A 47,475-nucleotide genomic window follows, 5' to 3' on the forward strand; every position below is an offset into this window, starting at 1 on the left:
GGCTATGAGGTAGATATCCAAAAATCAAAACCAGCTTAAATCAAGTAATGGTGCCATAGCCAATCTTTAAAAATGGTCATTCCATTTTAGGGAGGGTGCTTTTTTGTGTCAAAATCAGCATCAAAACCCATTTTCGTATAAAAAAAGCCATTTGAAAAGAGACTTTAATAAAGAGTAGTTTTTTTGTTATGGGTTTAGCAAAGGGAAAATCGGGAATAACATCAGAGAAAAAATAATACATTGTTAGAGAAAGAGAGATAGCTAAGCATCATGAATATGTTAATCAAAAACACAAAATATAAAGATTTTTTAATTGAAGGCTCTTTTCGTATACATTGTGGCTATTTCATCTAATTTTGATTAAATCGCCCATTTCACTTTTGATTTCCATCAAAAATAGACGGGTTCAGCTGTAGTGGCTAGGGACTCAGGGTAGCCACTTCCGCTTTTCGTAAATGATTCCATACTTAACAGTCGGTTTCGTTAGGAAGTCCAAATGTAGAGTCTGTATTGCGGAGCGTCTTTTCTCAAATGATGAACTATTAAAACTTGAAGTGATCAAATGTCCGAAATGTAGGAAAAAAGGAAGCCACTCTGGTTACTTAACCCATAATCAAATCAAAAATCCAAGTCGAGGAATTACGTTAATATATAATGAAGAGTTGTAGAAAAAAAATCCTTCCCTTACAATATAAGTATAAAATATATGGAGGAAGGGGAGGTCACATGAGTATTCAAATATTTCCTGTAATGATTCGATCCGTAGGAGTGAAGATGAAAATCTGCACATTTCTTGTGGACAACTTGCTAATTGACACAGGTCCAATTTCAGCTAGAAAAAAATTAATTCCTATTTTTAAGGAACACTCTATTGAAAAAGTGATTCTAACTCACCATCATGAAGACCACACTGGTAATGCCAAATGGATTCAAGACCATTTACAAAAACCGATTTATATACATCCGAATGGGAAAGAGCTCTGTGAAAAAAAGACCTCACTCCCAATTTATCGAGCTTTTTTTTGGGGGAATAGACCATCTTTTTCACCATTTGAACTTCCAAATGTAATACACTCGGAAAATTACTCTTTTCAGGTTGTTCATACTCCGGGTCATGCGGACGACCACATCTGTTTAGTAGATGAAGAAAAGCAAATTTGTTTCACCGGCGATTTGTATTTACATCATAGTCCTCTCAGTATGTTTAAATTTGAATCGATTCCACAGATTATGGCTTCTCTGAATGAATTGTTAAAGTATTCATTTAAGGATATTTATTGTTCTCACCGAGGAGAACTGAAAAATGGACGGAAAGATTTGATTCGGAAGCTGCACTACTTAGAAGAATTATCTTACAATATAGCCTCACAATATAAAGCTGGTTACAGTGTTTCAGAAATAAGGGGAAATCTTTTTCCAAAGAATACATTATTTCAATATGTATCACTATTTGAAAACTCGCCAACACATATTGTTCACTCTGTCCTTACACAATCCCTATCACATGAGAAAACATGCTGACTTAAAGAGACTACCTAAGAGTAGAATAATTGTAATATTGAAAGAAGATGACCATACTGTTCATTTATTGCTTTCTTTTCGCAATGGGTTTTACCCTTGTCCAGCTTGATTAGAAGTATATGTTTTTTTCGAATATACCAAGAAGTCGCTTTCTATCTTTAACAGAAGGAATAAATGGAGATAATTAGGTATTGGTGTGTGGTTTTATTTTTTTATACAGGAATTCTTTTTCTCATATTACAGAATGAAAAGCTCGCCATGTAGGCAAGCTTTTCATTTACTTTAATTGGGAGGAGGGGATTGAAGAATAGTTTTTTACAAGAGCCTGAACAGTATCTATGTTGACGGTTACAGGATAAAAATTATGTTGATTTTGAAACAAAAAGAGGTCATAGGCCATATCAATGTAATCTGGCACACTTTGAGCTAATAAGGTTCTAAACGTAGGATTAGCTATTTCAAGTGTAGACACTGTTAATAATGAACTCATTGATTTCATCAAGCCAAGCATTTGTCCTGAAAATTTCTCATCGTTTATTTCTGCAAATTCTTTAACAGGAAATTTCGGGATAGCTGATGTCTCACCGAACACTACTGATCCCTTGTTCAACCGTTCGTATTTTGTATTGATCATTGTAGTTTGTTGTTGTTCAAGCATGGTGACAATGGCGTGATAATGCGACAAAATGTACTGATGTTGGTGATTAACAAGGATCTTTAATTCATTTAATTGTACGAATTCTCTTGCAATGGTTAAAAAATCTACAATATTAATTAACCCAGAGAGTATTTCATGAAGATTATATACTTCATGATTTCCATGCATAGATCCATTTGTTTGGTTACTTTGACTTTTCAATAGTGGTCCTCCTCCATCACAGTTCCTCTGCATAGTTTTTCTTGAAATCGAATTTCTCATTCAAGGATTCAAATGAAAACACTGTGATCACAAAGAATGTTGTTTTTCACAGAAGGATATATCCCGTTAAAAAGATTAATTTCGAGGTGTCTACTTGTCTTATTGGAAAAATTATTATCAGAATAAAGAATTCCAATACCTAGTAAAATCAAGAGAAACAATGAATATGAAAAAGGACAAAGACCTATACATAGTGTAGTAAATCGTTCTTCTTACACACTCCTGATAAAATATTTCAGCATGAGTGTAACGTATATTGATAGGTATTTGTCTAAAGTTAAAAGGAGAGAATATTGATGACAGAGAAACAACAATTTGTATATGTTTTAAAACTTATTCCAAGACTATTAAAGGAGGATCAGTGGAAAGAGAGCGATCAAGAAATAGTGGAAGAACATTTTCATACTCTCAAAAAAATGCAACAAGACGGTCAATTGATCCTGGCGGGAAGAACTTTGCAAATGGATGAAACTACGTTTGGGTTAGTAATATTTGAAGCTAACAGCATGACGGATGCCAAAATGATGATGAAAAATGATCCCGCCGTCAAAAAAGGTATAATGACAGCGGAAATCTTTCCTTATAGAGTAGCCCTCATGAGAAATTAAGTTCTCGATTGACATTCCGCTGACATATTCAAAGAGTATACTTCTAGAAGCGAAAGGACGAGGAATATGTTGAAAAAGAGTCTTAAAATGGTAACTACAATACTATTTTTCTGTATGATCCCAAGTGTTCAAACTTATGCAATCAGTACAAATGTAGAAGAGACTTTAAGGATGGAGGAATCCACTCAAACATTTTTTAAGAACCACATTCATCCCGTTAATGAGGAGAAGTTTCAAGAAAAATTACAAAAAGAAGCTGCTAAATATGGCATTGAAACGGAAGGACTCGAGAAACGGGACATAGCCAAGAAGGTCTTCAATGCTAAGCTGTTAGAAGAAGCAAAAGAGCTTGGAATTGAAACAGAAGGAAAAGAGATAAAGCAATTGGCTATTGAAGTACACGAAGTTAGACTCCTATCAAAAGCTACTAAATTGGGTATTGAGACAGATAATAAAGAGATCAAAGAGATTGAGAAAGAAGTAAGGAAATCTCTTTTATATAAAGAAGCAGAGAGATTAGGGATTGAAACTAAAGGAAAAAAAATAAAAGAAATTGGTCATGAGGTATTTCAAGAGACAGTTTTTAAACTTGCTCAATCATTAGAACTTGCAACAGAAGGGAAAACGGCGAAGCAATTATGGGTAGAAATAAAAGAGAGTCATCCTGAAGCTTTAAAAGAAGCAAATTTTTTTCGAAAAGACAAAAATTGTGGATGGCCTCATCATCTAGAATAACTAGTGAAGCTGACTTTTGTTAAAGTCAGCTTTTTTCAAACGTAAGAAAGAATAAAATTTCGGGAGTTAGATAAGTATCAAGCTAAGTTATAATGGAGAGAAGAACGTAATAAGGGTGGTTGAAATGAGGAAAATCATGATTGTAGAGGATGAAGCAACCATTGCAAGAGTATTAGCCGCGTATCTTAAAAAAGCAGAATTTGAGGTGGAAATCGCTTCTAGTGGGAAGGAAGCGATTCAGCGTTTCTCCATCTTTCAGCCAAATGTTATCTTGCTCGATATCATGATGACGGGTGCTGATGGATTTGACGTACTTAAATATGTGAGAACGATAAGTAGTTGTCCAGTGATTATGTTAACAGCATTATCGGATACGGAGTATAAATTAAAAGGGTTCTCTCAAGGTGCAGATGATTATATTACAAAGCCGTTTGTGGCAGAGGAAGTGGTTGCGCGTGTTCAGGCTATTTTACGAAGAGCTAAGGCACTCAGTGACGATCACTTAGGACTTTTTGGAGCATTAAAAGTAGATTTTCAATCTCGTCAGTTGTTTTTATCTAATGAACGCCTGGAGTTAACGCCTAAAGATACTAGTCTATTGCTATTTCTAATTGAGCATTCATCACAGGTCTTTACGAGAGAGCAATTAATAGACCGCGTATGGGGGATGGATTACGAGGGGAGTGATCGTGCAGTTGATTTAGCCATAAAGCGGATACGAAAATCATTAGTAGGTTGGAGCAAGAGTGAAGGTGAAATCAAAACGATAAGAGGGGTAGGCTATCAGTTCTGTGTTTACTAAAAAAAATGAGAAAATTCCATTGTTGCGCTACTGGACAACTCGCTATTTGTTGACTCTTGTGGTGGGTATCATAGGATTAGGACTTTTTTCCGGATATATTGTTCATCGAAATGCAGTGGTAAATCAGCTGGATTTATCTACCCTTTTAGCGGAAGAAATAGCGGATCGTTTGGTAGATGATTCGGGTCGTATACAGTACACTCCTTTTATACCGAAACTGATTGAAGAGAGAGTTCGAATTTTTAACTCTTCAGATTCTATCACGGTTTTTCTCAAAGGTGAAAATGAGAAAATCATTCCACTTGTGAAAATGAAGCGTACAGCTTCTAAGGAAATCCTTGCGACCATTTCAAATTTACCCGTTCGAAAGGACACCTATATAGAGGAAGTCAATCTGCCTACGGAAAGGAAAATATACTTTATTAGCGTACCCTTAATAGTAGAAGATGAAGCTGTGGGATCAGTCGTTGTCCTCAATTCGTCACCTTCTATGATAAAGTTTTTCGAGCAATTTCGCTTCGTTTTAGGTGCGTTATTATTAATGGCACTATTAGGATGGGGCGTCATTTATTTATTAACGAAACGTCTAGTAGCACCGATAGCAGATGTTGCTAAATCAGCTATGGAGATGAAAGAAGGTCATTACCCGTCTTCTGTAGAACATCAAAACGTAAAAGAGAAAGAAATTTCAGATCTCATTTTATCGTTTAATGAAATGTCTGTAAAACTTCAGGCACTTGAAACACTTCGCAAAGAACTATTGGCTGGTGTGACACACGAATTAAAAACGCCTGTAACAGCGATCAGTGCTTTACTTCAAGCTATTCAGGATGAGGTGGTAGAAGAAGAGGAAAAAGCTGAGTTTGTCATGATGAGTTATAAAGAAACGGAAAAATTGCAGCGAATGATTGAAGATTTACTTGATTTTAATACATTTTCATCAGGTGTGATGACGGTCGATACACATAAACTTCATCTCCCTACTCTAATTGCAGAATGGGTAAAACAGTGGAGAATCATGTATAGAGGAAAAGGTATTACCTTCACCATAGATCAAATAGGGGAGGTGGTAGCGTTTGGAGACGAGCTTCGTGTCCACCAAATATTGACAAACTTAATCAACAACAGTGTTCACGCAATGCCTTTGGGTGGTGAAATTATCATCCGGCTTCTTACAGAAGGTGAGGAAGCAATTTTTGAAGTGAAAGATATGGGAGAAGGAATTCCTGTCCAAGAACAACCGTATATTTTTGAGCGATTTTATCGTGGAAAACGGAAAAAAAACAAGATTCGGGGATTAGGATTAGGGCTAAGTTTTAGTGAACTTTTAGCCAATGCACAACGTGGATCATTGTCATTGCTAACTAGCAATGAAAACGGATCGGTTTTTCGCTTTTCACTTCCTGTTAGTGCAAATGGTATGAGGAGAACGTATGAATAAAAAAGAGAGCGGATTGCTGCTCTCTATTTCTATTTTTTTCTCCTTAAAAGGTGCATAATTCACAAGGTGATTTCACAAAAATTAATGTTTACCGGATCAGATAAACATTAGAAAATAGGCCCTCTTGGTATTTTATTTCGAAGGCTGTTTTCGAATTAGTTCTTATTTCGTGATGAAGAATGATTTCGGGCATCTTTTCGCATTGTTTTTAACTCGAAATGAGAAAAGAAAAATGTGTTTCCATCCGTTTTTATATGCTAGAGCAATAAAGTATACCAAAAGAGCCATCACGAAAGACTGTTTTGCAAAGTTTGTTGATTTTCAAACCAGTCTATAAACGTTGATTTAGTTTTGTTTCGGTCATCATTTCGGCTATATTGGATGATAACCAACAGTGAAATGGAGGGTGTAATCAATAACTAGATGAAATAGCCACAATGTATATGAAAAGATGCAGAACATTCCTCCTTGTAAAGGAAATCAATCTATTCGTCGGCTTTCAGAAGGTCAGGAGCGACAATGAATGCGAATAGAGTCATCCACAACATTTCACATGCTCGAAGTTCTTATAAAAGTAATTGATAGCTAATAGAAGTTTAACTGAATAAATAATCTACTTGTACTCTTGCGACAACACCAATTTGACCAGTTGCGATGGGGGTTGAGCTTTCTGTGCTATAAGCTAACACCTTACCAGTGGGTTGCGGTGAACTCATATCAGGAATCTCTTTAATATTGATGGGTGAAGGTTGAAGTGTCTGTCCTGATGACTGGGCTAAAATCTTGGCCTTTTCGTAAGCTACATCGTACGCTTTGGCAAGTGCTTTTAGGTAAGGAACTCGGATATCCAAAAGTGAAAATTCAATTCGTTCTACAATATTCGCGCCGCTATTGACTGCATCGTCAATGATTTTTCCTACTTGGTTTAGATCAGTTATTTGCACTCGAAAGACTTGTCGAACATCATACCCTTTGAATAGTTGTTTTCCGTCCACATAATCATATTGCGGATAAATCTGATAAGTAGACGTTTGGATGTCCTTCTCCTCGATCCCGTTTTTATAGAGAGAATGTAGAATACGTTGTGCAATTACTGAGTTTTCTTGCTGTGCTACTTGTAATTCTTTATTGGATGTTAAGACCCCCATGAAAGCAATAGCAGCATCAGGCTCAACCTTTATTGTAAAACTACCAGTTACTTGGATCGTTTCTTTGCCTTTAAATATTTTAGTTTGTCTCTGTTGAAGGGGATACGAATACACCGTTATGAGCCTCCTTTACAAGCATGTAAATGAGCGAACTCTTCTCAAATCAACCCCATAATACATCCACATATAGCCATTCCAGCGATATCCACTCATACTTCTTCTTCCGATATATGTGGGATAATACCAGAAGGAACGACCTGAATTTAACCAAACATAGGTATAGCGATATTTACATCCTTTAATGGCTCCTGGGTCGACCGCACTCACACCAACCGATTGCTGCTCCATTGGAATTGTCGACGGGGGTGGACCAGGTGGTTGATCTGCTCCTCCTGATGGGAAACCAGGTGTACCAGGACCTTGCCCGCCTCCAGGAAATGGGCTTGAGGGAAAACCGGGTGTACCAGGACCTTGCCCACCTCCGGGAAACGGGCTTGAGGGAAAGCCAGGTGCATTTGGAGGCTGATTACCTGGTGGGAACATGGGAAATGGTGAAAATTGTCTTGGATCGTACATATCATTACCCCTTTCAAAGTTAGTCACTTTATACGTATGTAAAATGAACAAATAAGTGCCTATCCAACATTGAAAAGCGGAGCTGGGTCGATCAGCAGCGGCGGGCAAATGTTGGTTCACGTAGAAGGTCCTGACCTTCGAAGTGGAGCGTTATTAGTCCCATAGCTGCTACCCGGTGAAGCTAGACAACATTGAAAAGCGGAGCTGGGTCGATCAGCAGCGGCGGGCAAATGTTGGTTCACGTAGAAGGTCCTGACCTTCGAAGTGGAGCGTTATTAGTCCCATAGCTGCTACCCGGTGAAGCTAGACAACATTGAAAAGCGGAGCCGGGTCGATCAGCAGCGGCGGGCAAATGCCAGATCACGGAGTGAAGGCTGCATCACAAAGTGGCTCAGACCTTTACAGTGGACAGTACTTTTACGTCTACAAGAAAAAATCAGCCCACTTTTTTCAAACGAGTTCGGTTTTGGAACACAAAATATGAAATAGCACTTTAATTATCAAACTAAATCACTTATAATTTTGTCTCTTCTTTTCCCCTTATATAGCAGCAATCATTGGATCTTAACCTTTGAAGTAGCATACAAAATTGCAAACCAAATAAACATAATAATAACAGTCATTAACAACGTGCTAATTAAGAGTTAACTGTCATTCTATTTGCTATGTTGATTTTGATAAACCAAATGAGGAATTGTAATTTTATGCTAAAATAAATATTGAGTATGTGAAGGATTGTTCTTAAACTAACGGGTAGGATGACGGAATTAAGACTTACAAAAGAATGGCAGTGAACAAGAAACTATTTGGGGGTACTAAATGGAAATTTATCAATTTACAAAAGAAACAGGTAAGAAAATCAAGAAATTTAATTCCGATTTTATAATGTCGCATATTACCCAAACTCAAAAAACAGCTCATATAGGATGTATTCACTTAGATCCAAATGGAGTAATCGGTTATCATCAAGCAGTAGTAGCTCAGCTTCTGTTAATTGTTAACGGAGAAGGATTGGTTAAAGGTGAAACAGGTGAATTCATTAAAGTACATAGTGGCGAAGCAGTATTTTGGGAGAAAGACGAGTGGCACGAAACCAAAACCGATACTAGATTAACCGCAATTGTTATAGAAAGCGAAGAGTTAACCACCTCATCATTAATGCCTTTATTGAAATAGGATATGTTAAGCAAACGGTAGCATAGCGTATGATTAGGTATGGTGGTTTAAGCTATTAGGTAGCATTTGTTGAATAAATAGGTTACAGAGTTAGAGAATACTGGAGTTGATTAAGTGGTGTTGAACAAGAGGATACCAAGCGGGTGGGAGACAAAAGGTTCACAATTAAAGACCTAACTGGAGAAGAAATTCAAACTGTTCATAAGTTATATGACCAAGGGAGTTTTGTTCACCAATGGGATGTCGATAGCTTAGATAAAGCGTATGTATATCATTGTTTTACCGTTGGTGACTTACCGTCTAATGGAACCAGAGCCCAATTTGTAATTCAAGTTATAGGAATGAAGGAAACTGGCCGCATTGTTGGGTTTCTTACTAAAGATTACAGATATCCAATGTCTGGAACATTCAATATTAACTACCTGTATATTGACAAAAAGTATCACAAACAAGGACTGGGACAAGAAGTGGTTACTGAATTGTTAAGCGTGTTGAAACGGATTAAAAATAGTGAAGTGCGGGCAAATGATGAAATAAAAATAGGGTAGCTCTTAGGTTTTGGATCAAGCTTGGACTTAATACAATATATGGGATTTTTGGAGACGATGAAGACGGTGTTGAAAATCACGCTGACATAGAGTTAATTAAATATTTGTGAGTTTTTTCTTATTCAATTAAGGAGGGCTTATCTTGAAGAATAATTAAGCACTTATAACATTAAAGAGGCAGTTTAATTGAACAATTTATTTTAAAAAATGGCTGTTTTCGCAAAGATTGTGGCTTTTCGTATCGGTTTATTATCTATGATATAGCATTGTTTTGGGCATCATTTCGTTTGTTTTTGATAGAAATCAACAGTGAAATGGAGGATTTAGTCAAAATCAGATGAAATTAAAGTTAGTCTTAAAAGTGGACACATAAAAATGATAATCCGTTGCACAATAATTATCATTAAAAAGGACGTGTTCACATGAGTAATCATCACTCGAACGAATATCGAGAGTATGTAGCTAAGATGGTCGTTGAAGAAGGTAGGAAAGTGACAGAACTAGCCTATGAGTTAGAGATCCCTTACTCGACTATTATGCGATGGGTAAAAAAGTTAAAAGAGGCGAAAAATGCTGACAAATCTGTTGAGTATATTACTCCTTCAGACCTAAACAAATTGAAGAAACAGCATGAAAAAGAATTAAAATCTCTTCAAGAGGAGAATGAAATTTTAAAAAAGGCGATGCACATCTTCACGAAAAAGCAGGAGTAAAGTATGAATTTATCCATCTCCACAAAGATGAACATACTGTGGTGAAGATGTGCAAGGTACTGGAGGCATCAACAAGCGGTTACTATAAATGGGTCGATCGACAAACTCAGGAAGAGACAGAAAAAGAAAAGAAGAAAAAGGAACTGAAACAAAAAATTTGTAAGTCTTTTCATGAGAGTCAAGGAACTTACGGTAGCCCAAGAGTATATGATGATTTAATTGAGTGGGGCTACCAAGTCTCCCAAAAAACCGTAGCTCGGTATATGCAGGAAATAGGGTTGAGAGCGACTCCATTAGAGAAATACGTTGTTACTACAGACTCAGATCATGATTTAACGATCTATCCTAATTTAGTGAAGAGACAGATCGATGTAGATATTCCAAATACGGTTTGGGTAGCTGATATTACATATATCCGAACATTGAAGGGATAGGTGTATCTTGCTTCCATTATGGACTTGTTTTCACGAAAAATTGTTGGATGGAGCCAAGGAATTTCAATGAAAAAAGAACTTGTTTTAGAAGCATTGCGAATGGCTCAAACAACGAGACGACCAGGTAAGGGATTGATCCATCATTCTGACCGTGGCTCCCAATATTGTTCTAATGAATACGTAGAGGAATTAACTCAGAGTGGGGCTAAAATTAGTATGAGTCGAAAAGGAGATCCATATGATAACGCTTGCATCGAATCGTTCCACGCGACCATAAAGAAAGAGCTTATCTATCGGCGTAGATTTCAAACAAAAGAAGAAGCGATGAGGGTTATCAATCATTATATTACAAGTAGGTACAATGAGAAGAGGAAGCATTCTAAGCTGGGATATTTGCCGCCAAATAACTTTGAGCGAGAGTATCAACTTTCGATCCTAGAATCAATCTCATAATATAGCCATTTGGCGTTAGAAAGGATCAATCATGGTCTTGGATTGATTCTTTCTAATGCCCCACCAAACGAAGTGCGGTAGGAAAGTAGGAAAATTAAATCTCATTTTTTATTGTCCATTTTCTTGACAGAAGTTCAAAATAGCCACAATGTATACGAAAAGAGCCTTAAAAATAAAGTAAAAAGGTAAATACTTCGGAGGTAGGAACATGAAAAAGATATTTATTCTAACTACAATACTTATTACAGGCATTATATTTGTAATATTATTTAGGAGTGGGCAGTCCATAGATGCTATTCGAGAGGTCAGGGGCGGTATAGTGGATAACATTGAAGTGATTGATACCATTAAAACGGATAACGGAATCATGATTTATTCAGTTGGAAATGTGAATGATGGTAAGAACAATATGTACTTTGTTGACATGGTAAGCAATTCTCTTACAGGCTATAAATGGTTAGGCGGCGGTGGACATACTAGTCAAGATGTGCCAGCAACCAACGATTTCATTCTTTCATTTCAATTATTAAGTGAAGATCAGAATATCAATCCTACATTATTAGGAGTAATTAAAGACCTGAATATCGCTAATATTAAAGTTAGCACACAAAGCAAATCAGTAGATGCAATTTTTTATGAAGTGAATGATGTTGAAATATTTTATGTAATCCCTCTTAATAGTAATGTTTCTAATTCCAAAGACTACAGAATTACGATTACATACAAAAACGACTCAAGTATCACTCATATTATTTCTGGTAATAAACTTACTAAGTTGGAAGAGGGAAAACCATTTTATCTAAATAAGAAGGACTTAAAATAATTTTACTATTATTAAAGCTCGTTTCGTATACATTGTGGCTATTTCATCTGATTTTGATTAAATCGTCTTTTTCACTGTTGATTTCCGTCAAAACAGACTGATCAAGCTGTAGTGGCTAGGGACTGGGGGCATTTGTCAGCTCACTGCGTGTTCTGTCAGATGCCTGCCGTCCCTTGACAGCCACTTCCGCGTTTCGTAAATGATGCCCGAAACAAAGCTATATCAACGTTTATAGACTGGTTCGAAAAGCAACAAAGTTTACGAAAGCAGCCTTTATTAAAAATGTATTCAAGTACACTCCATAAATGGGGGTTTTAGTTGGTGCGAAACGTTCCCTGCTAAAATGGAATGTGGTCACACGATTTCACTAAAGGTATGGCAGTTTTAGGTTTCTAACACTGAAGGGTTATGATAGAGGAGTAGAACGAGGAGGTAGCCCTCTGAAAGGCTCCCCCTGCGTCGAATAGCACGTTGTTTAGTAAAGAGAAGCGTGTTAATAAACTCGGGGCTAATAGTCGTGGGGTGTAACCGTAACAGTTCGGCTGACGAAATCCTACCTGATAGGGTGATGTAAATCGTGATGCCTGGGTTGAACCAATATGGTGAGAATCCAACGAAATAGAATATGAGACTATAAAAAAACGCTCAGAGATTTTTTATCTGAGCGTTTTCCTTTACCAATCGTAATGATATATAATATGTTAAACGGTTCGATAAGTCTGTTGCTATTTTGACTCAAAAAAACATTTTAGGACTATTGTTTTTTTGTATAGTAGCTAAGATTGAGAAAGATGCTAAAGTTAAAATGATTTTTTTAGAATGTCTTTTAATACGTGTGAAGAATGCTTGAATTTTTTCTTTTCATCTTCACTGAGCGATAATTCAATGACTTTTTGTATTCCGTCCCGGTTAATAACGGCCGGCACTCCGATATATAAATCTTCTTCGTCATATTGACCTTCTAGAAGAGCAGAGACTGTTAAAATACAGTTTTCATTATGGAGAATGGCTTTAGTGATACGAACTAAGCCCATAGCAATCCCATAATAGGTGGCACCTTTTCTCTCAATAATGTGGTATGCTGCATCGCGAACGTTAATAAAGATATCATCTAGATCTGCCATTAATTGATCAGGAGTTTGCTCCACTTGTTCAGTTAAGGGACTAACTCCAACTCGAGCGTGGCTCCAAACTGGAAATTCTGTATCTCCATGCTCCCCCATGATATAGGCATGGACATTTCGCGTATCTACTTTGAAATAGTCTCCTAATAAATATCTAAGTCGTGCAGTGTCTAAAATAGTTCCAGACCCAATCACTCTTTCTTTAGGTAATCCTGAAAACTTCCAAGTAGCGTAAGTTAAAATGTCAACAGGGTTGGTGGCAATTAAGAAAATGCCGTCAAATCCGCTCTTCATGACTTCTGAAACGATAGATTTAAATATCTTAATGTTTTTATCCACTAAATCTAAACGAGTTTCGCCAGGTTGTTGACTTGCTCCAGCTGTAATAACGACTAAATCGGCATCAGAGCAATCTTCATAAGTACCTGCATATATTTTCATCGGTGAAGCAAAAGCCAAACCATGACTTAAATCACGAGCATCACCATCTGCTTTTTCTTTATTTACATCGATAAGAACCATTTCTTGTGCGACGCCTTGATTTAACATAGCAAATGCATAGCTTGAGCCAACAAAGCCAGTTCCAATTAAGGCTACTTTATTTTTATTAATCATTTCAATCACCCTTTTAGTTTGAATAATAGTAAAAACTTATATGTGACTTACTTCACAATTAGAGAATATCAGAATTTCAGGTGTTCATGTGTGACAATTATCACATGAAAGGGTTTGCAACTGCAAATAATTATTAATTGTCATCTGTTGTTCATAAATTCACGTTTTTTATGGTGTAAATAGTAAAAAAGAGCTCACCCAATTGGGTGAGCTCTTTTTCAGTTTTAATGAGGTAAATAAATGAGTTGAATCAAGAATAAGAGGGCAAACACATATACTAAAGGATGAACGATTCGCCACTGTCCTTTGACAACTTTAAGAATTGGATAGGAAATAAATCCAAACGCAATTCCAGTTGCAATGCTAGAAGTAAGTGGCATGCTAAGGATGATAATAAACGCAGGAAAAGCCTCATCAAGGTCATTCCAGTTGATTTTTGCCATACTTCCCATCATTAAGCTACCGACAATAATCAAGGCTGGCGCAGTAATCGCAGCGATACCAGAGAGTGAGCCTACCAAAGGACTAAAGAAAGCTGCTAGAACAAACAATCCTGCAACTGTAACCGACGTTAATCCTGTTCTTCCTCCTGCAGCGACTCCAGATGAAGATTCAATGTAAGCTGTTGTAGGACTTGTGCCGAACATTGCGCCAACTGTAGTGGCCATAGAATCCGCCAATAGAGCTTGACGGGCACGAGGGAGTGATTTCCCTTTCATTAATCCTGCTTGTTGAGCGACTCCAACCATCGTTCCAGTTGTATCAAATATCGTTACCAGTAAGAATGAAAAAACGACGGCATATAATCCATGACTAAACACATCACCGATGGCAGAAATAGGGTTGGTTATGAGAAGTTCAGGCATAGAAGGAGCAGCAACAAAACCATTATTAAAGGAAAGATCTCCTGTAAAGTATGCAATAATTGAAGTGAGTATCATTCCAATAAATAAAGCACCATTCACTCTCAAGACCATTAAGATTAACGTTGCGGCCAAGCCGATGAGTGTTAAAATAACAGATGAGTCATGTAAATCTCCTAAACGAACTAAGTTGTTAGGGTCAGCAACAATAATGTTTGTTAACCTTAACCCTATAAAAGCAATAAATAGACCGATTCCAGCTGAAATACCATATTTTAAATTGTCAGGTATCGCTTCAATTAATTTTTCACGTAGTGTTGTCAGCGACAATAGCACAAACAATAGACCGGCAAAAAAGACAGCAGCAAAAGCAATCTCGTACGTAATATCGTCATTGGCTAGTACAACAGAATAAGTAAAATATGCATTAAGTCCCATACCCGGGGCAATGGCAATCGGATAATTCGCTGCTAGTCCCATCCATAATGTGCCGATGACAGCAGAAATGATCGTCGCCATGAACACAGCCTGAAATGGAACGCCTGCATCTGCAAGAATGATCGGGTTAATAATCACAATATAAGCCATTGTTAAAAAGGTGGTGACACCAGCAAGTACTTCTGTTTTTGCTGTCGTGTGATTTTTATTTAATTTAAACATAAGAACCTCCTAAACACGAACATTTTTTAGTGCATTTACAATAATATTCGTTTTTATAGTAAAATGCAATGATAATTTCTAGAAGAGTATTTGGACTAAGCCCTTATCGCCATCTCATTGAGTTCATATGCTAAGCATTGTGACGAGGAAAAAAGCGTCTCAATTCAGTTATCGTCTGCTACTGGTTATTAATAGTTTGTCCTTATGTTCTATATTGGATGAAGCAAATTAATTTCGTTTGAAAGGCGGGGGGAGCATGTTTCAACATTTAACTGGAAAATTGGAGTCAGAGCAAGTAGAATTTCTAACACGAACGTTAGTTTCACTAAAAAGCTACAATAGTACAGTAGGCGAAACAGACAAAGCGCTCTTTATTCAACAACTCATTGGATCTTTTCCGTATTTTAAAGAACATCCAATGGAAGTGTGGGCCCAAAACATACCTGCTGATCCTTTTGGGCGAAAGAATATTTTTGCTCGAGTGAAAGGGAAAACAAGAAAAACCATTTTATTTCATGCCCATATCGATACAGTTGGAACAGAGGATTATGGTTCTTTGCAAGATATGGCTCATCATCCAGAATTTTTGCAAAAGTTTTTTGTCGATTTCGATGGGGATGAAGGATTAAAGTTGGAAGCAATGTCAGGGAAATGGCTCTTTGGACGTGGGGCATTAGATATGCAAAGTGGAATTGCTGTTCATCTCGTAAATTTGCTCCATTTTAGTGAGCAAAAAGAAAAGCTTAATGGAGATGTGTTGTTTTTATTTAATGCGGATGAAGAGAGTCAACATCGAGGGGTACTGAGTGCAATCCACGAGTTATATGAAATGAAACAAAACGGAACCAAGTTTATAGCAGGACTAAATAACGACTTTATTTCACCCATGTATGAAGGAGACACACAAAAATATATATACACCGGAGCGGCAGGGAAAGTGTTACCTTGTTTCTATATATATGGGCGCGAGGCACATGTAGGAGATGTTTTACAAAGCATAGACCCCACTCATATTGCCGCTAATATCATATCAGAAATTAATCACAATTTAGCGTTAACAGAGAAAATCGATGGAGAGTTTATTCTCCCACCAACCTGTTTATATCTGAAAGAAACAAAAGAAGAATACAATGTTCAAACACCTGTGAGTGCAAAACTGTATTTTAATTATTTTGTTTATGAGAAAGCCGCAAGTGAAATCTTGAATGATTTAAAATGGAGAACGTCTTTTATCTGCACAACGTATGAAAAAGTAGCTAAGGAAAGATTTGAAGTTTTTCGCCAGAAGCAAGGTTTCCCGGAAACAGATCTTAATTGGAGTGTTCATGTTGTAACGTTGAATGAATTTATTGAGGAGTTAACATCTAAGGGTGTAGATGTAGATGCAGTAATGGAAGTAGCTTACCGTCTTAATCATGAACAAGGGAAAGATGAACGAGAATTAGCTTTCCAACTAGTTGAAGCCTTACAACAATGCGACCCAGATAGATCACCTCGAGTGATTTTGTTTTATGCCCCTCCTTATCTTCCACATAATTATTTGGATAAAGACAATGAATTTGGAAGCAAAGTAAAAAAGGTATTGGAGGATACGCTAGAACAACTTTCGGACCATTATGACGAAAAATTTGTTCTAAAACGATTTTTCCCCTATTTGGCCGATGGAAGCTTTCTATCTATTCCTGGATCTGAAAAGGATATTCAAGCATTTAAAAAAAATATGCCAATGATGGATGTATTGTATCCACTCCCTACTCAAAAAATTAAAGAACTAAATATTCCATCGATTAACTTAGGTGTATATGGAAAGGATGGACATAAATGGACTGAGCGCGTATATAAACCATATACATTTGAAGTACTCCCGAAATTGATTAGAACTGTAGCGATGGAATTGTTGAAAATAAAGTGCGAAGGTGTAGAATAACATGAATGTTCAGTGGAAAAGAGGACCAAAAAACTTTGATGAGCTTGCATACATTTCCTCAAATTTCAAATGCACAACAGAATTAATCTAAATGATTAGATAATAAAAGGTTGTTCTCGCAAAAAATGTGGTTTTTCGGATAGGAATAAAGTCCTTGATTAGTGTAAATCGTTTCCTAACGAAAAATTTTTGATTTCTAAATGAAAACTAAGACTTTGCTCGAAAAAACCTTACTGCCTGTTTTTTCATTGTTGTAGGAGCAACGATGTTTATAAAAGGCTATTTTCGCTAAGTTAGTTGCTTTTCGAATCAGTTTATCATCTATGAACTAGCTTTGTTTCGGGCATCATTTACGTAAAGCGGAAGTGGCTGTCCTGCGGCGTCAGGCAAATGAAGAGCTCGGAGGTGATGCCTGCATCACTGGAGAGTTATTCATTTGACCCCGAGCCGCAAGCCACTGCAGCTGGATCAAGAAAAGCGGAAGTGGCTGTCCTGCGGCGTCAGGCAAATGAAGAGCTCGGAGGTGATGCCTGCATCACTGGAGAGTTATTCATTTGACCCCGAGCCGCAAGCCACTGCAGCTGGATCAAGAAAAGCGGAAGTGGCTGCTCAGGGACGGCAGGCATCTGTCAGAACACGCAGTGAAGCCTGCTTCACGTAGTGGGCTGACAAATGCCCGAGTCCCTAGCCACTGCAGCTGGATCAAGAAAAGCGGAAGTGGCTGCTCAGGGACGGCAGGCATCTGTCAGAACACGCAGTGAAGCCTGCTTCAAGTAGTGGGCTGACAAATGCCCGAGCCGCAAGCCACTGCAGCTGAATCAAGAAAAGAGCCATACGAAAAGAGTACACTCCGTAATAAAGGAGTGTACTCTTTTTATTTAAACGAATTCGACAATTCTTTCTAAATCTAAGCGATTGGCTTTACGTGCCTCTTGAAGTGGTTTGCCAATAGTCATCAGCATCACAGGGACATAACGATCAGAAATATTGAACTCTTTCACAAGTTGATTGGGATCAAATCCACCGATTGGACAAGTATCCCAACCTTTAGCTTTTGCTGTTAACATTAGTTGCATAGCTGCTAATGAGGCATTAGAGAAAGCCGCATCACGAGCGTATTGGTCACTTTGATAAGCACCTTGAATTTGTTGATTTAGGGCCTCTTTAATTTCTGGTGACATAGCACCAGCTGCAACAGCGGGATCAAAGACATCATCCACATTTTTATTTGCTTCCAAATCACCTAGTACGGCAATAACTGCAGAAGCATCGACCACTTGTTGTTGGTTGTAGGCAATTGGTAATATTTTCTCTTGAAGGTCTTTTTGATCGAAAATCATAAATTTCCAGTGTTGTAAGTTCCAAGCAGATGGTGCCTTCCCTGTTAATTCAAGAATCTCTTTCAGTTCATCTCTTGGGATTTGCGTATTAGGGTCGTACACTTTTGTAGAACGTCTTTCTTCTGCTACATCAAAAAAATTGGTCATTGATGTATCCTCCTTCTCTTTGGCTGGATGTATTTTACTAATAAAAAGTAAGTTACTTACTTTACGTAAGTGATTTCGTTGTTTACTATAATACATATAAGCTGTAACATCAAGAAAAACGACTGAAGGAAGTGTGTTTCAATGCAAAAGCCTTGTGTTTGCCCTAAATATGAGGAAGCATTTACGTTACTAGGGAAGAGGTGGAATGGTCTCCTCATAAGAGTATTATTCTCCGGACCGTTCCGTTTTAAAGATATTAATGATAAAATTCCACTAATTAGTGAAAAAGTCTTATCCGATCGGCTGAAAGAGTTAGAAGAAAAGAAAATTATCAATCGAACGGTTACCTTAGAAGTACCAATAAAAATACAATATGAACTAACTGAAAAAGGTGAGTCTCTTCGCCCTGTTCTTGATGAGGTCCAAAAATGGGCAGACGATTGGATATAAATCAATAGGAAAACGTTGAAAAAACGATAAAAATTTCCGTAAAATAGTTTGCACTGAAGTAGATAGCAGAACCGTAGTGCATTAATTCCGCATCCCGGAAAAAACTAGTGTGAAACCGATTTATTAAGGCTGTTTTCGCAAAGTTAGTTGCTTTTCATACTAGCCTTTAAACTGTGACATGGCTTGGTTTCGGGTCATCTCTTCGTAATTATTTGAAGAGAGTATCTGCAAAAGTAGATATTTGACCTAAAGTGATGGATCAAACGCAACAATGCATACGAGAACAGCCTAGAAAAATTATTCTTTTGGAGGTATTTAGATGTTTGGAAATAAAGAGGAAAAAATCTTAGGAATTGTGATGTTTGTGGTTGCTTTATTATTATTGTTTTCAATATTAAGGCATTATATATTTTAAGGATCCTTAGGTAGTAGGATTTTCGAACAAGCTTGTCATCCTTTCCATATGTTTTATAGAATAATGCATATGGGAGAGGGGATTATGTGGAAGGAATTTAAGCAATTTGCAATGAATGGTAACATGTTTGACCTAGCTATTGCGGTGATAATTGGATCGGATTTTAGTAAGAGTGTGGAACCTTTAGTAAAAAATATTATGATGCCCTTGCTTGGAGTGATCATCGGTGGAGTCCAAATCGAGCGTTTGTATATTCCTATTTGCGCTCACCAAATTTTAATGGGTCTTATTTTACATGCTATTTTAGACTTTCTTATAGTATCATCCACTATTTTTTGGGTGGTTAAGCTTATCAACCGGCTCAGAGGGCACAAGGAGGCCTATGAATTAAAAGTAAGACAAACATTGCACTCTTAACAGAAGGATGTTCTCGCAAAGTTTGTGGCTTTTCGAATTAGCTCTCAATTCGTGATGAAGATTGACTTCGGGCATCTTTTCGCATCATTTTTAACACGGAATGAGGAATGAAATTATTGTTTCCATCCTTTTTTTATGCTACAGCAACAAAGTATCCGAAAAGATCCTAACAAAAATACGTAACCTGCTAAAAAGAAAAGAAATGGGGGCAAAAGTACCAGATGCTACAGAAAAAATATTGAGTGTTCCGTTTCATAAAGAAACGTTCGATAACCCCACAAGGTATGGAAAAGCGTTAGGAAGTCCTTTAGACACTTTTTCATACCTAATAAAAAATCGTGCTTTTATCTCCATCTATACATTATTGATTCAAAAGTACGAATACTATCCACAAAATTCCATCCCTTCAAACTCAAAATATGATGAATAGAAGTTTCAATTATTTTAACTATGTCTAATTCCAAAATAGTTAATGTCAGTATAAAAAGATAAGAGAGATTGAAAAAATATATACACTTCAAGGAAAAGATTGAACAGTTCTTATTTTTCTGATAATATAATCTTCTGCACTTAAAACAAACCTCAATCGTCAACTTTCTCCATTGCGGCTGAAACTAATGGAAAGGAGAAAAAAATGACCGATCAAACACCTTTACATCCTGATTTTACGAAAGAATGGGATCGACTCGAATTTACCAAGCGCTACCTTTTAGCTGTTATCGCTACGGCTGAAACGAGCAAGAATCAGTTCCAAGAAAATATGAAGCGAGCGTTCGGTGATGTGGATTTTATTGAATCCTCTGCAGCCTATACCGACCTGCTCACAAATGCTAGTTTTTATGAAATATCTAAGGATGAACTTGAATCATTACGAAATGCATTACATAAACCATATTTTGCCCGGCTCGACTTTAAAAGAGAGGGAGGAGATCAAACCGAAAAACATTATATTGGCAAAACATCCTTGTATCATCGAGAAAATCAAGATCAAATTATTGTTGATTGGCGTTCCCCGATTGCAAACCTTTATTATGAAGGTCGAATTGGACGGGTAGAATATAACGCGGATGGTGGATTATATCGTGGTGATTTATCCTTAAAACGCCAATTTATGATTGAACAAGGACAATTAGATGAAATACGTGATATTGACTTAACAACGACGGACGAACTCTTACAAGAGTCTCTTGCAAAAAGTTCCAGTAACCGCCTCACTGAAATTATTACAACAATCCAGGAAGAACAGAATCGAATTATTCGAGCGGATCTTAATCGTCCTATCATTGTTCAAGGAGCGGCTGGAAGCGGGAAAACGACAATCGCTTTACACCGTATTTCCTATTTTATCTACAACTACAAGCAATTTTTTGATCCAACTCAGTTGATGATTTTAGCTCCAAGTAAATTATTTATTGATTATATATCTGAAGCTTTGCCTGAATTAGGTGTTGACCGAGTTAAGCAAACGACGTTCTCTGAATACACACTACAATGTATTAATGAAGAAAAACTAACACTTATGCCTGATGAAAAATTAGTTTCCTTACTCGAAAATCCAACACAGGAGGACATTCTAGCAAGTAAAGTATCCGGCTTCAAGGGATCAAAGTTAATGAAAGAAATTCTCGATTATTATATACAAGAAATCTATCTGAGGTTTGTACCAAAGGAAGATTTTTATGTTGAGAAGTATCGACTATATTCTGCACAAAAATTCACAAAACTATTGATCGAGGAATACTATTACTTACCTCTCTACAAACGGGTGGAAAAATTAAAGAAGCTTCTCCAAAGCACGGTGAGAACAAATAAATCATCTATGCTAAATCGAATTGAAAAATTCTTCGATGACAGAATAGAAATAGCCTTATTTCGCAAGGAAAGCGAGGAACGACGGGCTTATGTAACAAAAGCTTTAGATAATAAAGAAGAGAGATTGAAATCTCTGAAAATAAGTATACGCAAAGCAGTAACAAGCTATATGAAGCAATTTGAAAAGAAAAAGCTTCTAACCTATTATGCTGAATTATATCAAGATCCTTTAATGCTCATTAAACGATCTAAAGGGAGGTTAACCCTAGATCAGGCCGAAGAAATCTGCGATTATACGACAAATCATATTCGCAATAAGAGTTATGAAGTAGAAGATTTAGCCCCTTTACTATATTTGCAAACGCATTTATTTGGTGTTGAAAAAGAATACAAAGTAAAAAACGTAGTGATTGATGAAGCACAAGATTATAGTTATTTGCAGATTCAATCATTAAAAACCGCTTTTGAAACAGATATGTTTACTCTTGTCGGGGATTTAGCGCAAGGAATTCATTCTTATCGGGGCTTGACCTCCTGGGATGCCGTGTGTCAGGAAATATTTCCAAGAGCTACCTATACGGAACTTCAAAAAAGTTATCGTACGACCGTAGAAATTATGGAAACAGCCAATGAACTTCTAGCACGTTTACCCTACCCTTTTCCAAAAGTTAATCCTGTTGTTCGTCACGGCGAAAGACCAGAGTTTATAGAAGTAAAGAAGGAATCACAAATCGCTGATAGTATATTAAAAAAAGTTGAAGAATTGAGAGAAGAAGAATATCAGACATTTGCAGTCATTGGGAAAACGATGAAAGATTGTGAAAGAATAGCTATAGCGCTAGAAAAAAACGATCAAGGCTCAATTAAGCTCTTAAAAGAACAAGCTAGCATTCCGAAAGATAAAATTGTAGTCGTCCCCTCATATTTAGCTAAAGGATTAGAATTTGATGTGGTCATGATTGTTTCAATTAAGGAGTCTTTTTCAGTTGAAGAAGAGCTTGATATTAAATTACTTTACGTTTCGATGACAAGGCCGCTGCACCGCCTATTCTTTTACGGAGAGGATAAAGAACGATTTCTATTAGATTAAGGTCATGAGTGTTATTCTGGCTAAAGAATGTCATTTGGTTTGGGTAGTGGGGAAATAATCCTTACAATCCAAACCTTTTTTAGACTCAATTTTGTTCGGAAAGTACAGTGACATATTGAATGGTGCTCTTCATTTGACAGAGAAGAAACAGCGTTATATAATTATCTTGAATTCGAGATAAAATATTATATCTTTGGTTCGAAAAATGTATATTCATATCGTTTCATTAGCGGAGAATAGGGTGTTTTGTTAAAAATAGGAAACTACAAGGAGAGGTGATGGAAAATGTTAACTATTTATCGAGCAGACGAAAGATTCACAGCAAACCATGGTTGGCTGCATAGTCGATTTAGCTTTTCATTCGCAGATTATTATGATCCAAACAATATGAACTTTGGACCAATGCGCGTCCTTAATGATGATATTGTCGAGCCCTTAAGAGGATTTGGTTCCCATCCCCATAAAGAAATGGAAATCGTCTCAATTGTGTTAGAAGGGCAGCTCAAACATGAGGATTCTACTGGTGAATCTGCGGTAACATCTTTTGGCGGAATTCAACGGATGACGGCAGGAACTGGAGTCATTCATTCAGAAATGAATCCTTCCAAAAAAGAGGCGGTTAACTTCTTACAAATGTGGTTTTTACCTGAAAAGAGTGGTTTAGCTCCGTCTTACGAAAAATCGGAATTTGATTATCGGAAATTAAAAAACAACCTTTTACCAGTTGTGTCTAGTGCCCATAAAGGTGATCAGGTTGCTCATATTCATCAAGATTTAACCATTTATTTGTCTGATTTAAATAGGAATCAAAAGCTATCTTTTTCACAAAAAGAAGATCGAAATACATTTATTTTTGTGATTAAAGGAGAGCTAGATATTGATGGCGAAAACCTTCAAACCCGAGATTCCGCACGAATTACAATGCAAACAGAGGTCAATATGATAGCAACGCAAGACGTTCGCTTTATGTTAATTGATTTACCGCGTTCTTAATTCATGAGTTCAAGCTCTATCAAATCTGGTAGGGATTTTACTATATCTGGTCGTTGATCAGAAAAAAATAAAGGGAGAGATTTTATGTCAAATGTAAAATTAGCGGTTATCTACTACAGTTCAACAGGAACGAATTATCAGCTTGGGAAGTGGGCTGAAGAAGCGGCAACGGAACACGGAGCCGAAGTAAGATTGGTTCGTGTAGAAGAACTAGCACCTGAAGCTGCCATTGAATCTAATCCTCAGTGGAAGCAACATATAGAAGATTCAAAAAACGTCCCGGTTGCCGGATTAGATGATTTAGAGTGGGCGGATGCTTATATCTTCTCAATACCAACTAGATTCGGAAATCTTCCTGCTCAAATGAAACAATATTTAGACACAACAGGTGGTCTGTGGTTCCAAGGGAAATTAGCGAATAAAGTGGTCAGTGCCATGTCTTCTGCGAGCAACTCTCACGGTGGCCAAGAGCAAACAATTCAAGCACTTTACACAACGATGATGCACTGGGGAGCGATTATTGCAGCACCAGGTTATACAGATGACTCAATCTTCGGAGCGGGCGGTAACCCATATGGTACGAGTGTAACAGTGGATAAACAGGGAAACATGATTGAAAATGTTGAGGCAGCAGTTAGACATCAAGCAAAGCGTACTGTTAACATAGCGGCAGCCATTAAAAATAATCTTTAAAGGAAAATAAACTGCATAGAAAAAACCTTTTGAATACGACCTAAACAATCAAAAAACTGGCGAACAAAATCGCCAGTTTTTTGGTGTAAGAGAAAAAGAATTTATTGGAATTTGCGAAAGTATGTAATGAAAGAAGGAGTGTAGTTCGAAAGCGGGACATGATTAAAGAATGACCGCACGCCACTGCAGCTGGATCCGTCTTTTTTTATGGAAATCAACAGTGAAATGGATAGTTTAGTAAAAAATCAGATGAAATAACCAAAATGTATCGGAAAAGAGACATTTAGAAATAAATAGGATTTCCACAGTTACTAGTCGCACTACCAATTGTTTCCCACTTTAACGTTGAGTATCGTCAACCATTCCCCAAATTTCTTTACTAGAGAAATCTGCTTCGCATTCAATGCTTTCTAAGGTTAGCGGATGTTGAAATGATATTTTTTTGGCATGTAGCGCTTGATGCGAGAAGATTGCTGATCCACCGTATAGGGTATCACCTGCAAGCGGATGACCTAGGTCACTCATATGAACGCGAATTTGATGAGTTCTTCCCGTTTCTAATGAAATTTCAACCAACGAAAGGTTTTTGTTTGGAATATATTTACTTTTTTGGTAGTGAGTAATAGCGGTTTGTCCATTCACGGAAACTCTTCGCCTAGTCGGGTGATGACGGTCTTTTCCTATGTTTTTTTGTATGGTCCCTTTGATTTTCTGTAGGTTTCCATGTACAAGTGCCAAGTAAGTTCGCTTGATTTTACGCTCCCTTAAATGTCGGTCTAAAATCGCTTGACTTAATGCGTGTTTTGCAAAAATGATGGACCCAGATGTATCCCGGTCAAGCCTGTGAATGGGATAAGCACGGCATTGTTCCCCTTTTTGTAGCAGATGGTAGGCAACCCCGTTAGCTAATGTGTTGTTTTGTTGAGGCTCATTAGGGTGAGTGTCTATACCAGAAGGCTTGTTGATCACAAGTAGATGGTCGTCTTCATAAAGGACATTAATTAATTGAAAAGTTGGAATAAAGCCAAATGCCTCTTTCTTGAAAAGGTCGATTGAAATCGTATCTCCAGATGTTAATTCATTTTTCCAAGAAACAAGGCTACCATTGACTGTAATGGCTTTTTCCATTCTATATTGGTGAATTATCTTTTTCGGGGCTTTCCATATGTTTTGTAGTAAATATTCAATTGTTATTTGTTCCCAATTTTTAGGTAGACTCATCGTGAAGATGCTTCCTTTTCTTTCTGTAATCATGTTAAAGCCTCACTTTGTAGGTTTTCTAGTCATTCTGGATAAGAGTAGTGAACGGTTTCATGGTGATAATTACCACGATAGCTTTTTTCATATTATGTTATCCTATAGGTACTGATTTCATAGACTATTATAAAGAAAAAGGTGGGGTGTAAGTGAAAATTCTAACTGCGTCGACTGAGGGGCAAGAAGAGAATATCCACAATCTTATTCGGTATTTTTATATTCGTATTTTTCCTAATTTTTTCTCTGAAGATGAGATTGTACAGTTTAAACAAATGAAGGTCCTACATATTTCTAATCAAAATCAAGAGTATATTGGAACACTTAAAGAATCGTTTACTGTTATGTCCTGCCTCGCTACCTTAATCTCTATTATTGAATCTCACGATAAAGAAGAGCAAGAAAAACATTATAAACATTTATTTTCACATAATGTTTCTTTATTAGAAACAAAGGATTTATTTTTTCCTTTCACTTATCAGCAATTTTCACAAGCAAAAATGCAAGACTTTTCGATTACGATATATGATAAGCCAGCAAATCAGTTTCTTGCGTGAACTCCTTATTCATTTGGGGGTTTTTTTTATGATAAAAAGCAGGCGTTAGCCTGCTTTTTCTTAAAAATATGTTGTTTTCGCAAAGATTTTGTCTGTTTCAATAGAAGTGAAAGCCTTGTCTAATATTACATCGTGCTCTTTTCCTAACTACAATTTATTCATTTCAAGACAAAAAATAGGAAATTAAACGAAAAACCTTACTGCCTGTTTTATCTTTGTGACAGAAACAACTAGGTTTATGAAAGGCTGTTTTCGCAAAAGTCGAGGCTTTTCGAATCAGTTTATTACCTTAGATATAGCATTGTTTCGGGCATCATTTCGTTTATGTTTGATGGAAATCAACAGTTAAAAGGGAAGATTTAATCAAAAATAAACGAAATAGCCAATAGCCACAATGTATACGAAAAACGCGTTGGCAGCGCTCACGTCACGCCGCTAACGCTTATCATGAAAAAAGTAATTTCAACCCCAATAATGGTATAAACCCGATATGTTTAGAGCAAGCTTTCTAATTTGGCGATGCCTATATATGCCTTTTTTCATACAAAAGAGCCTTATGATAAGAGATTAAAAGGAAGAAAGGAGAAAAGTAATATTAGTTTCGTTTCTAGATCCAGACAATTTCCATTCTATTTAGGCGAATTCATGCTCCGAAGATTAATTTAGTACTTCTTCATCGAAAAACTGTTCAAAGGCTACTTCTGGTTGTCCCCCTACAATTCGTGCAACTTCTTTGCCATCTACATATTGAACAATTGTTGGTGTGTACTCAATATTGTACTCATTCCAACCTTGTTCAAATTCAAGAAGGTTATATTGTACTAGGTCAATCCCTAAATCCTCAGCAAGGGGAGCAACAATAGGGGTAGTTGCTAGACAATGCGAGCAGGAAGAACTGTAGAAGTAAACAGTCGTTTCCTCACCATCTGTTAGTTTAGACTTTAATTCACTAGGTAATATGACGTTTTGATAATTTGGGTCATCCAGCAGCTTTATCGTGTCTTGTTCAAGAGAGTTTTTTTGGAACATGTTTCCTTCACTCGCCTTGGACTGTTGATAAGAATTTAGCAAAGCGATGCCAATAAATAAAACGATGACTACACCGAAGAGTATAAGTGCTTTTTTCAATTAAATTTCCTCCTTTGTCCATTTTTTTAACCATATGCTACAAATGAAAATAATACTAAATGCAGTAAAGGCTAGAAAAGGGATGGTAACAAATCCGAACCAATTAATATATTCTCCTGTACAAGGAATTCTACCACATGCTGGGGCACTATCACTAAAGAAAGAGACTTTCTGAATGAAGTAGTGATAGAGAGATACAACAATTCCTAAACCTGATAAAGCCAAACTATAAAGCCAAAATTTCGTATCTTTTTTCCAAAGAGCTAAAAGAAGTAGAAGGGACATTGGATACATAAGAATACGCTGATACCAGCATAACTGGCAAGGTTCATATCCTTTTATTTCGGAAAAATAGAGAGACCCCATCGTGGCTAACAATGCAGTCGTCCAGGCAAGAAGTAAAATATTTTCTGCTTTTTTTGTCATTATTGTGTCCTTTCAGTTTTCACTTTAATATCCTTTCAAATTATAGTATGTTTACATTGTATTTGTAAAATGTAATATATATATTAAACGATGAACATTTTGTGAACCGAAATGCAAACGATTGCATTTTATTATCTTTAATGAAAGGCTATTTTCGTTTACATTGTGGCTATTTCATCTGGTTTTTGATAAATTCCTCCCTTTCACTGTTGATTTCCATCAAAAACAGACGGATCCAGCTGCAGTGGCTTGCGGCTCGGGGTCAAATGAATAACTCTCCAGTGATGCAGGCATCATCTCCGAGCTCTTCATTTGCCTAACGCCGCAGGGCAGCCACTTCCGCCTTTCGTGATCCAGCTGCAGTGGCTTGCGGCTCGGGGTCAAATGAAAAACTCTCCAATGATGCAGGCATCACCTCCGAGCTCTTCATTTGCCTAACGCCGCAGGGCAGCCACTTCCGCCTTTCGTGATCCAGCTGCAGTGGCTTGCGGCTCGGGGTCAAATGAAAAACTCTTCAATGATGCAGGCATCACCTCCGAGCTCTTCATTTGCCTAACGCCGCAGGGCAGCCACTTCCGCCTTTCGTGATCCAGCTGCAGTGGCTTGCGGCTCGGGGTCAAATGAATAACCCTCCAGTGATGCAGGCATCACCTCCGAGCTCTTCATTTGCCTAACGCCGCAGGGCAGCCACTTCCGCCTTTCGTGATTGATGACCGAAGCAAAGCTAGTTCATAGATGAGAAAATGATACGAAAAGCAACAATATTTGCGAAAACAGCCTATTGAAAAAGGACGTGTAAAAATGAAACAATGGTGGAAAGAAGCTGTCGTGTATCAAATATATCCACGTAGTTTTATGGACTCAAATGGAGACGGAGTTGGCGATATTAAAGGAATCTCTGCTAAATTAGATTATTTAAAAGAACTAGGAGTCGATGTTGTCTGGCTTTCGCCTGTATATGAATCTCCAAATGATGACAATGGCTATGATATCAGTGATTACCGGAATATCATGAACGAATTTGGGACAATAGATGACTGGGATGAAATGCTAACCGGAATGCATGAGCGTGGAATTAAGCTTGTCATGGACTTGGTTGTGAATCATACTTCTGATGAGCATAACTGGTTTGCTGAGTCTCGTAAATCTAAAGATAATGAATACAGAGATTATTACATCTGGAAAGAGGGAGTAAACGAGAAAGAACCGAACAACTGGAAATCTTTCTTTAGTGGGTCTGCCTGGAAATTAGATGAACAAACTGGAGAGTATTTCCTACATATTTTTAGTGAGAAACAACCAGATTTAAATTGGGAGAATCCTATTCTTCGTGAAGAAGTGTATGAGATGATGAAGTTTTGGTTAGACAAAGGAATTGATGGGTTTCGCATGGATGTGGTAAATTTCATCTCGAAAGTTGAAGGTCTTCCAGATGCCCCTAACCCCGGAGGGAATCGATATGTATCAGGGCATAACTATTTTATGAATGGACCAAGAATTCATGAGTTTTTGCAAGAAATGAATGAAAAAGCTATAGCAGGATATGACGTGATGACGGTCGGTGAGATGCCAGGTGTATCGCCCGAAGAAGCCGTACTGTATACAGGAGAAAATCGAAATGAAGTAAATATGGTCTTCCAATTTGAACACATGGGTATTGATTCTGGTCCAAATGGCAAATGGGACCTCATTCCATTTGATTTAGTAAAGTTGAAAAAAATTTTAACGAAGTGGCAAGTGGAACTACATGGAAAAGGATGGAATAGCTTATATTGGAATAATCATGATCAACCTCGTATCCTCTCGCGTCTAGGAAATGATGGTGAGTATCGGGTGAAATCAGCAAAAATGCTAGGTACTCTTTTGCACATGATGCAAGGAACACCATATATTTACCAAGGGGAAGAGCTAGGAATGACGAATATTCAGTTCGATTCAATTGAAGACTACCGTGACATTGAAACCATCAATATGTACAAAGAAAAAGTAAGTGAAGGGATCAACCCCGAGGAATTAATGAAGCCTATTCATACAAAGAGTCGAGATAATGCCCGCACACCAATGCAATGGGATGCTAGTATGCACAGTGGGTTCACGCAAGGGACGCCATGGATTGCAGTGAATCCGAATTATTCACAAATAAATGCAGAAGCTGCTATTAAAGATGAAGATTCTGTGTTTTACTACTATCAAAAACTAATTCAATTGCGAAAACAATATGATATTATCCCCTACGGTTCCTTTGAATTGCTACATGAAGAGGATCCTGCCTTGTTTGTCTACACACGTCAATTAGAAGATGAAAAGCTATTAGTACTTTGCAATGTATCTGGTGAAAGCCATGATGTTTCTATCCCAAGTGAATTTGAAACTGCAGAATTGTTAATAGGCAATGAAAAAGAGACTTCATTGGTCAGTGAATGTATAACATTGGGAGCGTGGGAAGCGAGAGTGTATCACATCGACAAATAAATACCCATAAAAATGGCTCTTTGCAATGAAGGTTACTTCAAATAGTTCTTCGATTTCCGGTTAGCATAGGAGAACAAAGGAGAACAAAAATACAGTGAGAATCTGTTTTTTGTGTGTGAGTAACTATGATAAAATAAGCCTCTTCTCATATAAATAATGGCTCTTATAGCTAATTTTTGATTGAACCCTCCATTTCACTGTTGATTTCCATCAAAAATAGACGCAAAGTTGAACCAAAATAGACTGGTTCGAAAAGCAACAAACTCTGTGAAAATGGCCTAATAAAATTTTTTCTGGGATCGAGCTAGCTGTCTTTTCCAACGAGGCCATAAAACAATAAATGTAAGATTTCTTTCTTAAACTGTGTTTTATTATCGGGATTGAGAAATATATCTTTTTGCTTGTAGAGACCCTCTTGCAAGCCCGTTAAGAAAAAAATAATAGTATCAATAGAAAGTAGAGGGGAAAGAACTCCATTTTCTTTCCCTTCTTGTAAAAAACGAGTGAAAATGGGTATCATTTTGTTTGTTGTATAGTCCTGAAATAGTTCAGCGAGCGGACCTTGAGACACCATTATTGAACCAATAGATTCCGTATTAAATACATCAATGTCATCTAACTTTAACGAAATCAATTCATGGATCCGTGCTTTGTAGGAAGCTCTACTTTCGATTATATCCTCAAATTGTTGGAGTCGAAGGTTGAGATAGTTTTTATATACATAAAGAAGCAAGTCATCTTTACTTCCAAAATAATTGTAAATGGTTACTTGTGAGACATTCGCTTTTTTCGCGATGTCTTGAATACTGACTTTTTGAACACCAATCTTTATGAATAGACTAAATGCAGCGTCCTCTATTTGCTTCATCTTTATTTGTTTTCTTCGTTCGAAACCGTTCATTTGTCCACCTCCTCTTCATATTAATCATTTCTAGGGAGAAATTCAATTATTTCACCAAATAGAGCAATAATTAAATGAATAGTAGTCAGAATATTTAATCTATAGTAAAATGCTTACAAGTATGCCAGTAAAGCAGTTTAATGAAAAGACTTTACAATGAATAAATTGGATAATATTGGAGGAGTGGATTCATGAGTTTTACATCTTACCAAACCGTTCGTTTTCATGAAACGGATGCGCTTGGTCATATTAACAACGCTTGCTATTTCAATTATTTTGAAGAAGCTCGTATACAATTATTTAAAGAGTTAGGGGCTGAAGTGTCTACCGAGGCTTGGAATTTTATCTTAGCATCTACTAAGTGTGATTTTTTAAATCAAGGTTATTTTAATCAAACACTAAGAATAGAAACAACCATTTCTCAGATTGGAAATAAGAGCTTTACGATGACACACGACATTTATGATTCAGAAACGAACGTAAGCATTGCTCATGGAGCAGGGGTTATCGTTTATTTTGATTTTAAGCAGCAACAGAGTGTACCTATACCTGATGATTTTCGTGAAAAGCTACGAGAATACATGAAAAAATAAAACTCATTTTAAAAAAGTTGTACAAGTTCATGAGTTCTCTTCAGAAATTGGAAAAGAAGTGACGATGGATGGGTCACTTCTTTGGTGAGAAATAATTCAGTTTAATTTATTCACGTATTCTTTTACCATTTCAACAGACACCAATTCGCGAGTAGGAACGACGCCTGAACGGGCAAGATCATTCATTTCGTTTGTAACAGCGTTTATCTTTTCTGTCGTAAAGGGTATATTTTGTTGGCATAAAGCTACCGATTCCTCGATATACTGTTCCCGCCGTTTTTCTAAATCAGCAAATTTAGTCGCAATTTTATTATGCTCGGTAGTTAATTTGGTAATTGCTTTATGTACGCTCACTATTTTCACTCCTAATATCAATTATCATCCTATTATGCCGTTTATTGATGAGATTGTGCAACTTTTCCCACCTTAGACATAAAGTAAATCCTGAGCAACTATTCTACATGAACCACTAAAAAAAGTGGGGGAAATCCAAGTTTGAGCTTTATTGGGCCAACTATTCAGCGACAATCCCCCCGAATGGTATTTGCATTTACCATAAAAGAGCTATCATATGATAGCTCTTATTAATCTTACTCTAATTAGGTTCAAGCTTTTTGAGATTGAACTTCTTCTTGAATTACTTCTCCTTCAGTATTGTTCCATTCCTTGATAGCCAACCCTAAATACACTGCAGTCAAGAGATAGAACACATACCATGGGAGGTTCCCCCCAACTGTATCCGCAATGAGGTCTAATAGGGTTGGCGTTGTGATAGCATAAAGGCCGATAGCATACAAATAACCGTATGCAATTTTTCTCTTGAAAATAGCCGCTAAAATTAGACCAAGGAGCCCAACTAGAAAGCCCATAATCAGTTTGCTGACAAAAAACCAAATGATAATCGCTAGTCCGATTAATACGCTTAGCCATTTAATTAATGGTAGGAAATTCAAAACCGTATCCTTATCTAATGAAAATTCACTTATTTCACTAAAATAAAGTTCCTCCGTTCGGATACGATTTTGTTTATTAATAAAACGATCTCGTAATATAATGATCGCAGAATCATAATTTTCTAGTTCTGATTCAATCATAGAGACATCCGCCGCTTCTGAGTCATCAATATAAATTAATGTGTTGTCTTCTTCAAACACAATTGGCTCATTTCCTTCTACTTCTAAAAGTCCATTTTCTAACGAGAAATCTGGTAAATCAGTTTCAATTTGGTTAATAAATCCGTCAATTGTTTTAGTGAAACTGTAACTTTGAATAAGAGCGCTGAGTAGTCCAAAGGTTAAAGTGAACAATAATAAATATAAAATTGCCCGACCAAATCCCTCAGTTGCCATCTGTTGGTAAGCTTTAGGTTTAGTGATAGCGTATTGAAGTTTTCTGAAAAAGGGGGTTTTTGTTTTTTTCATTCTCTTTCTCCTTTCATTCAATATTATATGAGTTGGAAATATTATATCATCTAATTTCTATTCAAAACGACCCTTCATTGAGAAGTTGTTTTTCGTATAGCTAATGAAACGAAATAAAAACGATTTTATGATAGGGAATGAACACTTAGATTTTTATAATAATTTAAAATGTGTAAAAATTCTAAAAACTAAAGAAAGAGAACAAAATAGACCCCAAATATAGTCGAAGAAAATAATAATTCTCGCTGATTGAAGCACTAATTTATGGTATGATAAACGAGAATTTCTAACGATGAGGAGATGTATTTGATGACAGCTATAACATTAGCCATCTCTGTGTTTTCGATTGTGATTTCTAGTATTGTAGCGTTAATTACATACCGCTACAATAAAATTGATATTAGAAATCAAGCAAGATTAGAACATAATAAATTAATTTTTGAGATTGATATAATATTTCGGTTGAAGATTGGAATCACGATAAAGACCATATACAGGTCATGTTCAAGGCACATCCTAGTAGTGAATTATCTAAGTTTCTAAATGCTTATAAGAGTGCCAGTTCTCGATTGATAAAACGTGACTATCCCTTGGTTCGTAAAAAGCTTTGGAAAGAAACGTTTTGGTCAAGAAGCTTCTGTTTGATTACAACGGGCGGTGCTTCCATAGAAACAATCAAACAGTCCATTGAAAAGCAAGGTAGGAAGTAGGTGTTGGTAATGTTGAAAGCATATAAGTATCGTCTCTATCCAAATAAGGAACAACGAATATTGTTCGCAAAAACCTTCGGGTGTGTGCGATTGGTGTATAACAAAATGCTTGCTGATAGAATCAATTCTTATAAAAAATCTCAAGAATGCATAGACAAATCCATTAAACATCCTACTCCTGCACAATATAAAGCTGAATTTCTGTTTCTAAAGGAAGTGGATTGCCTTGCTTTAGCTAATGCACAAATGAATCTAAACAAAGCATACGCTAATTTCTTTCGTGATAAGTCCACTGGATTTCCAAAGTTCAAAAGCAAAAAAGACAATCATCACATGTATACTACCAACTGGACTTTGTCGAATTTTAGGGATGCTTTTATGAAGGAAATTGATATAAAAACAAGAATTAGTCTTATAGTAGTGATAGTCACTATCGTCCCATTTACAAATGGACTTTATTGAGCTTCCCACAAGCAAGAGTGGTCCTAAAGAAAAGGGCAAACTGGTAAGAGGGAGCCCGTGTTAGCACGGTTGTTTCAATTAAAAATTATAAAATAAGTTTCACTATATTTGGAAGGTTTCAAAGGTTGCGACCTATTAGTTGGAATAGACAGTACACTTCTTGCTTTATTGAAGGGAAACAAAATAAAAAAATAGCTTATTATTCTGAAGGAGGATGACTATGAGTTGGAAAGAAATTCATCAAAGATGGCTAGATTTTAAAGGTATGGATTCGAAGTTAAAAGCTGAACTAGAAGAAATGAAGGATGAAAAAATATTAGAGGATGCTTTTTATAAAAATTTAGAGTTTGGAACAGGTGGAATGAGAGGCGAAATTGGAGTAGGAACAAATCGCATGAATCTGTATACAGTTCGAAAAGCTTCAGAAGGATTGGCTAGATATATCGAGGATTACGGAGAAGAAGCAAAAAAACGTGGCGTTGTGATTGCATATGATTCTCGTCATAAATCACCAGAATTTTCAATGGAAGCAGCTAGAACATTAGCCTCCCATGGTATTCAAACTTACATATTCGAGTCTTTACGTGCTACCCCAGAGCTGTCATTCGCTCTTCGCTATCTAAATGCATTTTCAGGAATTGTTGTGACAGCTAGTCATAATCCTCCTGAATATAACGGGTATAAAGTGTATGGCGAAGATGGAGCTCAACTTCCACCTAACGAGGCAGACCGAGTAATAGCAAAAGTTAATGAAGTGAAAAATGAATTATCTATCAATGTAGACACAGAAGAAAAATTAAAAGAAAAAGGGTTAATTAACATGATAGGCGAAGAGGTAGATCAATCCTATCTTGAGCATTTACTTTCTATTTCGGAAACACCGCAGGCAGCAAAAGAAGCCGAGTTACGTATAATATTTACACCACTTCATGGGACAGCAAACATGATGGTGAGACGGGGACTAGATGCACTAGGCTATGAGCTGGTGCATATCGTAAAAGAACAAGCGGAACCTGATGCGAACTTTTCAACCGTTGCCTCTCCAAATCCAGAAGAACGTGCTGCCTTTGAGCTGGCTATACGTGATGGGAAAGAAATGAATGCAGATATTTTATTAGCTACAGACCCGGATGCCGATCGAGTTGGCGTAGCTGTTAAAGATCCGAACGGAGAATACATTCTGCTAACAGGTAACCAAACAGGAGCCATTTTACTTCACTATCTATTAAGTCGCAAAAAAGAAAAAGGAACGCTTCCTGAAAATGGAATTGTATTCAAAACGATTGTTACTTCGGAAATCGGTCGAGATATTGCCCTTAATTTTGGGATACCGACAGAAGATGTGTTAACTGGTTTTAAATTCATCGGTGAAAAAATTAAGCAATATGAAAAATCCGGTGAACACACTTTCTTATTTGGATATGAAGAAAGCTACGGTTATTTAGTGGGCGACTTTGCCCGAGATAAAGATGCCATCCAAGCTGTTTTATTGGCTACAGAAGCGGCTGCCTACTATAAAAAGCAAGACAAAACGCTCTATGATGTACTGTTAGAGTTGTATAAAGAACATGGTTATTATAAAGAGGGACTTAAATCGTTAACATTAAAAGGAAAAGAAGGAGCAGAACAAATTCAAGCCATTTTACGTTCGTTACGTCAAGAGCCCTTTACAGAGCTTTCAGGGGCAAAAGTAACGAGGATTGAAGATTATTCCACTTCTCTTCGCACAAACGTGCTAGCCTCAACACAAGAAACGATGTTCCTACCAAAATCTAATGTACTAAAATATTTCTTGGATGACGGATCGTGGTTCTGCGTGAGACCATCTGGCACCGAGCCTAAGGTGAAATTTTATTTAAGTATTAAAGGCCAATCTTTACATGATAGTGAAGAGAAGTTAGACAGGTATATGAATGCATTAATGAATAAAATTGATGGATTATTAAACTCTCAACAATAAATTGGTTTACTATGAAAGGAATTTTTATTATGAAAAATCAAGTAGCAGTCGTAACCGGAGCATCAAGAGGAATTGGCAAAGAGATTGCACGTCAATTTGCAGAACAAGGGGCGAAACTCACTCTAATTGGGAGTTCCGATGACATTTTCACAGCAGCTCACGAGCTGAAAAATCAAGGGTTTGAACATGTGTTAGCTATTAAGGCTAATGTAGCTGACGAAAATATGGTTCATAAAGCAGTAAATCAGACTATTGAAGAATACGGTCAAGTAGATATTTTAGTTAATAATGCTGGAGTAGGCTTTTTTAAAGAAGTAGAAGAGGTATCTGTAGACGAATGGAAACACCTTTTTGAAGTGAATGTTCAAGGAGTATTTGTTTGTTCTAAAGCAGTTTTGCCCACAATGAAAGAACAGAAAAGTGGTACAATCATCACCATCTCTTCCGATGTGGCACGATATACCATTCCGAATGGCTCTGCCTATACGGCGACTAAATATGCAGTCCAAGGTTTTTCTGGATCTTTAGCTCAAGAAGTTCGTGAGTATGGAATTCGTGTAGGGACTATTAATCCAGGAATGGTGGATACATTTTTTGCCGGCTCTAAGCAAGGAGATTCTGATAAACATGACTGGCTTAAGGTAGAAAACGTCGCCTCAGCTGTCACTTATATGGCTAACGCACCCAAGCATATGGTGATTGATGAGATGGTTCTACACCCATTGGTTCAGCAATATCCAATTGCATAAATGAGCTAAAAAACGAAGAGTATATAGACTCTTCGTTTTTTTCATGGAAGTCGAAGTGAAAGTTTAGTGGTATCGTCATTCAGTTTTAAATGAAGAGCACTGGAAAATCATTCTTCAATTCTATAGTTTGATTCTATATTCTTTCCATCAAAAGTCTTAGAAAAATTCAGACTGTTGTATAATAACTTTTTGAAGTATTTCGACTATACTAATCATATACGAATTAAAGGGTGAGAATTGTGAATAAAAAAGCTGAGAATTCAAGCAATGTCCTCTTGTTAAAAGAAATTGCCGAATTACTGAATGAAGAGACAGAAATGCAACCAATGCTCACTCAATCACTTCAACGTTTTTTAAATGGTACTGCTTTTACAACGGGCTGGATATTCTTTGTTTCCAATCAAGACACGCATAAACTAATGACACACGTCGGTTTACCTCCCGCTCTTAGTGACCAGTCTTGCTTAGGGATGAAAGAAGGTAACTGCTGGTGTGTCAGTAAATATCGAAAAGGTACCCTGAAGAAAGCTTCCAATATTATGGAGTGCAAACGGGTCGAAGATGCTATTTCTGCAGAAAAGTTGAATCATGAGGGGATTCTATATCATGCTACTGTCCCTTTAAGGTCGGGAGAGGAATCGTTCGGTTTGCTTAACGTAGCAGCTCCATATAAAAGTTTTTTTAACCATGAAGAGTTAGCTTTACTTGAATCAGTAGCGTTTCAGATCGGTTCTGCTATTAAGCGGATCATGTTAAATAAAAAAGAACAGGACATAATGGTCATGGCTGAGCGAAACCGGCTTGCTCGAGACTTGCATGATTCGGTTAACCAGCTATTATTTTCGCTCACTTTAACGGCAAGAGGTGGAAAAGAACGGGCAGCAGATGAAGAAATAAAAGAAATATTTCAAGATATCCATGGGTTGTCGCAGCAAGCTTTATCAGAAATGCGCGCTTTGATTTGGCAATTGCGCCCAAAAGGATTAGAGAAGGGGCTAATTGAAGCAATAAAAGACTATGGCGATTTGCTAGGTTTATCGCTTCTTTTTACGGTAAAAGGGGTCATTTCTCTTCCAGGGAAAATAGAAGAAGCTTTATGGAGGATTGCACAAGAAGCCTTAAATAACTGTAAAAAACATGCTGGAACTACGAAAATTCATATTTACTTGGAATCAACTGCGAACGAAATGAAGCTTTCGATAAAAGATAATGGAAGAGGTTTTCACGCGGAATCTTTTCAATCCCTCCCTTCTTTAGGCATCCAAAGTATGAAGGAGCGTGTGGAAAGTTTTCAAGGAGACTTTAAATTAATAAGTGAGTCGAATAAAGGGACTGAAATAAAAGTACTACTTCCATTGTAGGGAGGAGAAAATCATGACAATAAAGGTTTTAATTGCAGATGATCATCATGTCGTTCGACGAGGGTTAATCTTTTTCCTGAAAACACAAAAGGATATTGACATAATTGGTGAGGCTCAGAATGGGCAGGAAGCAGTAGAACGGGCTCAGGAGTTGAAACCAGACGTAATTTTAATGGACCTAATTATGCCTCTGATGGACGGGATTGAAGCCACGAAGGAGATAAAGTTGAAAGTTCCTGAAATAGCGATTATCATGCTTACAAGTTTTTCAGATCAAGAACATGTTATTCCTGCGCTAGAGGCAGGAGCTTCTGGCTATCAGTTGAAGGACATAGAGCCGGATGAATTAGTCCACTGCATACGCCAAGTTGTTCAAGGAGAAAAAGCTCTTCATCCTAAAGCAACCTCCCAACTCTTAACAAGAATAACCACACAAAAACCAGATAATTTAATAGAAAATCTGACTACTCGTGAAAAAGAAGTATTAGGGCAGCTAACGAAAGGGAAAAGCAATAAAGAGATAGCAGTAAGTTTGTTTATTACAGAAAAAACCGTGAAGAGCCATATTTCAAATATTTTCGGCAAACTTCAAGTCTCGGATCGAACCCAAGCAGCGCTATATGCAGTCAAGCGCGGAATTGTCTAAATAGCTAGCAAAGGAAGAGGATAATGACAATTGTAATAATAAATGGAACCCCCAGAAAAAAGGGGAGAACGCGAATCGCATCAAAATTTTTAGCGTCAAAATATCATCTGGATTTAATCGATTTAGCTGATTTTGGATTGCCTCTATACACTGGAGAGGAAGTGCAAAGTCAATTAGGGATAGTAAAAAAATTAAAGAAAAAAGTGAGAGAGGCAGATGCAGTAATTCTAGCTTCCCCTGAATATCATAGTGGGATGAGTGGAGCTTTGAAAAATATGCTCGATTTCTTAAGCAACGAGGAATTTTCACATAAGCCAATAGCTCTACTAGCATGTGCAGGTGGAGGAAAAGGGGGTATCAACTGTTTATCCAATATGCGTACAGTTGCAAGAGGGTTATATGCAAACGTAATTCCTAAACAATTAGTTTTAGACCCAAATTGCTTTGATTATGAGAAGCAGTCTCTTCTCGAAGAACCAGAGAAACTGGCGCACGCACTCGTCCAAGAACTTCAGCTGTATGCAGAGATGACTTTGATGATTAAGAAGAAAAAATTATGAAACCCTAAAGCAAAGGCTTTAGGGTTTTTTATTGCTATATTTTAAGAATGACTTGCTCATCTGGCTGAAAAAACGCAGTTGATTGCATATTTGCATGCTCAATGTAACGCATCAGGCGATAAAAATACCCTTCAACTTTTTGATAGTCCTTAGAGAAATTATAGGCATGCAAGAAATGCTCAATGTGTTTAGAGAGGAGGTTGTCCTTTGTGCGCACCATCAAAATTAATAAATTATCCCATTCTGATCGATGGGTATAGTACAAAGCTCTGTCATAATCCACCTTATCCATTTAACTCCCTCCTTCTGAAGGGTTGATACTATTATGTGTACTAGAAGCAAATTTGAACGTTGTAAAAGTTGGGTACGCTTTGATGAAGGGATTTCCTTGTATTGGTTGAATAAGAAACCGAAACGAATCTGTAGAAGTCCCTTTGAACTAAGCAGATATGATCAAAATCATTGCATTTACCACCACAGTGTAAAACATGACGGGGATGGTTTTTAGCTATCTTTGCTTGAAGTTTGAATCATGTCTTTTGCTGAGAAATAAATATTTTTACTGTGGCCAAGTGGATTAAATGAAATAATTCCATGAACAAGAAGGTAGGAATACGAATGTAACTGAATATCAATGGTCATTGTGAAATAGGTTAATGGCTCTATTCGTAACCTTTGTTGCTATTTACACAAAGAAAAAACAGGCAGAAAGATTTTTTGGACTGATTTCTTACTTTTTATCTAGAAATGGAGAAGTTTTCATGAGGAAAAGAGCACTAAGTCATACAAATCAGGGGATATATTCCTATTCGAAAAGCCACAACTTTTGCGAAAACAGCCTTTCGCAGAATGAGTAAATTCCCCTATAAGAAGATTCAAGGGTTTATTTTGTAGTATTTTTAATGAAAATATAGGTGAAATGCAGGGTTACCACCCGTTTTTTAGGTTTATAGCTATAGAGTTTACCAAAAGAGCCTTATCGAAAGGCAATCTGTAGTTATGCTTATAAGTATAAAGGATTAATGAATATGTAAATTGAAATCACTCGAGTTTTACCTCTTCAGTATGTTTTGCAAAATTTTGCGAACGCTAAACATAAGATGAAAAATAGGAGTACTGAATGATGAGAAAAAGTCTTATGAAGGTTATAGTAATTTTCACAACCCTCCATTTCTATCCACTTCCAATCGCTAGAGGTAGCAGTGTCAATCTGCATATCCAAATGCTACCGTGGAAAGAGGCAACAGAAATCATACCTACTGGAACTAAATTCGATATCATTGATGTTGAAAGTGGAAAGTACTTCTCAGTACAAAGAAGAGCTGGAAGTGATCATGCCGATGTCCAACCATTAACCCATAAAGATACTAATATAATGAAAAATATATATCAGGACAATTGGAGCTGGAAAAGGCGTGCTGTCCTTGTTTCTTATCAAGGAAAATTAATCGCAGCCTCAATGCATGGTATGCCACACGGAGCTGGAGCTCTACAGAATGGCTTTCCAGGCCATTTCTGCGTGCATTTCTTAAATAGCACTACTCACGGATCGGAGACTCCAGATTTAGCGCATCAACTTATGGTTCAAAAAGCAGGTGGACACCTCGAAGCATTTTTATATACTCTTTCTCCAAAGGAACTATTAGAAGCACTGGCAGTTGGAATAAATAATGAGGATAAAAGGTTGTTGAAGCTCATTCTGATTGGTGCTGATGAAAAAGAGATGAAAAAAGTATCCACTATTGAATTGATTCAATGGAATGAGATGAATAAGGGGGATACGGTTTCACCTCTTACTCAGAAAATCAATGTAAAGACAAAGATGTATATAAAAGAACAAGGACCAATAGTTCAAGATTGTGTACTTTATTTTGTAAAAGATCCTATTGAAGGAAGTTGGAAGTTACTAAGTCAGACGCTTATTAAACGTATATAGATGGCCGTTAAGAGAAGGTGCAAAAAATTAGGGGGAAGTTACTTCTACCTACTAATTCTTATAAATTTTCTCAATACCACAAAACATGAATTTGTAAAATTGCAAAATCAATGGTTTAGCTTAAAAAGTGAAGGTAATCTGGTTACTTAACGTGGAATTAAAATACAACCTCATTTTTCTTTGTCCATGCTCATACACATAAGGTAAGAGCATAAAGGGGGAGAATGCTGTGAGAGCAGATGAACAAAAACAATTGCAACTTGCAATAGGTGAAATCACAGAAATTGCTAAAGGATTTGGATTAGATTTTTATCCCATGAGATATGAAGTGTGTCCAGCAGATATTATTTACACATTTGGAGCGTATGGAATGCCAACACGATTCTCTCATTGGAGCTTTGGTAAGCAGTTTTATAAAATGAAGCTACATTATGATTTAGGCTTAAGCAAAATATACGAACTTGTAATCAACTCAGATCCATGTTACGCCTTTTTGTTGGATTCAAATTCTCTTATCCAGAATAAACTGATTGTTGCCCATGTACTTGCACATTGTGACTTCTTTAAAAACAATAGCCGTTTTCATAATACGAAGCGAGAAATGGTGGAGAGTATGGCAGCAACAGCTGATAGGATACGAGAGTATGAAATTCTACATGGAAAAGCGGAGGTAGAGAAATTTTTAGATGCAGTTCTTGCCATTGAGGAGCATATCGATCCATCTTTAATACGTTCAAAGCTTACTTGGTCAATGAATGATGAGGACTGGGAACCCGACACACTACAAGCATCTCCTTATGATGATTTATGGTCATTAGATCATGTTGGGAAGAAGGAAGAACCAAAAAAGAGAAAGAAAAAATTCCCACCTCAGCCTGAAAAAGATATAATGCTCTTCATTGAGCAATATAGTCGTGAATTAGAGGACTGGCAACGAGATATTTTGACTATGATGAGAGATGAAATGCTGTACTTTTGGCCACAGCTAGAAACCAAGATCATGAATGAAGGGTGGGCATCGTATTGGCATCAGCGGATTTTACGAGAAATGGATTTGACTAGCAGTGAATCCATTGAATTTGCCAAACTAAACGCTGGAGTGGTTCAACCTTCGCGCACTAGCATTAACCCTTATTATTTAGGCATCAAGATGTTTGAAGACATTGAAGAGCGCTACAATAATCCAACTGAAGAAATGAAGCAGCGAGGAGTTAAATCAGGTTCAGGTCGAGAGAAAATGTTTGAGGTTAGAGAAATCGAATCGGACATATCCTTCCTACGCAACTATTTGACAAAAGATCTTGTAATGAGAGAAGATATGTATCTTTTCCAAAAGCAAGGAAAAGACTATAAAATTGTGGATAAAACGTGGACAGAAGTACGCGACCAACTTGTAGGAATGAGAGTGAACGGGGGATTCCCGTATATCACAGTGAATGATGGGGATTATTTAAAAAATGGAGAACTTTATTTAAAGCATTGGTTTGAAGATGTTGAGCTTGATTTGAAATACTTAGAAAAGGTTCTGCCCTATGTACATCAATTATGGGGAAGAACGGTTCATATTGAAACAATGGTAGAAGCAAGGCAAATGTTATTTTCCTATGACGGGCGTAAAGTACAAAGAAAATATTTATAAGGAGAAAAGCTGCCGTTCACAGGCAGCTTTTTTGCGAAAAAAATAAAGGGAATTGCTGGTTTGTTTCGAATTAGAATACAGAGAGATTTCTAAGGGGGAAAAGAAATGCATGAAGAAGTGATCTTTAAGCAAATGAAATTTATTCGTCAGCGGACAATTGCTGTAATCGATGCCACGACTGAGGAAGTAGCGGAAGTTATACCAGCAGGATTTAAAAATAATATTCGTTGGAATCTAGGGCATATATTTGTTGCACAAGAGAATTTGATGAATTCATTTGTGGGAGGGACACCGGAATTGCCAGCTAGCTTTTTGGAAATGTTTTCGTTTAATACCAATCCTGGCTTGTGGAAGACTACTCCTCCAACACTATTGGAACTAAAAACGCTTTTAGAGGAACAACCAGTCAGACTTCAGGAGAAATTTTCTGGGCGACTGATTGAGAAAGGGGTCAAACCATTCAAGTTAAGTGAAGAAACTCAATTTGACTATTTAGAAGAAGTGGTTTCATTTTCCAATTGGCATGAGGGGTTACACCAAGGAGCAATCACTAGCTTAAAAAGGGCGCAAGGAATAGAAGAGTTGTGGACGGCCGTTGCAGGAATAAAGAAGTAATTAAAAAAACGGTGGTTTTCTTTAAAGTAGTTATGAATAGGTGGAGAATCATACAAAATAGCATACCGAATCGAACATGATTGATCCTCTTAATTTTCCTTACTAGTTATAAGATAATTGCATTTGAATTATCATACAAAATGACATGATGACAAGTGCTTTTGTCAACGTATTAATTGGTATGTTAATTTTCATAGACGAAGTAGTTAATTGTGATTTTTTTGTAAGGCTCTTTCGTATACATTGATGCTATTTCATCTGATTTTAGATACAATTCTTCATTTTGTTGTTTATATTCATCAAAAAAAGACGAAAAGATACCCGCAGCAACGCTATCTAACAATTTATAGAATAGTTCGAGAAGTCACAATTTTTGTGAAAGCATGCTATTGCTAATATGTACTTTCCGCACGGTATCGGTACTACTTAGTTTTCTTCATCGATTTTTAACTAGGTTTCCGAAAAGAATTCTCTCACTTCAAGGAATGTGAAGGGCGTAGCCCAATGAGTAAGTTGGAGGTGAATTTTCGGTTGGCGTCAGCCAAAGTATTTGTAACTATTGGCAAATTATGTTAAAAACAGTCTGTACATACAGAAAGGTTGATAACATAATGAAATTAGATAGTAATAAACATTCAGTCTTCCTTTTGCACTATCATCTAGTATTGGTAGTGAAATATCGTAGACAAATATTTGATGATAGTATGTCAAACTATGCAAAAGATATTTTTGTGAGAATAGGCCAGTCGTATAATATTTCGGTTGAAGATTGGAATCACGATAAAGACCATATACAGGTCATGTTCAAGGCACATCCTAATAGTGAATTATCCAAGTTTCTAAATGCTTATAAGAGTGCCAGTTCTCGATTGATAAAACGTGACTATCCCTTGGTTCGAAAAAAGCTTTGGAAAGAAATGTTTTGGTCAAGAAGCTTCTGTTTGATTACAACGGGCGGTGCTTCCATAGAAACAATCAAACAGTCCATTGAAAAGCAAGGTAGGAAGTAGGTGTTGGTAATGTTGAAAGCATATAAGTATCGTCTCTATCCAAATAAGGAACAACGAATATTGTTCGCAAAAACCTTCGGATGTGTGCGTTTGGTGTATAACAAAATGCTTGCAGATAGAATCAATTCTTATAAAAAATCTCAAGAATGCATAGACAAATCCATTAAACATCCTACTCCTGCACAATATAAAGCTGAATTTCCGTTTCTAAAGGAAGTGGATAGCCTTTCTTTAGCAAATGCACAAATGAATCTAAAGCAATTGATATGCTTTATCCTTCCACTCGTTAGAATTAGAGTGCAATGATCAAGCTGAAATAGAATATTTTTAGAATTACAGGGAGTGAGAATGTGTCATTTAATCCTTGTTTGTCTGTTTATTCCATTATGAAGGATTTCAAACACCCATGGTTTATTGCTGGTGGATGGGCGATTGACCTTTTCCTTGGACAAGAAACGAGACCTCATAGCGACATTGAGATTGGAGTTTACCGACATCATCAGTCTAGCTTGAAAAAACATTTGGAAGGCTGGACATTTCTAAAAGTGAACAAAGCAAACATACTGGCTTGGGAAGGGGAAAGACTTGAATTGCCTGTTCATGAACTTTATGCGATAAAGCAGGAACAAACACTGGAAATCCTTTTGAGTGAATCGAGCCAAGGTGACTGGGTCTTTAGAAGGGACCCAGCTATTACCGTCCCGTATGAATTAGCCTGGGCAGAATCGTCAAAAGGTATTCCTTACTTACAGCCAGAAATTGTTTTATTATATAAAGTGAATCAGAGTAGGAAGAAAGATCACCACGATTTTTTCGAGACATACAAGCACTTAGATGTTGACAAAAGAAAGTGGCTTAGAAAAGCGGTTTCTCATCATGAACCTTATCATGATTGGTTGAATTATCTTTAAATAATAGGACCTATAAATAGGAAAGTATGATAATTTCAGCAGATTTGGGGCAAAATCAGAACGGGAAAAACTAAGACAGTACTTTTTCAATAAATGGTAAGAAGATTCTCTACTATTAGGACAACTAGCTGAAAAAGGGTGAGAGGATGAGGCAACAAATTCAGCAACAGCTCAAACGTTTGGAAGCTCAACATGATATAAAGATTCTTTTTGCTAGCGAAACAGGTAGCCGGGCTTGGGGATACCATGGCCTTCAAAGTGACTATGATGTGCGATTTATATACGTTCACCGCACAGAATGGTATTTGTCGATTGAGCCCAAAAGGGATGTTTTGGATAATAATGACGGTGAGTCTATAGATATGCATGGTTGGGAACTTAGGAAGACGCTGCAGCTGTTTCAAAAATCAAATCCGACTCTTTTGGAGTGGATTCATTCACCGATTGTTTATCAGGAGAATGAAATGTTTGTGAGAGAATTACGGAGGCTTGAAAAAGATGCGTTTAATCTTCGTCCAAGTTTGTACCATTATTTGAAGATGGCAGAAAATAATCAGGCTAAAGGTCTTTTGACAGCTAAACAGTATATTACAGTATTAAAGCCTGTGTTTCTTTGCCTCTGGTTATTAGAGAGAGAGGCATTCCCGCTGTTAAATATAGAGAAGTTATCGAATCATTTCACAAGAGGAACCATTTCTGATGAAGTTTCGCAACTTATACATATAAAAAAAACGCAACGACCAAGTACTTCCTATTCTTCAACGATCTTGAAAAATTACTTTGAGGTGTCGATTGATACTATTCGAATGAAGGTGGAGGATACTCCTGTAAAGGCATACAATATAACCGAAGCATTAAATAGCTTGTTTCAGGCTTGTTTACAAGAATTTTAATAATATATATATTGAAAATTCAAACGAATGTAACCTAGCTTACATCTTTAATCAAACTCTTCTTTTATGATAATACTGTAGTCAAAATAAAAGGAGGGCAAAAAAATGTCAAATAAAACAGAAATAGGGTTATTACTAGCACGAGTTGTGTTAGGGGCAATTATGCTCACGCATGGAATTGATAAGTTTATGAACATGGATATGGTAGTGGGGATGTTTACAGATATGTTTGAATTACCGGCATTTTTAGCGTATGTTACTGCTATTATTGAAGTCGTAGCTGGTATTTCCTTAATATTAGGATTATTTGTCGAAATCTCTGCTGCCTTGCTTGGTTTAGTTATGATGGGGGCAATGGTAACAGTCAAATTCCAATTAGGATTTTTCGGAAATGGACAAATGGCAGGATGGGAACTTGATTTAGCTCTATTAGGTTTAGCATTTGTGTTAACATTTGGAGGCAGTCGACTATTCGCATTATCTTCAATCATTGGCAAAGACTCAAGTGCTGTGGATCATCGAGTGGCATAAAACTAATTTCCTTTTCAATGTTGGTGTTTCCACTTACAATAGTATAAACAAGATTTGTAGAGGACTTTGTAAATTATGGTCCACGAAGATATCGATTGGTTAGCCCACAGAAATCTATCTGTGGGCATTTTTTATAGGGATCTTTTCTTATACACTCAACTTTCGCAGACTGAAATAGGCAGGTAATCCTTGATGTAGTTAGGCAAGCCTGCAATCCATTGTTGTAGTTGACTATTGATTAGTTTTTGTACCTTTTTGTTGCTCTTTTTCAATGCATATTCAAGAAGCTCGATTAAT

47 protein-coding genes and 4 pseudogenes are annotated in these 47,475 nt (G+C 36.9%); 37 read left to right on the top strand and 14 right to left on the bottom strand.

All coding sequences use genetic code 11. From position 1 onward, the window contains the following. Window positions 1–726 precede the first annotated feature (726 nt). A complete protein-coding gene (locus tag U8D43_RS17050) occupies window positions 727–1,521 on the top strand; it encodes an MBL fold metallo-hydrolase (protein ID WP_335872386.1) in 795 nt (264 codons plus the stop codon). 277 nt (window positions 1,522–1,798) lie between these two features. Here U8D43_RS17050 and U8D43_RS17055 read toward each other — a convergent pair whose 3' ends face one another. After that, complete coding sequence (locus U8D43_RS17055; RefSeq protein WP_335872387.1) at window positions 1,799–2,380, bottom strand: spore coat protein; 582 nt, start codon at window positions 2,378–2,380, stop codon at window positions 1,799–1,801. 356 nt (window positions 2,381–2,736) lie between these two features. On the opposite strand from U8D43_RS17055, the gene U8D43_RS17060 reads away from it, so the two are divergent. The 4 genes from U8D43_RS17060 to U8D43_RS17075 all read left to right on the top strand — a co-directional run bounded on the left by U8D43_RS17060 (window position 2,737) and on the right by U8D43_RS17075 (window position 6,026). Then, complete coding sequence (locus U8D43_RS17060) at window positions 2,737–3,048, top strand: YciI family protein (RefSeq protein WP_335872388.1); 312 nt, start codon at window positions 2,737–2,739, stop codon at window positions 3,046–3,048. A gap of 87 nt (window positions 3,049–3,135) precedes the next feature. After that, the gene (locus tag U8D43_RS17065; RefSeq protein WP_335872389.1) at window positions 3,136–3,783 is read left to right on the top strand and encodes a hypothetical protein; all 648 of its coding nucleotides are present in this window, start codon (window positions 3,136–3,138) and stop codon (window positions 3,781–3,783) included. Between the two features lie 124 nt (window positions 3,784–3,907). Next, entirely contained in the window at window positions 3,908–4,585 is a 678-nt protein-coding gene (locus U8D43_RS17070) for a response regulator transcription factor (protein WP_335872390.1), read from the top strand. Window positions 4,586–4,604: 19 nt separating this feature from the next. Continuing rightward, window positions 4,605–6,026, top strand: a complete 1,422-nt coding sequence (locus tag U8D43_RS17075; protein WP_335872391.1) for a sensor histidine kinase — start codon at window positions 4,605–4,607, stop codon at window positions 6,024–6,026. Between the two features lie 596 nt (window positions 6,027–6,622). Here the strand turns inward: U8D43_RS17075 and U8D43_RS17080 are convergent. Together U8D43_RS17080 and U8D43_RS17085 are read right to left on the bottom strand one after the other, a co-directional pair. Continuing rightward, the gene (locus U8D43_RS17080; RefSeq protein ID WP_335872392.1) at window positions 6,623–7,288 is read right to left on the bottom strand and encodes an SIMPL domain-containing protein; all 666 of its coding nucleotides are present in this window, start codon (window positions 7,286–7,288) and stop codon (window positions 6,623–6,625) included. A 15-nt stretch (window positions 7,289–7,303) separates the two neighbouring features. Continuing rightward, window positions 7,304–7,750 (bottom strand): hypothetical protein, encoded by a 447-nt coding sequence (locus U8D43_RS17085; RefSeq protein ID WP_335872393.1) that lies wholly within the window; start codon window positions 7,748–7,750, stop codon window positions 7,304–7,306. 819 nt (window positions 7,751–8,569) lie between these two features. Here U8D43_RS17085 and U8D43_RS17090 point away from each other — a divergent pair. The 6 genes from U8D43_RS17090 (at window position 8,570) to U8D43_RS17115 (ending at window position 11,897) form a co-directional block, all read left to right on the top strand. After that, on the top strand, window positions 8,570–8,926 hold the full coding sequence (locus tag U8D43_RS17090) for a cupin (protein WP_335872394.1): 357 nt from the start codon (window positions 8,570–8,572) through the stop codon (window positions 8,924–8,926). 143 nt (window positions 8,927–9,069) lie between these two features. After that, complete coding sequence (locus U8D43_RS17095; protein WP_335872395.1) at window positions 9,070–9,474, top strand: GNAT family N-acetyltransferase; 405 nt, start codon at window positions 9,070–9,072, stop codon at window positions 9,472–9,474. 422 nt (window positions 9,475–9,896) lie between these two features. Further along, on the top strand, window positions 9,897–10,187 hold the full coding sequence (locus U8D43_RS17100; protein ID WP_335872396.1) for a transposase: 291 nt from the start codon (window positions 9,897–9,899) through the stop codon (window positions 10,185–10,187). A 47-nt stretch (window positions 10,188–10,234) separates the two neighbouring features. Then, entirely contained in the window at window positions 10,235–10,621 is a 387-nt protein-coding gene (locus U8D43_RS17105) for an IS3 family transposase (RefSeq protein ID WP_335872430.1), read from the top strand. Then, window positions 10,622–11,074 (top strand): IS3 family transposase, encoded by a 453-nt coding sequence (locus tag U8D43_RS17110; protein ID WP_335872397.1) that lies wholly within the window; start codon window positions 10,622–10,624, stop codon window positions 11,072–11,074. 208 nt (window positions 11,075–11,282) lie between these two features. Continuing rightward, a complete protein-coding gene (locus U8D43_RS17115; protein ID WP_335872398.1) occupies window positions 11,283–11,897 on the top strand; it encodes a hypothetical protein in 615 nt (204 codons plus the stop codon). 800 nt (window positions 11,898–12,697) lie between these two features. Here the strand turns inward: U8D43_RS17115 and U8D43_RS17120 are convergent. Beyond that, entirely contained in the window at window positions 12,698–13,636 is a 939-nt protein-coding gene (locus U8D43_RS17120; RefSeq protein ID WP_335872399.1) for an L-lactate dehydrogenase, read from the bottom strand. Between the two features lie 224 nt (window positions 13,637–13,860). Continuing rightward, complete coding sequence (locus tag U8D43_RS17125) at window positions 13,861–15,159, bottom strand: NCS2 family permease (protein ID WP_335872400.1); 1,299 nt, start codon at window positions 15,157–15,159, stop codon at window positions 13,861–13,863. Between the two features lie 256 nt (window positions 15,160–15,415). On the opposite strand from U8D43_RS17125, the gene U8D43_RS17130 reads away from it, so the two are divergent. The 3 genes from U8D43_RS17130 (at window position 15,416) to U8D43_RS17140 (ending at window position 17,747) form a co-directional block, all read left to right on the top strand. Beyond that, window positions 15,416–17,086: a M20/M25/M40 family metallo-hydrolase gene (locus U8D43_RS17130; protein ID WP_335872401.1), complete on the top strand. Its 1,671-nt coding sequence runs from the start codon at window positions 15,416–15,418 to the stop codon at window positions 17,084–17,086. A gap of 390 nt (window positions 17,087–17,476) precedes the next feature. Beyond that, window positions 17,477–17,644, top strand: a complete 168-nt coding sequence (locus U8D43_RS17135) for a hypothetical protein (protein WP_335872402.1) — start codon at window positions 17,477–17,479, stop codon at window positions 17,642–17,644. Further along, window positions 17,595–17,747, top strand: coding sequence for a hypothetical protein (locus tag U8D43_RS17140; RefSeq protein ID WP_335872403.1), 153 nt, complete (start codon window positions 17,595–17,597; stop codon window positions 17,745–17,747). The genes U8D43_RS17135 and U8D43_RS17140 overlap by 50 nt, the downstream gene beginning before the upstream one ends. 217 nt (window positions 17,748–17,964) lie before the next feature. Here U8D43_RS17140 and U8D43_RS17145 read toward each other — a convergent pair whose 3' ends face one another. Next, window positions 17,965–18,573, bottom strand: coding sequence for a nitroreductase family protein (locus U8D43_RS17145; protein ID WP_335872404.1), 609 nt, complete (start codon window positions 18,571–18,573; stop codon window positions 17,965–17,967). Window positions 18,574–18,714: 141 nt separating this feature from the next. On the opposite strand from U8D43_RS17145, the gene U8D43_RS17150 reads away from it, so the two are divergent. The 5 genes from U8D43_RS17150 to wrbA all read left to right on the top strand — a co-directional run bounded on the left by U8D43_RS17150 (window position 18,715) and on the right by wrbA (window position 24,443). After that, window positions 18,715–19,023: a winged helix-turn-helix transcriptional regulator gene (locus U8D43_RS17150; protein WP_335872405.1), complete on the top strand. Its 309-nt coding sequence runs from the start codon at window positions 18,715–18,717 to the stop codon at window positions 19,021–19,023. Between the two features lie 499 nt (window positions 19,024–19,522). Then, window positions 19,523–19,855, top strand: coding sequence for a large conductance mechanosensitive channel protein MscL (gene mscL, locus U8D43_RS17155; protein WP_335872406.1), 333 nt, complete (start codon window positions 19,523–19,525; stop codon window positions 19,853–19,855). Window positions 19,856–20,489: 634 nt separating this feature from the next. Next, window positions 20,490–22,757 (top strand): RNA polymerase recycling motor HelD, encoded by a 2,268-nt coding sequence (helD, locus tag U8D43_RS17160; RefSeq protein ID WP_335872407.1) that lies wholly within the window; start codon window positions 20,490–20,492, stop codon window positions 22,755–22,757. Window positions 22,758–23,042: 285 nt separating this feature from the next. Beyond that, window positions 23,043–23,750, top strand: coding sequence for a pirin family protein (locus U8D43_RS17165; protein WP_335872408.1), 708 nt, complete (start codon window positions 23,043–23,045; stop codon window positions 23,748–23,750). Window positions 23,751–23,834: 84 nt separating this feature from the next. Continuing rightward, window positions 23,835–24,443: an NAD(P)H:quinone oxidoreductase gene (gene wrbA, locus U8D43_RS17170; protein ID WP_335872409.1), complete on the top strand. Its 609-nt coding sequence runs from the start codon at window positions 23,835–23,837 to the stop codon at window positions 24,441–24,443. A gap of 339 nt (window positions 24,444–24,782) precedes the next feature. On the opposite strand, the gene U8D43_RS17175 is transcribed toward wrbA, so the two are convergent. Next, window positions 24,783–25,697, bottom strand: a complete 915-nt coding sequence (locus U8D43_RS17175; RefSeq protein ID WP_335872410.1) for an RluA family pseudouridine synthase — start codon at window positions 25,695–25,697, stop codon at window positions 24,783–24,785. Window positions 25,698–25,849: 152 nt separating this feature from the next. Here U8D43_RS17175 and U8D43_RS17180 point away from each other — a divergent pair, with 152 nt between their 5' ends. Next, window positions 25,850–26,254, top strand: coding sequence for a DUF5365 family protein (locus U8D43_RS17180; RefSeq protein ID WP_335872411.1), 405 nt, complete (start codon window positions 25,850–25,852; stop codon window positions 26,252–26,254). 657 nt (window positions 26,255–26,911) lie between these two features. Here U8D43_RS17180 and U8D43_RS17185 read toward each other — a convergent pair. Together U8D43_RS17185 and U8D43_RS17190 are read right to left on the bottom strand one after the other, a co-directional pair. Further along, the gene (locus U8D43_RS17185; protein ID WP_335872412.1) at window positions 26,912–27,382 is read right to left on the bottom strand and encodes a thioredoxin family protein; all 471 of its coding nucleotides are present in this window, start codon (window positions 27,380–27,382) and stop codon (window positions 26,912–26,914) included. Next, on the bottom strand, window positions 27,383–27,808 hold the full coding sequence (locus U8D43_RS17190; protein WP_335872413.1) for a disulfide oxidoreductase: 426 nt from the start codon (window positions 27,806–27,808) through the stop codon (window positions 27,383–27,385). It abuts the gene before it with no gap. 801 nt (window positions 27,809–28,609) lie between these two features. Here U8D43_RS17190 and U8D43_RS17195 point away from each other — a divergent pair. Then, window positions 28,610–30,280: a glycoside hydrolase family 13 protein gene (locus U8D43_RS17195; RefSeq protein ID WP_335872414.1), complete on the top strand. Its 1,671-nt coding sequence runs from the start codon at window positions 28,610–28,612 to the stop codon at window positions 30,278–30,280. Window positions 30,281–30,584: 304 nt separating this feature from the next. On the opposite strand, the gene U8D43_RS17200 is transcribed toward U8D43_RS17195, so the two are convergent. Then, window positions 30,585–31,181 carry a TetR/AcrR family transcriptional regulator gene (locus tag U8D43_RS17200; RefSeq protein ID WP_335872415.1) on the bottom strand — a complete coding sequence of 199 codons (597 nt, stop codon included), beginning with the start codon at window positions 31,179–31,181 and terminating at the stop codon, window positions 30,585–30,587. 191 nt (window positions 31,182–31,372) lie between these two features. On the opposite strand from U8D43_RS17200, the gene U8D43_RS17205 reads away from it, so the two are divergent. After that, the gene (locus U8D43_RS17205; RefSeq protein WP_335872416.1) at window positions 31,373–31,774 is read left to right on the top strand and encodes an acyl-CoA thioesterase; all 402 of its coding nucleotides are present in this window, start codon (window positions 31,373–31,375) and stop codon (window positions 31,772–31,774) included. A gap of 96 nt (window positions 31,775–31,870) precedes the next feature. On the opposite strand, the gene U8D43_RS17210 is transcribed toward U8D43_RS17205, so the two are convergent. Beyond that, window positions 31,871–32,128: a DUF2533 family protein gene (locus U8D43_RS17210; protein WP_335872417.1), complete on the bottom strand. Its 258-nt coding sequence runs from the start codon at window positions 32,126–32,128 to the stop codon at window positions 31,871–31,873. A gap of 251 nt (window positions 32,129–32,379) precedes the next feature. After that, on the bottom strand, window positions 32,380–33,195 hold the full coding sequence (locus U8D43_RS17215) for a DUF1189 domain-containing protein (protein ID WP_335872418.1): 816 nt from the start codon (window positions 33,193–33,195) through the stop codon (window positions 32,380–32,382). Between the two features lie 449 nt (window positions 33,196–33,644). Between U8D43_RS17215 and tnpA (U8D43_RS17220) the strand changes: the two are divergent. The 7 genes and pseudogenes from tnpA (U8D43_RS17220) to U8D43_RS17250 all read left to right on the top strand — a co-directional run. Then, window positions 33,645–33,905: pseudogene (tnpA, locus tag U8D43_RS17220) on the top strand (IS200/IS605 family transposase); the annotation flags it as partial. A gap of 9 nt (window positions 33,906–33,914) precedes the next feature. Continuing rightward, window positions 33,915–34,253, top strand: a pseudogene (locus U8D43_RS17225) (helix-turn-helix domain-containing protein); the annotation flags it as partial. A gap of 334 nt (window positions 34,254–34,587) precedes the next feature. Continuing rightward, window positions 34,588–36,327 (top strand): phospho-sugar mutase, encoded by a 1,740-nt coding sequence (locus tag U8D43_RS17230; RefSeq protein ID WP_335872419.1) that lies wholly within the window; start codon window positions 34,588–34,590, stop codon window positions 36,325–36,327. Window positions 36,328–36,353: 26 nt separating this feature from the next. After that, the gene (locus U8D43_RS17235) at window positions 36,354–37,076 is read left to right on the top strand and encodes an SDR family oxidoreductase (protein WP_335872432.1); all 723 of its coding nucleotides are present in this window, start codon (window positions 36,354–36,356) and stop codon (window positions 37,074–37,076) included. Between the two features lie 239 nt (window positions 37,077–37,315). Further along, window positions 37,316–38,437, top strand: coding sequence for a GAF domain-containing sensor histidine kinase (locus U8D43_RS17240; protein ID WP_335872420.1), 1,122 nt, complete (start codon window positions 37,316–37,318; stop codon window positions 38,435–38,437). A 13-nt stretch (window positions 38,438–38,450) separates the two neighbouring features. After that, window positions 38,451–39,083 carry a response regulator gene (locus U8D43_RS17245; RefSeq protein ID WP_335872421.1) on the top strand — a complete coding sequence of 211 codons (633 nt, stop codon included), beginning with the start codon at window positions 38,451–38,453 and terminating at the stop codon, window positions 39,081–39,083. A gap of 23 nt (window positions 39,084–39,106) precedes the next feature. After that, window positions 39,107–39,643: an NADPH-dependent FMN reductase gene (locus U8D43_RS17250; protein WP_335872422.1), complete on the top strand. Its 537-nt coding sequence runs from the start codon at window positions 39,107–39,109 to the stop codon at window positions 39,641–39,643. Window positions 39,644–39,677: 34 nt separating this feature from the next. On the opposite strand, the gene U8D43_RS17255 is transcribed toward U8D43_RS17250, so the two are convergent. Continuing rightward, window positions 39,678–39,935, bottom strand: coding sequence for a YhdB family protein (locus tag U8D43_RS17255; protein WP_335872423.1), 258 nt, complete (start codon window positions 39,933–39,935; stop codon window positions 39,678–39,680). A gap of 831 nt (window positions 39,936–40,766) precedes the next feature. Here U8D43_RS17255 and U8D43_RS17260 point away from each other — a divergent pair. The 8 genes and pseudogenes from U8D43_RS17260 to U8D43_RS17295 all read left to right on the top strand — a co-directional run bounded on the left by U8D43_RS17260 (window position 40,767) and on the right by U8D43_RS17295 (window position 47,178). Further along, on the top strand, window positions 40,767–41,579 hold the full coding sequence (locus tag U8D43_RS17260) for a hypothetical protein (protein ID WP_335872424.1): 813 nt from the start codon (window positions 40,767–40,769) through the stop codon (window positions 41,577–41,579). Between the two features lie 229 nt (window positions 41,580–41,808). Further along, window positions 41,809–43,218: a SpoVR family protein gene (locus U8D43_RS17265; protein ID WP_335872425.1), complete on the top strand. Its 1,410-nt coding sequence runs from the start codon at window positions 41,809–41,811 to the stop codon at window positions 43,216–43,218. Between the two features lie 105 nt (window positions 43,219–43,323). Next, window positions 43,324–43,833 (top strand): DinB family protein, encoded by a 510-nt coding sequence (locus tag U8D43_RS17270; protein ID WP_335872426.1) that lies wholly within the window; start codon window positions 43,324–43,326, stop codon window positions 43,831–43,833. Window positions 43,834–44,444: 611 nt separating this feature from the next. Further along, on the top strand, window positions 44,445–44,843 hold the full coding sequence (gene tnpA, locus U8D43_RS17275) for an IS200/IS605 family transposase (protein ID WP_335871662.1): 399 nt from the start codon (window positions 44,445–44,447) through the stop codon (window positions 44,841–44,843). Window positions 44,844–44,852: 9 nt separating this feature from the next. Then, window positions 44,853–45,101, top strand: a pseudogene (locus U8D43_RS17280) (helix-turn-helix domain-containing protein); the annotation flags it as partial. A gap of 92 nt (window positions 45,102–45,193) precedes the next feature. Further along, entirely contained in the window at window positions 45,194–45,754 is a 561-nt protein-coding gene (locus U8D43_RS17285) for a nucleotidyltransferase domain-containing protein (RefSeq protein WP_335872427.1), read from the top strand. Window positions 45,755–45,900: 146 nt separating this feature from the next. Further along, window positions 45,901–46,647 (top strand): nucleotidyltransferase domain-containing protein, encoded by a 747-nt coding sequence (locus U8D43_RS17290; RefSeq protein WP_335872428.1) that lies wholly within the window; start codon window positions 45,901–45,903, stop codon window positions 46,645–46,647. A gap of 105 nt (window positions 46,648–46,752) precedes the next feature. Further along, complete coding sequence (locus tag U8D43_RS17295; protein ID WP_335872429.1) at window positions 46,753–47,178, top strand: DoxX family protein; 426 nt, start codon at window positions 46,753–46,755, stop codon at window positions 47,176–47,178. A 155-nt stretch (window positions 47,179–47,333) separates the two neighbouring features. Here the strand turns inward: U8D43_RS17295 and U8D43_RS17300 are convergent. After that, window positions 47,334–47,475: pseudogene (locus U8D43_RS17300) on the bottom strand (IS4 family transposase); the annotation flags it as partial.

The sequence above is a fragment of the Bacillus sp. 2205SS5-2 genome, from assembly GCF_037024155.1.
Lineage (GTDB): Bacteria > Bacillota > Bacilli > Bacillales > Bacillaceae_K > Bacillus_CI.

What these genes read in the sequence shown, in the direction of transcription:
- U8D43_RS17050 (WP_335872386.1), top strand. Translation starts at nt 727, where the DNA reads ATGAGTATTCAAATATTTCCTGTAATGATTCGATCCGTAGGAGTGAAG.
- U8D43_RS17060 (WP_335872388.1), top strand. Translation starts at nt 2,737, where the DNA reads ATGACAGAGAAACAACAATTTGTATATGTTTTAAAACTTATTCCAAGA.
- U8D43_RS17065 (WP_335872389.1), top strand. Translation starts at nt 3,136, where the DNA reads ATGGTAACTACAATACTATTTTTCTGTATGATCCCAAGTGTTCAAACT.
- U8D43_RS17070 (WP_335872390.1), top strand. Translation starts at nt 3,908, where the DNA reads ATGAGGAAAATCATGATTGTAGAGGATGAAGCAACCATTGCAAGAGTA.
- U8D43_RS17085 (WP_335872393.1), bottom strand. Translation starts at nt 7,750, where the DNA reads ATGTACGATCCAAGACAATTTTCACCATTTCCCATGTTCCCACCAGGT.
- U8D43_RS17090 (WP_335872394.1), top strand. Translation starts at nt 8,570, where the DNA reads ATGGAAATTTATCAATTTACAAAAGAAACAGGTAAGAAAATCAAGAAA.
- U8D43_RS17100 (WP_335872396.1), top strand. Translation starts at nt 9,897, where the DNA reads ATGAGTAATCATCACTCGAACGAATATCGAGAGTATGTAGCTAAGATG.
- U8D43_RS17105 (WP_335872430.1), top strand. Translation starts at nt 10,235, where the DNA reads ATGTGCAAGGTACTGGAGGCATCAACAAGCGGTTACTATAAATGGGTC.
- U8D43_RS17115 (WP_335872398.1), top strand. Translation starts at nt 11,283, where the DNA reads ATGAAAAAGATATTTATTCTAACTACAATACTTATTACAGGCATTATA.
- U8D43_RS17120 (WP_335872399.1), bottom strand. Translation starts at nt 13,636, where the DNA reads ATGATTAATAAAAATAAAGTAGCCTTAATTGGAACTGGCTTTGTTGGC.
- U8D43_RS17125 (WP_335872400.1), bottom strand. Translation starts at nt 15,159, where the DNA reads ATGTTTAAATTAAATAAAAATCACACGACAGCAAAAACAGAAGTACTT.
- U8D43_RS17130 (WP_335872401.1), top strand. Translation starts at nt 15,416, where the DNA reads ATGTTTCAACATTTAACTGGAAAATTGGAGTCAGAGCAAGTAGAATTT.
- U8D43_RS17135 (WP_335872402.1), top strand. Translation starts at nt 17,477, where the DNA reads ATGAAGAGCTCGGAGGTGATGCCTGCATCACTGGAGAGTTATTCATTT.
- U8D43_RS17140 (WP_335872403.1), top strand. Translation starts at nt 17,595, where the DNA reads ATGAAGAGCTCGGAGGTGATGCCTGCATCACTGGAGAGTTATTCATTT.
- U8D43_RS17145 (WP_335872404.1), bottom strand. Translation starts at nt 18,573, where the DNA reads ATGACCAATTTTTTTGATGTAGCAGAAGAAAGACGTTCTACAAAAGTG.
- U8D43_RS17150 (WP_335872405.1), top strand. Translation starts at nt 18,715, where the DNA reads ATGCAAAAGCCTTGTGTTTGCCCTAAATATGAGGAAGCATTTACGTTA.
- mscL (WP_335872406.1), top strand. Translation starts at nt 19,523, where the DNA reads ATGTGGAAGGAATTTAAGCAATTTGCAATGAATGGTAACATGTTTGAC.
- helD (WP_335872407.1), top strand. Translation starts at nt 20,490, where the DNA reads ATGACCGATCAAACACCTTTACATCCTGATTTTACGAAAGAATGGGAT.
- U8D43_RS17165 (WP_335872408.1), top strand. Translation starts at nt 23,043, where the DNA reads ATGTTAACTATTTATCGAGCAGACGAAAGATTCACAGCAAACCATGGT.
- wrbA (WP_335872409.1), top strand. Translation starts at nt 23,835, where the DNA reads ATGTCAAATGTAAAATTAGCGGTTATCTACTACAGTTCAACAGGAACG.
- U8D43_RS17175 (WP_335872410.1), bottom strand. Translation starts at nt 25,697, where the DNA reads ATGATTACAGAAAGAAAAGGAAGCATCTTCACGATGAGTCTACCTAAA.
- U8D43_RS17190 (WP_335872413.1), bottom strand. Translation starts at nt 27,808, where the DNA reads ATGACAAAAAAAGCAGAAAATATTTTACTTCTTGCCTGGACGACTGCA.
- U8D43_RS17195 (WP_335872414.1), top strand. Translation starts at nt 28,610, where the DNA reads ATGAAACAATGGTGGAAAGAAGCTGTCGTGTATCAAATATATCCACGT.
- U8D43_RS17200 (WP_335872415.1), bottom strand. Translation starts at nt 31,181, where the DNA reads ATGAACGGTTTCGAACGAAGAAAACAAATAAAGATGAAGCAAATAGAG.
- U8D43_RS17205 (WP_335872416.1), top strand. Translation starts at nt 31,373, where the DNA reads ATGAGTTTTACATCTTACCAAACCGTTCGTTTTCATGAAACGGATGCG.
- U8D43_RS17215 (WP_335872418.1), bottom strand. Translation starts at nt 33,195, where the DNA reads ATGAAAAAAACAAAAACCCCCTTTTTCAGAAAACTTCAATACGCTATC.
- U8D43_RS17230 (WP_335872419.1), top strand. Translation starts at nt 34,588, where the DNA reads ATGAGTTGGAAAGAAATTCATCAAAGATGGCTAGATTTTAAAGGTATG.
- U8D43_RS17245 (WP_335872421.1), top strand. Translation starts at nt 38,451, where the DNA reads ATGACAATAAAGGTTTTAATTGCAGATGATCATCATGTCGTTCGACGA.
- U8D43_RS17250 (WP_335872422.1), top strand. Translation starts at nt 39,107, where the DNA reads ATGACAATTGTAATAATAAATGGAACCCCCAGAAAAAAGGGGAGAACG.
- U8D43_RS17255 (WP_335872423.1), bottom strand. Translation starts at nt 39,935, where the DNA reads ATGGATAAGGTGGATTATGACAGAGCTTTGTACTATACCCATCGATCA.
- U8D43_RS17260 (WP_335872424.1), top strand. Translation starts at nt 40,767, where the DNA reads ATGAGAAAAAGTCTTATGAAGGTTATAGTAATTTTCACAACCCTCCAT.
- U8D43_RS17270 (WP_335872426.1), top strand. Translation starts at nt 43,324, where the DNA reads ATGCATGAAGAAGTGATCTTTAAGCAAATGAAATTTATTCGTCAGCGG.
- tnpA (WP_335871662.1), top strand. Translation starts at nt 44,445, where the DNA reads ATGAAATTAGATAGTAATAAACATTCAGTCTTCCTTTTGCACTATCAT.
- U8D43_RS17290 (WP_335872428.1), top strand. Translation starts at nt 45,901, where the DNA reads ATGAGGCAACAAATTCAGCAACAGCTCAAACGTTTGGAAGCTCAACAT.
- U8D43_RS17295 (WP_335872429.1), top strand. Translation starts at nt 46,753, where the DNA reads ATGTCAAATAAAACAGAAATAGGGTTATTACTAGCACGAGTTGTGTTA.